The organism is Mycobacterium sp. IDUB_19 (assembly GCF_055419445.1).
Map to the genome: position 1 here is coordinate 1 of NZ_JBVAXR010000013.1, position 56,486 is coordinate 56,486.

Annotated in this window: 54 protein-coding genes, 1 pseudogene and 1 riboswitch (1 of these 56 running past the window's edge); of the genes and pseudogenes, 24 read left to right on the forward strand and 31 right to left on the reverse strand. The window is 65.7% G+C overall.

Annotated features, from left to right (window positions below; all coding sequences use genetic code 11):
• The 8 genes from ACZY0B_RS12700 to ACZY0B_RS12735 all read right to left on the reverse strand — a co-directional run.
• Positions 1-95: GTP-binding protein (locus ACZY0B_RS12700; protein WP_463764600.1), on the reverse strand; the 95-nt coding region annotated here is incomplete at its 3' end.
• Between the two features lie 70 nt (positions 96-165).
• Positions 166-897: a respiratory nitrate reductase subunit gamma gene (gene narI, locus ACZY0B_RS12705; RefSeq protein WP_463764468.1), complete on the reverse strand. Its 732-nt coding sequence runs from the start codon at positions 895-897 to the stop codon at positions 166-168.
• A gap of 11 nt (positions 898-908) precedes the next feature.
• On the reverse strand, positions 909-1,568 hold the full coding sequence (gene narJ / locus ACZY0B_RS12710; RefSeq protein WP_463764469.1) for a nitrate reductase molybdenum cofactor assembly chaperone: 660 nt from the start codon (positions 1,566-1,568) through the stop codon (positions 909-911).
• Positions 1,565-3,229, reverse strand: coding sequence for a nitrate reductase subunit beta (gene narH / locus ACZY0B_RS12715; protein WP_463764470.1), 1,665 nt, complete (start codon positions 3,227-3,229; stop codon positions 1,565-1,567). Before narH ends, narJ begins: the two co-directional genes overlap by 4 nt.
• Positions 3,229-6,912, reverse strand: coding sequence for a nitrate reductase subunit alpha (locus ACZY0B_RS12720; RefSeq protein WP_463764471.1), 3,684 nt, complete (start codon positions 6,910-6,912; stop codon positions 3,229-3,231). Before ACZY0B_RS12720 ends, narH begins: the two co-directional genes overlap by 1 nt.
• A 243-nt stretch (positions 6,913-7,155) precedes the next feature.
• The gene (locus tag ACZY0B_RS12725) at positions 7,156-7,560 is read right to left on the reverse strand and encodes a (deoxy)nucleoside triphosphate pyrophosphohydrolase (protein WP_463764601.1); all 405 of its coding nucleotides are present in this window, start codon (positions 7,558-7,560) and stop codon (positions 7,156-7,158) included.
• Positions 7,561-7,567: 7 nt separating this feature from the next.
• Entirely contained in the window at positions 7,568-8,500 is a 933-nt protein-coding gene (locus ACZY0B_RS12730) for a TIGR03619 family F420-dependent LLM class oxidoreductase (protein ID WP_463764472.1), read from the reverse strand.
• A 116-nt stretch (positions 8,501-8,616) separates the two neighbouring features.
• A complete protein-coding gene (locus tag ACZY0B_RS12735) occupies positions 8,617-9,483 on the reverse strand; it encodes a cyclopropane mycolic acid synthase family methyltransferase (protein WP_463764602.1) in 867 nt (288 codons plus the stop codon).
• Between the two features lie 190 nt (positions 9,484-9,673).
• Between ACZY0B_RS12735 and ACZY0B_RS12740 the strand changes: the two genes are divergently transcribed.
• Positions 9,674-9,958, forward strand: a complete 285-nt coding sequence (locus ACZY0B_RS12740) for a 4a-hydroxytetrahydrobiopterin dehydratase (protein WP_463764473.1) — start codon at positions 9,674-9,676, stop codon at positions 9,956-9,958.
• Here ACZY0B_RS12740 and ACZY0B_RS12745 read toward each other — a convergent pair.
• Complete coding sequence (locus ACZY0B_RS12745) at positions 9,955-11,274, reverse strand: mannosyltransferase (RefSeq protein WP_463764603.1); 1,320 nt, start codon at positions 11,272-11,274, stop codon at positions 9,955-9,957. The genes ACZY0B_RS12740 and ACZY0B_RS12745 overlap by 4 nt on opposite strands.
• A gap of 188 nt (positions 11,275-11,462) precedes the next feature.
• Between ACZY0B_RS12745 and ACZY0B_RS12750 the strand changes: the two genes are divergently transcribed.
• Together ACZY0B_RS12750 and ACZY0B_RS12755 are read left to right on the forward strand one after the other, a co-directional pair.
• Positions 11,463-12,170 (forward strand): hypothetical protein, encoded by a 708-nt coding sequence (locus ACZY0B_RS12750; RefSeq protein WP_463764474.1) that lies wholly within the window; start codon positions 11,463-11,465, stop codon positions 12,168-12,170.
• A gap of 48 nt (positions 12,171-12,218) precedes the next feature.
• Positions 12,219-13,340, forward strand: a complete 1,122-nt coding sequence (locus ACZY0B_RS12755; protein ID WP_463764475.1) for an Rv1157c family protein — start codon at positions 12,219-12,221, stop codon at positions 13,338-13,340.
• Positions 13,341-13,419: 79 nt separating this feature from the next.
• Here ACZY0B_RS12755 and ACZY0B_RS12760 read toward each other — a convergent pair whose 3' ends face one another.
• Positions 13,420-13,566: a DUF1059 domain-containing protein gene (locus ACZY0B_RS12760; RefSeq protein WP_084163488.1), complete on the reverse strand. Its 147-nt coding sequence runs from the start codon at positions 13,564-13,566 to the stop codon at positions 13,420-13,422.
• Between the two features lie 27 nt (positions 13,567-13,593).
• Positions 13,594-14,166, reverse strand: a complete 573-nt coding sequence (locus ACZY0B_RS12765; protein ID WP_463764604.1) for an HhH-GPD-type base excision DNA repair protein — start codon at positions 14,164-14,166, stop codon at positions 13,594-13,596.
• 99 nt (positions 14,167-14,265) lie between these two features.
• Here ACZY0B_RS12765 and ACZY0B_RS12770 point away from each other — a divergent pair, with 99 nt between their 5' ends.
• The gene (locus ACZY0B_RS12770; RefSeq protein WP_463764476.1) at positions 14,266-14,799 is read left to right on the forward strand and encodes a nuclear transport factor 2 family protein; all 534 of its coding nucleotides are present in this window, start codon (positions 14,266-14,268) and stop codon (positions 14,797-14,799) included.
• Between the two features lie 35 nt (positions 14,800-14,834).
• On the opposite strand, the gene ACZY0B_RS12775 is transcribed toward ACZY0B_RS12770, so the two are convergent.
• Both ACZY0B_RS12775 and ACZY0B_RS12780 read right to left on the reverse strand, forming a co-directional pair.
• Positions 14,835-15,029: a DUF5302 domain-containing protein gene (locus tag ACZY0B_RS12775; protein WP_463764477.1), complete on the reverse strand. Its 195-nt coding sequence runs from the start codon at positions 15,027-15,029 to the stop codon at positions 14,835-14,837.
• A gap of 17 nt (positions 15,030-15,046) precedes the next feature.
• The gene (locus tag ACZY0B_RS12780; protein WP_463764478.1) at positions 15,047-15,490 is read right to left on the reverse strand and encodes a PPOX class F420-dependent oxidoreductase; all 444 of its coding nucleotides are present in this window, start codon (positions 15,488-15,490) and stop codon (positions 15,047-15,049) included.
• Positions 15,491-15,525: 35 nt separating this feature from the next.
• On the opposite strand from ACZY0B_RS12780, the gene ACZY0B_RS12785 reads away from it, so the two are divergent.
• Together ACZY0B_RS12785 and ACZY0B_RS12790 are read left to right on the forward strand one after the other, a co-directional pair.
• On the forward strand, positions 15,526-16,047 hold the full coding sequence (locus ACZY0B_RS12785; RefSeq protein ID WP_463764479.1) for a DUF1697 domain-containing protein: 522 nt from the start codon (positions 15,526-15,528) through the stop codon (positions 16,045-16,047).
• Positions 16,048-16,080: 33 nt separating this feature from the next.
• The gene (locus tag ACZY0B_RS12790; RefSeq protein ID WP_463764480.1) at positions 16,081-16,917 is read left to right on the forward strand and encodes a class I SAM-dependent methyltransferase; all 837 of its coding nucleotides are present in this window, start codon (positions 16,081-16,083) and stop codon (positions 16,915-16,917) included.
• On the opposite strand, the gene ACZY0B_RS12795 is transcribed toward ACZY0B_RS12790, so the two are convergent.
• Complete coding sequence (locus ACZY0B_RS12795) at positions 16,914-17,288, reverse strand: GntR family transcriptional regulator (RefSeq protein WP_463764481.1); 375 nt, start codon at positions 17,286-17,288, stop codon at positions 16,914-16,916. The genes ACZY0B_RS12790 and ACZY0B_RS12795 overlap by 4 nt on opposite strands.
• A gap of 38 nt (positions 17,289-17,326) precedes the next feature.
• On the opposite strand from ACZY0B_RS12795, the gene ACZY0B_RS12800 reads away from it, so the two are divergent.
• Positions 17,327-18,043 carry an SIR2 family NAD-dependent protein deacylase gene (locus ACZY0B_RS12800; RefSeq protein WP_463764482.1) on the forward strand — a complete coding sequence of 239 codons (717 nt, stop codon included), beginning with the start codon at positions 17,327-17,329 and terminating at the stop codon, positions 18,041-18,043.
• Between the two features lie 11 nt (positions 18,044-18,054).
• Here the strand turns inward: ACZY0B_RS12800 and ACZY0B_RS12805 are convergent, their stop codons facing one another.
• Together ACZY0B_RS12805 and ACZY0B_RS12810 are read right to left on the reverse strand one after the other, a co-directional pair.
• Positions 18,055-18,696: a class I SAM-dependent methyltransferase gene (locus ACZY0B_RS12805; RefSeq protein ID WP_463764483.1), complete on the reverse strand. Its 642-nt coding sequence runs from the start codon at positions 18,694-18,696 to the stop codon at positions 18,055-18,057.
• Between the two features lie 106 nt (positions 18,697-18,802).
• Positions 18,803-21,127, reverse strand: coding sequence for an MMPL family transporter (locus tag ACZY0B_RS12810; RefSeq protein ID WP_463764484.1), 2,325 nt, complete (start codon positions 21,125-21,127; stop codon positions 18,803-18,805).
• Positions 21,128-21,428: 301 nt separating this feature from the next.
• On the opposite strand from ACZY0B_RS12810, the gene ACZY0B_RS12815 reads away from it, so the two are divergent.
• Entirely contained in the window at positions 21,429-21,560 is a 132-nt protein-coding gene (locus ACZY0B_RS12815) for a hypothetical protein (protein ID WP_463764486.1), read from the forward strand.
• Between the two features lie 137 nt (positions 21,561-21,697).
• Here ACZY0B_RS12815 and ACZY0B_RS12820 read toward each other — a convergent pair whose 3' ends face one another.
• A complete protein-coding gene (locus ACZY0B_RS12820; RefSeq protein WP_463764487.1) occupies positions 21,698-22,450 on the reverse strand; it encodes a 3-hydroxyacyl-CoA dehydrogenase in 753 nt (250 codons plus the stop codon).
• A gap of 43 nt (positions 22,451-22,493) precedes the next feature.
• A complete protein-coding gene (locus tag ACZY0B_RS12825) occupies positions 22,494-23,585 on the reverse strand; it encodes a CaiB/BaiF CoA transferase family protein (RefSeq protein WP_463764488.1) in 1,092 nt (363 codons plus the stop codon).
• Positions 23,586-23,700: 115 nt separating this feature from the next.
• On the opposite strand from ACZY0B_RS12825, the gene ACZY0B_RS12830 reads away from it, so the two are divergent.
• Complete coding sequence (locus ACZY0B_RS12830; protein WP_463764489.1) at positions 23,701-24,516, forward strand: enoyl-CoA hydratase; 816 nt, start codon at positions 23,701-23,703, stop codon at positions 24,514-24,516.
• 69 nt (positions 24,517-24,585) lie between these two features.
• The gene (locus ACZY0B_RS12835; protein WP_463764490.1) at positions 24,586-25,929 is read left to right on the forward strand and encodes a DUF2867 domain-containing protein; all 1,344 of its coding nucleotides are present in this window, start codon (positions 24,586-24,588) and stop codon (positions 25,927-25,929) included.
• A 6-nt stretch (positions 25,930-25,935) separates the two neighbouring features.
• Here the strand turns inward: ACZY0B_RS12835 and ACZY0B_RS12840 are convergent, their stop codons facing one another.
• Both ACZY0B_RS12840 and ACZY0B_RS12845 read right to left on the reverse strand, forming a co-directional pair.
• Positions 25,936-26,658, reverse strand: a complete 723-nt coding sequence (locus ACZY0B_RS12840; protein ID WP_463764491.1) for a lysostaphin resistance A-like protein — start codon at positions 26,656-26,658, stop codon at positions 25,936-25,938.
• Positions 26,655-27,797: an NAD(P)H-binding protein gene (locus ACZY0B_RS12845; protein ID WP_463764492.1), complete on the reverse strand. Its 1,143-nt coding sequence runs from the start codon at positions 27,795-27,797 to the stop codon at positions 26,655-26,657. The genes ACZY0B_RS12840 and ACZY0B_RS12845 overlap by 4 nt, the downstream gene beginning before the upstream one ends.
• 171 nt (positions 27,798-27,968) lie before the next feature.
• Here ACZY0B_RS12845 and ACZY0B_RS12850 point away from each other — a divergent pair, with 171 nt between their 5' ends.
• Genes ACZY0B_RS12850 through ACZY0B_RS12860 form a run of 3 tightly spaced genes read left to right on the forward strand, consistent with a single transcriptional unit; the run spans position 27,969 to position 30,616 of the window.
• Positions 27,969-29,069 (forward strand): type III polyketide synthase, encoded by a 1,101-nt coding sequence (locus tag ACZY0B_RS12850; protein ID WP_463764493.1) that lies wholly within the window; start codon positions 27,969-27,971, stop codon positions 29,067-29,069.
• 33 nt (positions 29,070-29,102) lie between these two features.
• Positions 29,103-29,603: an isoprenylcysteine carboxyl methyltransferase family protein gene (locus ACZY0B_RS12855; protein ID WP_463764494.1), complete on the forward strand. Its 501-nt coding sequence runs from the start codon at positions 29,103-29,105 to the stop codon at positions 29,601-29,603.
• Positions 29,600-30,616: an NAD(P)/FAD-dependent oxidoreductase gene (locus ACZY0B_RS12860; RefSeq protein WP_463764495.1), complete on the forward strand. Its 1,017-nt coding sequence runs from the start codon at positions 29,600-29,602 to the stop codon at positions 30,614-30,616. The genes ACZY0B_RS12855 and ACZY0B_RS12860 overlap by 4 nt, the downstream gene beginning before the upstream one ends.
• A 2-nt stretch (positions 30,617-30,618) precedes the next feature.
• Here ACZY0B_RS12860 and ACZY0B_RS12865 read toward each other — a convergent pair whose 3' ends face one another.
• The 9 genes from ACZY0B_RS12865 to ACZY0B_RS12905 all read right to left on the reverse strand — a co-directional run bounded on the left by ACZY0B_RS12865 (position 30,619) and on the right by ACZY0B_RS12905 (position 41,626).
• The gene (locus tag ACZY0B_RS12865; RefSeq protein WP_463764605.1) at positions 30,619-31,365 is read right to left on the reverse strand and encodes an enoyl-CoA hydratase-related protein; all 747 of its coding nucleotides are present in this window, start codon (positions 31,363-31,365) and stop codon (positions 30,619-30,621) included.
• 53 nt (positions 31,366-31,418) lie between these two features.
• Positions 31,419-32,567, reverse strand: coding sequence for a thiolase family protein (locus ACZY0B_RS12870; protein ID WP_463764496.1), 1,149 nt, complete (start codon positions 32,565-32,567; stop codon positions 31,419-31,421).
• 227 nt (positions 32,568-32,794) lie between these two features.
• Entirely contained in the window at positions 32,795-34,279 is a 1,485-nt protein-coding gene (locus tag ACZY0B_RS12875) for an aldehyde dehydrogenase family protein (protein WP_463764497.1), read from the reverse strand.
• Positions 34,280-34,424: 145 nt separating this feature from the next.
• Complete coding sequence (locus tag ACZY0B_RS12880; protein ID WP_463764498.1) at positions 34,425-35,645, reverse strand: cytochrome P450; 1,221 nt, start codon at positions 35,643-35,645, stop codon at positions 34,425-34,427.
• A gap of 2 nt (positions 35,646-35,647) precedes the next feature.
• Positions 35,648-36,646 (reverse strand): SDR family oxidoreductase, encoded by a 999-nt coding sequence (locus ACZY0B_RS12885; protein WP_463764499.1) that lies wholly within the window; start codon positions 36,644-36,646, stop codon positions 35,648-35,650.
• Positions 36,639-37,784, reverse strand: coding sequence for a spirocyclase AveC family protein (locus ACZY0B_RS12890; protein ID WP_463764500.1), 1,146 nt, complete (start codon positions 37,782-37,784; stop codon positions 36,639-36,641). Before ACZY0B_RS12890 ends, ACZY0B_RS12885 begins: the two co-directional genes overlap by 8 nt.
• Positions 37,785-37,789: 5 nt before the next feature.
• The gene (locus ACZY0B_RS12895; RefSeq protein ID WP_463764501.1) at positions 37,790-38,908 is read right to left on the reverse strand and encodes an ABC transporter substrate-binding protein; all 1,119 of its coding nucleotides are present in this window, start codon (positions 38,906-38,908) and stop codon (positions 37,790-37,792) included.
• A 106-nt stretch (positions 38,909-39,014) separates the two neighbouring features.
• On the reverse strand, positions 39,015-39,866 hold the full coding sequence (locus tag ACZY0B_RS12900) for an AAA family ATPase (RefSeq protein ID WP_463764502.1): 852 nt from the start codon (positions 39,864-39,866) through the stop codon (positions 39,015-39,017).
• Positions 39,867-39,931: 65 nt separating this feature from the next.
• Entirely contained in the window at positions 39,932-41,626 is a 1,695-nt protein-coding gene (locus ACZY0B_RS12905) for a nitric oxide reductase activation protein NorD (RefSeq protein ID WP_463764503.1), read from the reverse strand.
• 91 nt (positions 41,627-41,717) lie between these two features.
• Between ACZY0B_RS12905 and ACZY0B_RS12910 the strand changes: the two genes are divergently transcribed.
• The 8 genes from ACZY0B_RS12910 (at position 41,718) to metE (ending at position 51,414) form a co-directional block, all read left to right on the forward strand.
• Positions 41,718-42,701, forward strand: coding sequence for an SDR family NAD(P)-dependent oxidoreductase (locus ACZY0B_RS12910; protein WP_463764504.1), 984 nt, complete (start codon positions 41,718-41,720; stop codon positions 42,699-42,701).
• 76 nt (positions 42,702-42,777) lie between these two features.
• The gene (locus tag ACZY0B_RS12915) at positions 42,778-43,932 is read left to right on the forward strand and encodes an acyl-CoA dehydrogenase family protein (protein WP_463764505.1); all 1,155 of its coding nucleotides are present in this window, start codon (positions 42,778-42,780) and stop codon (positions 43,930-43,932) included.
• The gene (locus tag ACZY0B_RS12920; protein WP_463764506.1) at positions 43,929-45,029 is read left to right on the forward strand and encodes an acyl-CoA dehydrogenase family protein; all 1,101 of its coding nucleotides are present in this window, start codon (positions 43,929-43,931) and stop codon (positions 45,027-45,029) included. Before ACZY0B_RS12915 ends, ACZY0B_RS12920 begins: the two co-directional genes overlap by 4 nt.
• Positions 45,026-45,685: a nitroreductase family protein gene (locus ACZY0B_RS12925; protein WP_463764507.1), complete on the forward strand. Its 660-nt coding sequence runs from the start codon at positions 45,026-45,028 to the stop codon at positions 45,683-45,685. The genes ACZY0B_RS12920 and ACZY0B_RS12925 overlap by 4 nt, the downstream gene beginning before the upstream one ends.
• A 155-nt stretch (positions 45,686-45,840) precedes the next feature.
• Positions 45,841-47,148, forward strand: a complete 1,308-nt coding sequence (locus ACZY0B_RS12930) for a TetR/AcrR family transcriptional regulator (RefSeq protein ID WP_463764509.1) — start codon at positions 45,841-45,843, stop codon at positions 47,146-47,148.
• Positions 47,149-47,249: 101 nt separating this feature from the next.
• The gene (locus tag ACZY0B_RS12935; RefSeq protein ID WP_463764510.1) at positions 47,250-48,092 is read left to right on the forward strand and encodes an SDR family oxidoreductase; all 843 of its coding nucleotides are present in this window, start codon (positions 47,250-47,252) and stop codon (positions 48,090-48,092) included.
• A gap of 19 nt (positions 48,093-48,111) precedes the next feature.
• Positions 48,112-48,753, forward strand: coding sequence for an SDR family oxidoreductase (locus tag ACZY0B_RS12940; protein ID WP_463764511.1), 642 nt, complete (start codon positions 48,112-48,114; stop codon positions 48,751-48,753).
• Between the two features lie 51 nt (positions 48,754-48,804).
• Positions 48,805-49,006, forward strand: a riboswitch (cobalamin riboswitch).
• 137 nt (positions 49,007-49,143) lie between these two features.
• On the forward strand, positions 49,144-51,414 hold the full coding sequence (gene metE / locus ACZY0B_RS12945; RefSeq protein ID WP_463764512.1) for a 5-methyltetrahydropteroyltriglutamate--homocysteine S-methyltransferase: 2,271 nt from the start codon (positions 49,144-49,146) through the stop codon (positions 51,412-51,414).
• 69 nt (positions 51,415-51,483) lie between these two features.
• On the opposite strand, the gene ACZY0B_RS12950 is transcribed toward metE, so the two are convergent.
• On the reverse strand, positions 51,484-53,244 hold the full coding sequence (locus ACZY0B_RS12950; RefSeq protein ID WP_463764513.1) for a DUF3556 domain-containing protein: 1,761 nt from the start codon (positions 53,242-53,244) through the stop codon (positions 51,484-51,486).
• Positions 53,245-53,365: 121 nt separating this feature from the next.
• On the opposite strand from ACZY0B_RS12950, the gene ACZY0B_RS12955 reads away from it, so the two are divergent.
• The 3 genes from ACZY0B_RS12955 to ACZY0B_RS12965 all read left to right on the forward strand — a co-directional run bounded on the left by ACZY0B_RS12955 (position 53,366) and on the right by ACZY0B_RS12965 (position 55,996).
• Positions 53,366-53,587, forward strand: a complete 222-nt coding sequence (locus ACZY0B_RS12955) for a hypothetical protein (RefSeq protein WP_463764514.1) — start codon at positions 53,366-53,368, stop codon at positions 53,585-53,587.
• Between the two features lie 97 nt (positions 53,588-53,684).
• On the forward strand, positions 53,685-53,882 hold the full coding sequence (locus tag ACZY0B_RS12960) for a hypothetical protein (RefSeq protein WP_463764515.1): 198 nt from the start codon (positions 53,685-53,687) through the stop codon (positions 53,880-53,882).
• A 218-nt stretch (positions 53,883-54,100) separates the two neighbouring features.
• Entirely contained in the window at positions 54,101-55,996 is a 1,896-nt protein-coding gene (locus ACZY0B_RS12965) for a hypothetical protein (RefSeq protein WP_463764516.1), read from the forward strand.
• 20 nt (positions 55,997-56,016) lie between these two features.
• Here the strand turns inward: ACZY0B_RS12965 and ACZY0B_RS12970 are convergent.
• Positions 56,017-56,486, reverse strand: a pseudogene (locus ACZY0B_RS12970) (citrate/2-methylcitrate synthase) (its annotated part continues 28 nt past the right edge of the window); the annotation flags it as partial.

Genomic DNA, 56,486 nt, shown 5'->3' on the forward strand with positions numbered 1-56,486 from the left:
TGGGTCAGGGCGCCGGACTGCCGAAGCATCGCGTCGACCAGGGTGGTTTTTCCGTGGTCGACGTGGGCGACGATGGCGACGTTGCGAAATGACACGCGGTGATTGTGGCAGCGGTGACCCACCAATGGCGAACTGAGCCGCTCACCAGCGGCTTGGTCAGTGCCGTTACCAGCCGCGGCGCCGCGGTGCCGAACCCACCAATTGGTGCTTGTCCGCCACGTCGCGGCTTCGGTAGACGATGTAGGGCCGGAACAGGTAGCCGATCGGCGCGCTGAACGCGTGCACCAGCCGGGTGAACGGCCACAACGCGAACAACGCGAGCGCGATGAACACGTGGATCTGGTAGTAGAACGCCGCGTGCGCCATCAGGTCTCCGCGGGGGTCGAGCATCCAGATCGACCGGAACCAGATCGACACTTTCCGCCGGTAGTCGTGCAGCTCACCGAAATGTGTGGCGCCGGCCAGGGTGCAGCACATCCCGGCCACCAGCGCGCACACCAGCACGGCATACATCAGCTTGTCGTTGCGGGTGGTGGCCAGGAACACCGGCCCGTAGGTGCGCCGCCGGTAGATCAACAACCCGATGCCGGTGATGGCCGCAAATCCGGCGGGCACACCAAGCAGCAACGCCTGCAGGTGATAGAGGTGATCGCTCATCCCGAGCGCCTCGGTCCAGGACTCCGGAACGAACAGACCCATGATGTGGCCCATGATCACCATCAGGCTGCCGAAGTGGAACAACGGGCTGCCGATCGACAGCAGCTTCGACTCATAGATCTGCGACGAACGAGTGGTCCAACCGAACTTGTCGTAGCGATACCGCCACCAGGTGCCGACGGCGACGATGGCCAGCACGACGTAAGGCGCATCGTCCCAGAAGATTTCGAGCAGTTTCATGTGCACGAGTGTCAGCCTCCACTCGTGCGCTTGGGCGGGACGGTCAAGGTAAACGGCTGCAGTCCAACGGCTTCCGCGGGCGGGCCGGCCTTGGCGAGCCGTTCTGCCCGGCGGGCCTCCTGGTCGGTCGCCACCGGCAGGGTCTCGCAGACCGCCGCGATGGTGTGCGCGTACGGCGACCCGGCAGCGGCCAGGGCACCCGACAACACGTCGATCGGCACCCGGTGCTCGATCAGCAACCGCCGGCCGACCTCGTGGTCGACGGTAGCGGCGAATTCCAGCACAACGGGCAGATGATCCGGCGCCTCGGCACGCGGCGGCTGCACGCCCGCGCTGCGATAAGCGTTGGCGAATGCCAGCATTTCATTGCCGCGGTTACGGGTGTCCCCCGCGGTCCAGTAGGTCAGGTACATCGTGGCGCGCCGGCGCATGTCGAAGGTTTCGACGTAGTTGGTCGCGGCGGCCATCGGCTCGAAAGCCCGCAGCGCCGTGACCGTCCGGCCGAGCAGCTCGGCCGCCGGCCCGCTGATGTGGTCCACCAGCTCCTCGACGGTGTCCAGTCGCTCGGCGTGCCCTTCGTCCGGATAGGCGAGCAGTAGGGACGCCGACTGCCACACCAGCCGGTCGTGAATCGTGCGGCGGCGTTCGGTGGCGCGGGTCAGCAGCCTCATCGCTGCACCGATTCCGACTCGGGGAACAGACCCGCGGGCGCGCCGTTGCCGTCCCAGTTGAGCAGGTTCACCCGGGAACGGCGATGGCTGCCCGGGCCCGGCTCCTGCCCGTGCTGGCGCTGCTGGAGCGCGTGGAAGGTCTCCACGGCGACCGGCACCGGCGCTCCGCTGCCCTCGCCGAACGGGCCGTGTTCATACATGCCCGGCCCGTCGTCGTATGACAACGAGCAGCCCATCTCGTCAGCCATCGCCGCGGCCGGCAGATCCGCCGCATAGGCCGTCGGAATGACATAGCGTTCTTCGTATTTCGCAATGGCCAGCAGCCGGTACATTTCGTAGATCTGTTCTTCGGTCATCCCGACGGAGTGCGGAATGTGCGGTTGGGTTTCGCGGCCCAGGTTGATGTCGCGCATGTAGGACCGCATCGCGGCCAACCGCTTCAGCACGCCCGCGACGACTTCGGTGTCACCGGCGGTGAACAACTCGGCCAGGTACTGGATCGGGATGCGCAGCGACTCCAGCGCGCCGAAAAGATTGCCCAGATCCTCACCGTCGTGACCGTCGTGACTGACCGCGTCGACCACCGGCGACAGCGGCGGGATGTACCAAACCATCGGCATAGTCCGGTATTCCGGGTGCAGCGGCAGCGCCACTCGGAAGGTATTGATCAGAGCGTAGACCGGTGACCGCTGGGCCGCCTCGATCCACTCGTCCGCGATGCCCTCGGCCCTCGCGCCGGCGATCACTTCGGGATCGCCTGGGTCCAACAGGATCTGGCGTTGCGCCTCGTACAGGTCGGCGTCGTTCTCCACCGACGCCGCCTCGAGCACCTTGTCGGCGTCGTAGAGCACCAGCCCCAGGTAGCGCAGCCGGCCCACACAGGTTTCCGAGCAGACCGTGGGCAGCCCGACCTCGATACGCGGGTAGCACAGCGTGCACTTCTCGGCCTTGCCGGTCTTGTGGTTGAAATACACCTTCTTGTAAGGACATCCGGACACGCACATCCGCCAGCCGCGGCAGCGGTCCTGGTCGACCAGCACGATGCCGTCCTCGGTGCGTTTGTACATCGCACCCGACGGGCACGAGGCCACACAGGAAGGGTTCAGGCAGTGCTCGCAGATACGCGGCAGGTAGAACATGAAGGTCTCTTCGAGCCTCAGCTTGATCTCTTCGCTGACCTTCTTCAAAATCGGGTCGTTGGGCACGATCTCGGGCGAGCCGGCCAGGTTGTCGTCCCAGTTCGATCCCCACGACACCTTCATCTGCTTGCCACTGATCAGGCTTCGCGGCGCGGCCGTCGGGAAGGTGTCACCGGCCGGCGCCTGGGTCAGGTTTTCGTAGTCGTAGGTCCACGGCTCGTAGTAGTCGCCGATGGTGGGCAGCCTGGGGTTGGCGAAGATCCGCAGCAACTTCTGCAAGCGCCCGCCGTCGCGCAGCCGCAGCCGGCCCTTCTTGTCGCGAATCCACCCGCCGCGCCAGCGGTCCTGGTCCTCATAGGTGCGCGGATACCCCACGCCGGGACGGGTTTCGACGTTGTTGAACCACACGTACTCGGTTCCGGAGCGGTTGGTCCAGGCCTGCTTGCACGTCACCGAGCAGGTGTGGCAGCCGATGCATTTGTCGAGGTTCATCACCATCGCCATTTGCGCCATGACCTTCATCAGTAAGTCACCTCCTGGCTGCGGCGGCGTACCACGGTCACCTCGTCACGCTGGTTACCGGTGGGACCCAGGTAGTTGAACGCGAATGCGTGCTGGCCGTAGCCGCCGGCCAAGTGGCTGGGCTTGATTCGCACCCGAGTCAGCGCGTTGTGGTTGCCGCCGCGCTTGTTGTTGGTCTCGGTGCGCGGCGTGTCCACCGTGCGTTCCTGCACGTGGTAGACGAACACCACGCCGTCGGGCATCCGGTGCGAGACGATCGCCCGGCACACATAGATGCCGTTGGCATTCACCGCCTCGACCCAATCATTGTCGCGTACTTGAATTTTCGCGGCGTCTCCCGGACTCATCCACATGGTCGGACCACCGCGGGACAACGACAACATGTAGAGGTTGTCCTGGTAGGTGGAGTGGAACGACCACTTCGAATGCGGCGTCAAATACCGCACGGTGAGCCCGATTCCGTCGTATCCAAGCTCGGGCTGGTTGAACAGCCGCGCCATGTCCAGCGGCGGCCGGTAGACGGGCAGCTGTTCGCCGAGCTCCTCGACCCAGTCGTGGGCAAGGTAGAAGTGCATTCGGCCGGTGAGGGTGTGGAACGGCTTGAGGTGTTCGATGTTGATCGTGAATGGAGCGTAGCGACGGCCACCGGTCTCGCTACCGGACCATTCCGGGCTGGTGATCACCGGGACCGGCCGCGCCTGGGTGTCGGCGTAGGTGATCCGCTTTTCCTCGCTGCCCTCGGCCAGATGCGCCAGCCGTTGCCCGGTGCGCTTCTCCAGCTCCAGGAAACCCTCGACAGCCAGTCGGCCATTGCAGGTACCGGACAAGGCGAGGATCACGTCGGCCATCCGCTTGGCCGTGGTGATCGCCGGACGGCCTGCGGCCACACCGGAATTCATCACCCCGAACTTGGCGGCCAACTCGCTGACCTCGCGGAAGGGATGGACGGTGTAACCCTTGACGGTCAGGCCGAACTTGTCTACGAGCGGTCCCAGAGTCACCCACTTGTCGTAGATCGCGGGGTAGTCGCGTTCCACCACGGTGAGCTTGCCCATCGTCCGGCCGGGCACCGGGACCTCGTCGTTGTGCAGCCAATCGTGCTCTGCGCCATCCGGATACGCCATCGCATCCGGGGTGTCATGCTGCAGCGCGGTCAACACCACATCGCGGCGAGTGCCCAGGTGACGCTGCGCCATCGCGCTGAACGCGCGGGCGATGGTGGCGAATGCGTCGAAGTCCGAACGGGTTTCCCACGGCGGGTCGATCGCCGGACTGAACGCGTGCACGTACGGGTGCATGTCGGTGCTGGACAGGTCGTTCTTCTCATACCAGGTGGCGGCGGGCAACACCACGTCGGACACCAGCGTCGTCGACGTCATCCGGAAGTCGATCGACATCATCAAGTCAAGTTTGCCCTCGGGAATATCGGTGTCCCAGTTGACGTCTTGGGGCCGCACGCCTTCAGCCGGGGGCTCAGATTGCACGTTGGAGTCCGTGCCCAGCAGATGCTTGAGGAAATACTCGCCGCCCTTGCCCGAGGAGCCGATCAGGTTGGAGCGCCAGACGGTGAGCACCCGGGGCCAGTTGACCGGATCGTCGGGATCGGTGATCGAGAGTTTCAGCTTGCGCTGGGCAAGTTGCTCGGTGACGTAGGCGGATACGTCGCGCCCGTCGGCGTCGGCCTCGTCGGCGACGTCGAGACTGGATCGGTCGAACTGCGGATAGAACGGGCTCCAGCCCATCGCCGAGGCCGAGGCCAGCAGGTCGATCGTGTGCTTGTCGTCGAACTTGCCGCTACCGAGCGGGCTGGCCAGCTTGTCCGCGCCGTAGGCGTCGTAGCGCCATTGGTCGGTATGCGCATACCAGTAGGAGGCGCCGGGTACCTGGCGCGGCGGACGCGACCAGTCGCTGGCATTCGCCATGGTCTGCCACCCGGTCAGGGGACGCACCTTTTCCTGACCGACGTAGTGGGCCCACCCGCCGCCGTTGCGTCCCATCGATCCGGTCAGCATCAGCAGGGCCAGCACGGAGCGGTAGATCACATCGCTGTGGAACCAGTGGCAGATGCCGCCACCCATGATGACCATCGACCGGCCGCCGGATTCCTCTGCGTTGCGGGCGAATTCCTTGGCGACCCGGATGGCTTGCGCGGCAGGCACACCGGTGATCGGTTCCTGCCACGCCGGGGTGTTCTGCTGGGAGGAATCGTCGTAACCGGTGGGCCATTCGCCGGGCAGGCCCTCGCGCTGGACCGAGTAATGCGCCAGCATCAGGTCGAACACCGTGCAGACCAGATGCTTGCCGACCCGGCGCACCGGTACCCCGCGGCGCGCGGTTTCGCCGTGGCCGTCGATCGTGTCGAAGCTGGGCAGGTCGACCAGGGCGTAGGAGCATTCGCCTGCTGCGCGTTCGACGCTCAGCGCCGGTATCAACGAACCCAGGTCGAGATTCCACTTTCCGATGCCGTCCTCGCCGTAGCGGAACCCCAGCGATCCGTGCGGCACGACTACGTTGTCGGTGACCTCGTCGAGCAGCGCGGGTTTGAACGCCGAGTTCTCGACTTCCTCGCCGATGTCGGCCGCGGTCAGGAACTTTCCGGGCACCAGAGTGTCGTCGCGCTGATCGAGCTTGATCAAAAACGGCAGGTCCGTGTAGCGGCGGACGTAGTCGACGAAGAACGGAACCGGCTTGCGCACATAGCATTCCGTCAAGATGACATGGCCCATCGCCATCGCGAGCGCCGCGTCGGTACCGGCGGCACAACGCATCCACTCGTCGGCGAACTTGGTGTTGTCTGCGTAATCCGGGCTCACCACAACAACTTTGGCGCCGCGGTAGCGCGCTTCGGCCATCCAGTGCGCGTCCGGGGTTCGGGTGATCGGGACGTTGGAGCCCCACATCATCAGATACGACGCGTCCCACCAGTCGCCGGATTCGGGCACATCGGTCTGGTCGCCGAACACCTGGGGCGACGCCACCGGCAGGTCGGCGTACCAGTCGTAGAACGACGTCATCACGCCGCCCAGCAGCGAAACGAACCGCGATCCCGCGGCATGGCTGACCATCGACATCGCCGGGATCGGTGTGAAGCCGGCGACGCGGTCGGGTCCGTAGGTCTTGATGGTGTGCACGTGGGCCGCCGCGATCATCTCGCTGGCCTCGGCCCAGGTCACCCGAACCAGGCCGCCCTTGCCGCGGGCCTGCTGGTAGCGGCGCCGGCGCTCGGGATCGGCCTGGATGTCGGCCCAGGCCAGCACGGGGTCACCGAGCCGGGCCTTGGCCTCGCGGTACATCTCGACCAACACGCCGCGGGCATACGGATAGCGCACCCGGGTGGGCGAATAGCTGTACCAGGAGAACGAGGCGCCGCGGGGGCATCCGCGCGGCTCGTATTCGGGCCGGTCCGGGCCGACGGAGGGATAGTCGGTCTGCTGGGTCTCCCAGGTGATGATCCCGTCCTTGACGTAGATCTTCCACGAGCACGATCCCGTGCAGTTGACCCCGTGCGTCGATCGAACCACCTTGTCGTGGCTCCATCGGTCGCGGTAAAAGACGTCGCCTTCCCGTCCGCCGCGCCGGGTGACCGTACGCAGATCCGCGGAGAACTCGCCGGGCGTGAAGAATCGCCCGCTGCGTTCCAACAGCTCCTCGAGCGCCCCACCGACGTGTGGTGTAACAGTCAAGCGTTAATCCTCCCTAACTCATTGACGCGGCGCCGCGGCGCCGGGTTCACAGCGATAGCCACAGGGGAAGGCGCGCGAATTCCTGCGCGGGAGGCCAAGACCAGGCCGTTCGGCGAGCACTCGGGATCGATACCGGCATGAAATTCCAGCTCAGAACCTAGTGAAATAATGACCGTTGCTAACAGTTAACTACGCATACCTTCAACGAGACTGTGCAGCGGCTGACTATCGTCTGTGGAACTGTCAGCAGTCGGCTGTGAGCGCGTGGTCCAGGTTCTTCAACCATCCGCGATCGGCCGGCACCCAGTCGACCTCGGGCAATTCGGCCGCCGTCACCCAGCGCAGTGCCCGGTGGTCGTGCGGATGGGGTTCACCGCCGACCAGGCGCACGAGGTAGGCCCGCAGCGTCGTCGTGTCGTTGAGCGAAATATCGTCGCCGAGACGCTCCCCCACCACGACGTCACCGATCGTTATGCCCAACTCTTCGGCGAGCTCACGGGCCAGGGCCGCACGCTCGGTTTCGCCGGGCGCGACTTTACCGCCGGGAAGTTCCCAGCGTCCGGCCAACTCCGGCGGCCGCACGCGTTGCGCAACCAAGACGGTGGAGCCGCGGATGACGGCTCCGGCGACGACGACCTGGGTCGGCATGGCCGGGTCAGCCGTCCACCGCACCCCGGACCGCTTCGACGAATGCGCGCAGGTCACGTTCGCGATCCCCGAAGCGAAGCGGCCAGTGCGTCAGCCGCAAATCCGTGACGCCTGCTTTCGCCAACGCGGCGGCGTCGGCGGCGACGGTGGCCAGATCCGGCCCGTCATCGGCGTCGGCCTTTACCCGAAGTGAGCCGGTGACGCCGAAGCCATGCGGGTCGCCGCCGGCGAGTTCGACCGCCTCCCGCATCCGCAGAATGCCGTCGGCGATGTCGCGGGCGTCCTGGCCCCAAGGGATCCAATACTTTCCGAACCGCGCGAGCCTGCGGGCGACGGCACGATTGACCGTTCCGCTCACCCAGATCGGCACCCCGCCGGGCTGCAGCGGTTTGGGCATCTGGTGGATCCGGTCGAAGGTCAACTCCGGCGACGCGTAGCTGACTTCGTTCTCTCGCCACAACCGCGTGCACACCTCGAGCGTCTGATCCAGGATGGCCCCGCGTTTGGCGAAATCGACTCCGACCACGTCGTATTCCTCACGCTGCCAGCCGACGCCCACCCCGAGATCGACCCGGCCATCCGATAAAACATCAAGCGTGGCAACGGTTTTCGCGAGAACAGCAGCGGGACGCAGCGCGGCGAGCAGAATGTTGGTACCCAACCGGATGCGCTCTGTCCGCGCCGCGAGGTAGGTCAGCACGGTGAGCGGCTCCAGCCAAAGCCCATCCGGCCCGGTGGGCTGGCGACCGCCGGCAGTCCCGCCTACCCCGGGGTCGGCGTACGCGTCCATATGCATGCCGAACGCGACGTGCTCGGAGACCAGCACGCGGTCGAACCCGCAGCTCTCCAGCAGGTGCGCCCAGTCGGTGAGGTGCTCCCAGCTGGCCGGTGCCTCGGCCGAAAAGGAGGGGATTCCCATCGAGAGCTGTATCGGGGCCATGCGGCAGGTTAACCGATCGGCATGGGCCGATCGCCCGCCGCATCGACAGCCGGCTCCCGCTCACCCGGAAGGTGATCGAATGTATCTGCGATGCAATAGGTTCTGCGCGGCGGAAGCTACTTGCGCAGGGTGAACTGGTTGACGTCGATGTAGCCCGTCCGGAATGCGTCGGCGCAACCGGTCAGGTACCTCATGTATCGCTGGTAGACCTCTTCGGACTGGATCTCGACGGCCTCGCCATGGCGTGCCTGCAAGGCCTCGGCCCAGAGGTCGAGCGTCCTGGCGTAGTGCAGCTGCAGGGACTGCCGGCGAGCGAGCGTGAAACCCATCTTTGACGCGTGGAACTCCACCATTTCGATCGGCGGAAGCTGTCCGCCGGGGAAGATTTCGGTGCCGATGAATTCGGTGAAGCTTGCCACCTCGTCGGACAACGGCAGGCCGTGCTCGACCATCTGTTGCGGGGTCAGCATAGTGATTGTGTGCAGCAACATCACCCCGTTATCGGGCAGGGTGCGGTAGGCCATCGCGAAAAAGTCGTCGTACCGGTCATAGCCGAAGTGCTCGAACGCACCAATGGAGACGATCCGGTCGGCGGGCTCGTCGAATTCTTCCCAGCCGTGCAGCAACACCCGCCGGCTGCGGGCAGTGTCCAGTGCGTCGAACAATCTCTGAACATGGGCGGCCTGGTGTTCGGACAACGTCAAACCGACGACGTTCACGTCGTACTTCTCGATCGCACGGCGCCCCGTCGCGCCCCAGCCACAGCCGACATCCAAGAGCTTCATGCCGGGGCGCAGACCCAACTTGCCCAGCGACAGATCGATCTTGCGGATCTGCGCCTCTTCGAGGGTGATGTCTCGTAGGCGATCAAAGTAGGCGCAGCTGTAGGTCATGGTGGGGTCGAGGAACAGCCGGAAGAAGTCGTCGGACAAGTCGTAGTGTGCCTGCACTTCTTCGAAGTGCGGCGTGAGCTTCTCGGACATGGCGGCCACGTGCCTCCCTAACTCCGGGGCCATTAGTGCGGTCACGAGATGGCCGCACGAATGGTTCATCCTCGATTTCCCGCAATTGACGGCGTCAAACCTCCAGGTACTCGCGCTGCCGGTCCGACGCGCCGGGTCCGTGGCGTAACGTGGCAGCTAGCAAGCTTTTTCGAGGAGAGAGGTTGTGACTATGGCTGTGTTAACGGACGAACAAGTAGATGCCGCACTGCCCGACCTCGACGGCTGGGAACGTACCGACGGAGCCTTGCGCCGCTCGATCAAATTCGAAAGCTTCCTGGCCGGCATCGACGCGGTGCGCCGGGTGGGCGAGCACGCCGAAAGCAAGGATCATCACCCAGACATCGATATTCGTTGGCGGACAGTGACTTTCGCGCTGGTTACGCACTCCGAGGGCGGTATCACCAAGAACGACGTTGAGATGGCGCGCGATATCAACAGGATCGTCGCGGGCTAGCCCAGCGACGACGCGGCAGGCGCTTGCGGCGGCTGAGCAGCTGACGAGTCGGTCCCGGCGGCATGTTTGCGTGATGCGGCGATGACAATCAGCGTGGCCATTGCCGCCACCGTGTAGACCAGTCCGGCCCAGGCCAGGTACCAGGGTCGGCTGATCTCCCAGATGTTCGGCTGAGCGAACAGCAGCAGCCACGGCACGCCGACGATGGTCAATGCCAGCCAGCCCCAGCCCGCGATCCGCATCTCAGGTCGCTCGCGCAACGGTCCGTGAATCAGCCAGATCATCAACGGCACCAGCCATACCCAGTGGTGGGTCCAGGAAATCGGCGACATCAGCAGTCCGAAAATCTCGACCACCAGCAACTTGCCGAGCCGATCCGGAGAGTCCACCGCGCGCCACGCCAAGACGGCAAGTACCGCCGTGACGGCGATGACGCCCAAGACCAGCGGAGAAAAGCCGGCGTCGTAGCCCAGGATCCGGGAGATTCCGCCGCGCCAGGATTGATTGATCGACGTCGCGATCGGCCCCACCCGATGCGCGTCGCCGAGTAGATCGGTGAAGTAGTAGCGAGTCTGATCGCCGACGATCAGCGCCGACAGCGCAACGGTGGCACAGAAGACCACCGCCGAAAACGCGGCCGCGGCAAACCGCCGGACGCCGACGAGGTAGACACCCGCGATGGCCGGGGTCAACTTGATCCCCGACGCCACGCCGACCAAGAGCCCCGATAGCCACCAGCGCGTGGTGTAGATCGCCCAGAGCACCCCGAGCATCAAGAAGACGTTGATCTGCCCGTAGTCGAAGTTGTTGCGCAGCGGCTCAATCCACATGGTGATCGCCGTCCACGCCATCGCGACACGCTGACCGGCGCCGCTCTGGACACCGACTAAGTGCTGGCTGATCCGCACCGAGCCGTACAACGCGGCGATCATGGCCACCTGCCATAGGAAACCCACCAGGGGAAACGGCAGCAGGTGCAACGGGTAGAACACGATCGCCGCGAACGGCGGATACGTGAACGGCAGCGGGAAATCCGGCGTGTGCTCGCTGTAGACGAAGTTGTACAGGGTGCCGGGATGGTCGATGGCGGCCGCGCCGCCCAGATATACGTGCAGGTCGACGAAGTTTGCGCCGTTGGGCGTCAGGTACGTCAAGCCGAGTCGTGCGGCGATGCTGACGATCAGCAACAGCGGCGCGGCGGTGCTGATCAGGCTCGCCAGCCGCCGGGAGATGGGTGCCGCCGGGGCGGCAACAGTGGTGTTTATCTGCCTGACTTTAGCGATCGCGTCGGGCGCCGTGGTGTTCTCCGTCGTCACCGCCTCCGGATGTACCGCCGCGGCCTTTGCCGACGATCCGCAGTTCGGGGCCGTGTCGGCAACCGTCTGGTCACCGCCATCACTCGTATCGGTAACGATCAAATAAATGCCACACGTGTCACTTGAGTCCCACCCGTATCAAAGTAGCTTTTGGGCCTGTCACCTGTTGTCGATCCCTTGGGGGAGCAATGCCAACCATCTGGACTTACGCGAAAGCCGCCGCCGTTGTCGTCGGTTCGTCCGCCGCCCTACTCGCGGGCGGTATCGCCCACGCCGACCCTGCGCCGATTCCCGACCCCGGCCTGCAGAACATCCCGCAGCAGCTGATCGCTTCGGCGGCCAACGCTCCGCAGATTCTGCAGAACCTCGCCACCGCCCTCGGCGCACAGCCGCCGGCCGCGCCGGCCCAGCCCGGCATCACCTTCCCGGGCCTGCCCTCGGCCGCACAGGCGCCCGCGGCGTCTGCCCCGGCGGGTATCCCGTCCATTCCGGGACTCACGCCGGCCGCGACCACGCCGACCGCCCCCACGGCGGCCAGCCCGACCATCCCCGGGCTGGGCTCGATCCCCGGACTGGCGCAGTCGACGCCGGCGGCTCCCGCCGCTCCGGCGAGTTCCGGGATCCCCGGGCTGAGCTCGATCCCGGGCCTGTCGGCGCCGGCGGCACCTGCCGCCGCCACCGCACCGGCGTCATCTCCGCTGTCGCAGGTGGCGAACGTCAACATGCCGGCGCTGCCGAGCCTGCCGGGGCTGCCGCTGAATGTGCCGCCGAAGCTGTCGCTTCCGGGCGACCTGCCGGCACTGGCCACGGGCGCCGTCCCGGGGACGCCGGCCGCACCCGCCGCAGCCGCGCCGGCTCCGGTGACGCCGCCGTCGCTGTTCTCGGCCCTGCCCTGATCAGTCTGCTAAACGGCTAAACCCACTACCGAAGGACCGGAGGACATCGTGGAAAGCACTTGGAATCTGTCCAGAGGTTTGGCCGCTGTCGTCGTGGCTTCGGCTGCCGCGTTCGGGCTCTGCCCGGGCGCGGCGGCCGACCCGGCGGCACCGCAGCCGACACCGCCGCAACCCAACGCGACCCAGGGGCTACCGGGCCTGCCCGCGTTGTCGCAGCTGAGCCCGATAATCCAGCAAGCGGCGAGCGACCCGGGCCAAGCGACCCAGCTGTTGATGGCCGCCGCGCAAGCGTTCGCCCACAACCCATCGACGCCCACCGAATCGAAGAATGTGGCCGCGTCGGTGAATCAGTTCGTACAGGAGCCGGGCGCCCCGCTGCCCGGTGCGCCGGCCCCAGCGCCTAACGCCGCGCCGGCCGAGCACGTACCCGCGGTCGGCGTCGTGCCGGGCGCCCAGGCACATCTGCCGACGGGCATCGACCCGGCACACGCCGCGGGCCCGGCCCCGATTGCCGCTCCGTCGGCTACTCCGCCGGCGGCCACCCCGCCCGCTTCCGCACCGACACCCCACGGGATCGCTCCAGGGGCGGCCCCCGGCCCGACTCCGACCGCACCCGACGCGGCGCCCGCTCCGGTAGCAGCACCGGCAGCTGCGCCCGCCCCGGGCCCGGCACCCGCGCCGGCCGCTGCACCCGCACCGGCACCGAACCCGGCTCCGGCACCGGGCGCCCCCGCGGCGGCAGCTCCGGATTTCGGCCCTGGCGCACCGATTACGCAGGACTTCATGTATCCCTCGATCGGCAGCAATTGCCTCGCGGACGGCAGTAGTTCAATAGCGGCGGCACTGTCGGTGGCCGGCCCGGCCACGATTCCGCTGCCGGGTCCGCAAGCCGGCCAGACCGCCTACGTGTTCACCGCGGTCGGCACGCCCGGACCAGCCGAGGTGCAGAAGCTGCCACTGAACGTCACCTGGGTCAACCTGACCACCGGCAAGTCGGGCACCGTAACGCTCAAGCCCCGCACCGACATCAATCCCGACGGGCCGACGACATTGACCGGAATTGCCGATACCGGTTCGGGCAGCGTCATGTCGACGATCTTCGGTCAGGTCACGACCAAAGAGAAGCAGTGCCAGTTCCTGCCCACCATCGGCTCAACCGTGGTGCCGTAAAAGCCAACTAACCAACCCCCTAGCGCGAGCGCGCGTGTCCCGCACGACACGTGCGCTCGCCTATGTGTGGGGGGCGAACTTAGTACGCCATGAACAGAATTGCGTCGCGGTCGTACTCCAGACCCGGATGAACGCTCGACAGGTGGGCCTGGGTCAGTTCGACCAGCTCATCCTCATCTTTGCCGACGATGGCTTCTCCGCACGGACACGTCAGGTGTGTCTTCACGTTGCCGCCTTCCCTTCTGGTGACCTACTACTTTGCCGCCTTGGCTGCTGCTTTCATCTGCTTCTTGTACGAACGCACTTCGCCCATCGATTGGGCGTCGACGATGTCGGCGACGGAGATATGGGTGCCCGCCTTACCGAACTGCCCGGCAGCCGCGCGCCAGCCTTCGACAGTGACGCCGTACTGCTTGCCCAGCAATGCCAGGAAGATCTGCGCCTTCACCTCGCCGAAACCGGGCAACGACTTGATTCGCCGCAACAGCTCGTTGCCGTCGGGGTCGCCGGCGGTCCACAAGCCGGCGGCGTCACCGTCGTAACGGTCGACGATGATCTGGGCCAAGGTCTGGATACGCTTGGCCATTGATCCCGGAAACCGGTGTATCGCAGGCCTTTCCGAGCACAGCGCGGCGAACTTATCGGGGTCGTAGTCAGCGATCTCGACAGCACCGAAGCTGCCCATCCGGTCCGCGATCTTCTTGGGTCCCGAGAAGGCGGTCTCGAACGGCACCTGCTGATCAAGAACCATCCCGATGAGCAGGGCCAACGGGTTCTCGTCCAGCAGCGCGTCGGCCGCGGGATCTTGAGCGAGCCAAAGTGTCACCGTCAACGACCAACCTTTCGCTCAACACCCTAAGACTTCGACAGACTACCTACCAGAAAGGCGGTGACGACCAGCGGATAACCGCCGAGCTATCGTGACGTGGTGGTGGATGAGGCCAAATTGGCACTGATGCTGGCCCGGGATGAACTGCATCAGCTCGTGACTGCTTATTGCCGGGCCGTCGACCGCGCTGATTATGAAGCGCTGCGGAACCTGTACCACCCGGACGCGACCGACGCGCACGGCTCGTTCTCGACGGGCGGCGTCGAACAGTTCATCGCCCAGCTACAGGCGGCGGAACCGTATGTACGTGTCTCCCAACACAACATCACCACCACGAACTTCGTGATCGAAGGTGACGGGGCCCGCGGCGAGGTCTATTGCCTGGTGTTTCACACCTTCGCCGGTCCCGACCACGACATCGACGTCGTCATCGGCGGCCGATACCTGGACACATACATCAATCACGACGGCACCTGGAAGTTCCTCCAACGCACCATCGTGGCGGATTGGGCATACCAAAACGACCCGTCCCAAGTGGACTTCGGACATCCCAGCACCCGGGGAAGCCTGCGCGGCAAGCCGGGCCAGGCAGACCCTTCGATCGGGCTACTCGCCCCGCCCCAAGGCTAGACGAAAAGCTCTGTCTGCCAACGGCTCTGGGTAACTTAGCCGCCGCTCTTGCGGCGGAATTCCCGACGGCTGCCCGCCGCTCCGTGGGCCCGAGACTGCTTGCCACCACCGTCTTTGTGATCGGATCCGCCCGCCGACTTGGACATCTTGCGTTCCAGGGCTTCGCGAAACTTGCGCTTGTTCTCGTCCTCTGCCCCCGAAGCATCCTGCTTGGAGTTCGATTCAGCCATACCGGCAGCCTAACCCGTTACCGCTTGCCCGGAGGCATGCCGTAGAGGTGGGAGATCGGCAGCGTCAGCACCACCCGCCGGTCGGTGACCATCGCCTGCCGGTACTCGTCCCAATCCGGATGCTCACCGGCGATGTTGCGATACAACGCAATCAGTGCTTCGACGGTTTCGTCGTCGGGTGCGGCGGCGCAGGGCGTCAGTTCCGCCGTGCCCTCGGCGACGGCATACGACCAGCCGTCGTCGGAGTCGACCAGGATCGAAGCCCGCGGATCACGGCGCAAATTGCGGGTTTTGGCCCGCGGCTCGGTGATCGATACCCGAATCACCAACTCGCGCGGATCGAAGTGATAACTGACGTTCGACAGTTGCGGCCGCCCGTCGCCTTTGATTGTGGCCAGCACCCCGAGGGAGTTCCCTTTGATCAGTGCCAGCAGCTTGTCGTCGAAGACTTGGCGTCCCATCCCCAAAGACTACGTCGCTCTGGTGCAATCGGATGATGACCAAGTACGCGGTGTTCCTGCGCGGCGTCAACGTCGGCGGCGTCAATCTCAAAATGGCCGAGGTCGCGACGGCCCTTACCGACACGGGGTTCACTGCCGTGCGCACCATCCTGGCCAGTGGCAACGTGCTGCTGGAGTCCTCGGCCAAGACGGCCGGAGTGCGCAAGAAAGCCGAAGCCGCCTTGCGGGAGAGGTTCGGTTACGACGCGTGGGTCCTGGCCTACGACATCGATGCGGTGCGCGCCATCCTCGACGCCTACCCGTTCGAGCCCGAGGTCGACGGGTATCAGTCCTACGTCACGTTCGTCGCCGACACCGCGGTGCTCGACGAACTCGCCGGGCTGGGCAAGCAAGCCGGCCCCGACGAGAAGATCCGCCGCGGTGACGGCGTCATCTACTGGCAGGTGCCCAAGGGCAGCACGCTGGACAGCACGATCGGCAAGACGATGGGCAAGCCGCGCTACAAGTCGTCGACCACCACGCGCAACCTGCGCACCCTGGCCAAGCTTTTGCGGTGATGCCCAGCCCAAAGATCGGTAAGGTTTGCCCCGATGACCTCTGCTCAAGAGCACGGAAAAGAGAAGGTCTCGCTGGACGGTGTCCCCGAGACCGCCCTGCTGACGCTGAATGCGCGGGCCCAGGAAGCGCGCCGCCCCGATCCGCTGATCGTGGATCCGATGGCGATAGCGCTGGCCGATTCGATCCACTACGACTTCGCGAAGTTCGGTCGAACTCGTCAGGACATCGCGTTGCGCTCGCGGCTCTTCGACACCCAGACCGCGTCTTACCTGGCCGGGCATCCGACGGCCACCGTAGTCGCGCTGGCCGAGGGCCTGCAGACCAGCTTCTGGCGGTTGGACGCAGCCCTTCCGCAAGCTCAATTTCGTTGGCTGACAATCGATTTACCGGAAATCATCGATATCCGCGACCGGCTGCTGCCGTCCTCGTCACGGGTTTCGGTCTGCGCCCAGTCGGCGTTGGAGTACAGCTGGATGGACTCGGTCGACGCCGACGGCGGCGTGTTCATCACCGCCGAGGGACTGCTGATGTATCTACAACCCGAGCAAGCGGTCGGGTTGATTGCCCAGTGCGCCAAAAGGTTTCCCGGCGGCCGGATGCTGTTCGACCTGCCTCCGGCGTGGTTCGTCAAGGTGAGTCAGCGCGGCATGCGAACCTCGCGAGGTTACCAGGGGCCGCCGTTGCCGTTCGGCCTGTCGGCTGCCCAGGCGGCCGATCTGGTGAACACCGTGCCGGGTGTGCGCGCGGTCCACGAATTGCGGCTGCCACCAGGACGCGGTCGCGCGTTCAACGCCGCGGTGTCGATGATCTACCGCGCCCGCGCTTTCAAAGCGCTGCGGCCATGCTTGACGCTGCTCGAATTCGGCTAGCGCGAATCCTCGTCGGGCACCGCCTCGATGTAGCGCAGCGCGTCGGCCTTGCTCAGCCCAAGTCCGCGGGCCACATGGACGTATTCGCGGGCCGCGGCCGCCATCGCCGCGTCGGTCGGATCGTAGCGGGCAATGAAAGTGCCGAAACGACCACGGGTTTCGACAATGGCCGCCGTCTCCAGCTCACGGTATGCGCGCGCCACCGTATTGACGGCCACACCGAGTTGGCCGGCCAGCTCGCGCACCGTCGGCAACCGGCTGCCGGGCGGCAAAGCGCCATCCCGCACACCATCGATGACCTGCGTCCGGAGCTGGTCGAACAGCGGCCGGCCGCCCTTCAGGTCGACCCTTAGCCATTCGCCCAGCTCCACGTGTCCAGTATTACCCAAACCACCGCTATGTTGGTGGCATGCGAGTGACGGTGCTCAGCGGCGCGGGGATCTCCGCAGAGAGCGGAGTGCCGACGTTTCGCGACGACAAGAACGGATTGTGGGCCCGTTTCGACCCCTACGAGCTGTCCAGCACCCAGGGCTGGCTCGACAATCCCGAGCGGGTGTGGGGCTGGTATTTGTGGCGGCATTATCTGGTGGCCACCGTCAAACCCAATGACGGGCACCGGGCCATCGCCGCGTGGCAGGACTACGCCGAGGTCAACGTCATCACCCAGAACGTCGACGACCTGCACGAGCGCGCGGGCAGCGCCCCGGTGCACCATCTGCACGGCAGCCTTTTCGAATTCCGTTGCGCGAGTTGCGATATGCCCTACAGCGATGCCCTGCCCGAGATGCGCGAACCGGCACTCGAGGTGCAACCACCGCTGTGCCCCGGCTGCGGCGGGCTGATCCGGCCCGACATCGTGTGGTTCGGCGAGCAGCTGCCCGAAGGACCATGGCAGCAGGCGGTCGAGGCGACCCAGGCCGCCGACGTGATGGTGGTGGTGGGGACCTCGGCGATCGTCTACCCGGCCGCCGGCCTCGCCGAGCTTGCGCTGTCCCGCGGCACCGCCGTGATCGAGGTCAATCCCGAGCCCACGCCGCTGTCCGGCAGCGCCACGATCAGCATCCGCGAGCCGGCGAGTCAGGCGTTGCCGGGATTGCTACAGCGGCTGCCGGCGCTGCTGAGGTAACGGCCGGCGGCTTACGGCCTGCGCGCGCGTCCCAGCAACAGCTCCGACACCGGCATGGGCGACCAGGCAGGCAGCGTCCACTCCCGCCGGGAGGTGTCCACCTCGAATCCGGCGTCGACGATCGCGCGTTCGGTATCGCGATGGGTGTGGCAGTTACCCAGCAGCCGGGGCCACACCGTCGCGTCGGCGAACCGCTGCAGCCGGCCCCGCACCCCGGCGCTGGCGACGTGCTCGAGGTAACGCAACTCCCCGCCGGGCCGCAGTAATGCGAACAGGTGCCGCAGCACCATCGCGGGGTCGCGCACCGAGCACAACACCAGCGAGCACACCACCGCATCGAAGGGCCCCGCGCCGCTGAACTCCTCCACGGTCTGGTTGGTCAGGACAACCGGAATGGGCGCCGCGGCGGCGGCTGCCCGCGCCCGGGCCGCCAGTCGCGGTTCGGGCTCCATCGCCACCACCTGTTCGACGGACCGCGGATAGTTCGGGAAGTTCGTCCCGATACCCGCCCCGACTTCGAGCACCCGGCCCGACAAACCGGCCAGGTTCTCACGCCGCAGCGCCCGCACCGCATCCGTCTCGTGAGCGGCGACGACCGGCCACACCCGCGCAAAGAACCGGTTATCGAGCGTTTCTGTCGCTGCTGATGTCATTCCCCACCTTCCGACTCCGAACGGGCCTCAGCATAAATCCATCCGACGCCCCTGACTGCCGATCCGGCCTGGCGATCAACTTCGCCCTCAACGGCGTGTGTCCGGCTCAACCGATCTTCGTGACCGGCTCGCCGACCGGATACCCGTTGTGCTGCACCGAGATCGCGATCGGCTCGATATCCACGGCCGGTTCGGCCGGTCCCTCGCTGATGCCGAACCGCTCGTGCAGCCAGACCAACGGCCTGGGCGCCCACCAGTTCCAGCGGCCCATCACATGCATGAATGCCGGGACCAGAACCATCCGGACCAGAGTTGCGTCGACGAACACGGCCAGGGTCAGGCCGAGGCCGAACATCCGCATGAAGGACACATGCGCGGCGATCAGCGCGGCGAACGACATCGACATGACCAACGCGGCGGCGGTGATCACCCTGCCCGTGCGCGCCACGCCGTGCGCCACCGCCTCGTCGTTGGCGGCGTGCGCCTGTTTGGCGGTCGACTTCGCCGGCCGGTACTGCAGCCAGTACTCGCGGATCCGGGAGATCAGGAACACCTCGTAGTCCATCGACAGGCCGAACGCGATGCAGAACAACAGCACCGGCATGTTCGCCACCAGCGTGCCGCTCGGCGTCGTTCCCAGCGCACCGAGATGGCCGTCCTGGAAGATCCACACCAGCGCGCCGAACGCCGCGGTCAGCGAGAGCACGTTGCACATCAGCGCCTTCACCGGCAACACCACGCTGCCGGTGAGCAGGAACAGCAAGATGAAGGTGACCGCGGCCATCACGCCCAGCACCATCGGGAGCCGATCTGTCACCGCATTCACGCTGTCGCGGTTGACCTGCGCGACGCCGGCCATCTCCACGGCGCGACCGCCGGGCCCGGGCACCTGGTGCAACCGGTTGAGCTGGGTGTCGTTCGCTTGCGAGAACAGCGGCGCCGTGCTGCTCACGGTCAGGAAAGCGCTGCCGTCGACAAGCCCGGTTGCCGCGGCCGGTGGTCCGACCCGGTCGCCGCCCACGAACGTCCCAGTCGGGTCGGTTACCGCCGACACGTCGGGAACCCGCGACAAGTCGGCGGCATATTTGTCCAGATCCGCCGGCGCCAGGCCACGGGCATCGGGGACGACGACGGGCACCACCGTTGCGGAATCGTGCGCGAAACCGGTGCGCAACCGGTCACCGACCTGATGCGACGACGCCGAAGTGGGCAGCACCCGGTCGTCCGGGAAGCCCCACTTCACCGAGAGGAACGGAAGACCGAGCAGCAGCAGAACGGCGACGACAGCCAGCCCGACCGGCAGCCAACGGCGCATCACGAACTTGCTCGACCGGTACCAGAACAGCTGCTCGACCGGCTTGTGCACCGGCTCGGAGCGGTGCAGCGCCCGACGCACCAGTCGGCGCACGTCCCAGGCATCCAGCCGGGGACCCAGCAGCACGATTGCGGCCGGGGTCAGCACGATGGACGCCGTCGCGACGAAGGCCACGGTGGCGACCCCGGCGTAGGCAAACGACTTGAGGAAATACATCGGGAACAGCGCCGTCGCCGACATCGACAACGCCACGGTGACGGCGGAGAACAGCACCGTGCGGCCGGAGGTGGCCATAGTCCGGATCAGTGCCTCGTCTCGGTCACACCCCTCGGCCAACTCGTCGCGATAACGGCTGAGGATCAGCAGCGTGTAGTCGATAGCCAATGCCAGGCCCAAGGCGGTACTCAGGTTGAGCGCGAAGATCGACACTTCAGTGGTAAACGTGACGAGCCGCAGCACCGTCATCGAGCCGACGACAGCCAGCGCGCCGAGCGCCATCGGCAACACCGCCGCCAGCACCCCGCCGAACACCCAGACCAGCACCAGGAAGCTCAGCGGGATCGCAATGATCTCCATCAATAAGAGGTCTTCTTGGTTCTGCGTGTTGATCTGGGCGTACTGCATCGCCGAGCCGCCGGCGCGGACGGTGACGCCGTCACGATCGTGCACGAACTGTTCGGACAGGGTTTGGGCGTTTTTCTGCGTGTCGTTTTCCCCGCCCTTGAGGTTGACCACGATCAGGCCCGACTTGCCGTCGGTGCTGACCAGATCGGCCGCGGCCTGCGACGGTGCTGTCCAGGCCGACGACACGTTGTAGACCAAGGGCGAACGTTGCAACTGGTCCACCAGGTCGGTGCCCACCTTGCGGGCCTGTTCGCTGTTGGCGCCCGCGGGCACGGTCACCAGAATCAACATCTGCTGACCGCTCTGCCCGAACTTGTCGGCCAGCACCGCGATCGCGTGCGCGGACTCCGAGTTCGGGTCCTGGAAACCGCCGGGGGCCAAGCTCTTGGCGACCGGGATGCCGAAGACCGCCGCGGCGATGAACACCAGGACCCCGACCGCGCCGATTCGGCGCGGTGCAGCGATGGCCAGCCGAGCGATCCTTGGCAGCATCCTTGCTTCCTCCCCGATGGCGGTCCCGCGGGCCCACACCATATTCGCGGTAACCTAGCCGCGGTAAGTGACAGGTGTCAAACAACTCCACCAGGAGCTACGGGGTAAGAGTCCGATTGGTTCGATGAGGTTTCAAACCCGCGAACACTAAGAGTCCGGCCAGAAAATTGGGTGGCAACTAAGCCGCTCACGGGCCAAATGCGGCGCTAGACCTCAGACGAACCTACTCGTGAGTAAATTGCCACCATTTTCCGAATCGTGACTCAAAGATTTCTTAATGGTTGCTCTTAGGCTCATCCTCATGTGGATCGACGACTTGAGTGCAGACGTCATCAAAGTTGACTTCGAGGCTCTCTACCACGGCGACGTGCTGGTGGAAGGTGAGACCTCCGAGCAGTTTGAAGACTGGCACCCGCTGCCCAACGCGAGCTGACCATCATGAGCTTGCTCGCTCGGCTACTTATGGCCGACTCCTCGGTCTCCCGTTGGTTCCGTCGATCTCATTGATCTTGTTGCCAACAAAAACCCCCGCCACGGCGGGGGTTTTTGTGTTTGGACCCAAAACCTGGCTCAGCGCGGCGCCATCCGGATGGCGCCATCGAGGCGGATGACCTCGCCGTTGAGCATCGGGTTTTCGATGATGTGCACGGCCAGCGCGCCGTACTCGTCGGGATCACCCAGCCGGGCCGGGTGCGGCACCTGCTTACCCAGCGACTTCTGCGCCTCCTCGGGCAGCGAACCGAGCAGCGGCGTCTTGAACAACCCGGGCGCGATGGTCATCACGCGAATGAGCTCGCGCGACAGGTCACGCGCGATCGGCAGCGTCATGCCAACCACGCCACCCTTGGAGGCCGAGTAGGCGGCCTGCCCGATCTGACCGTCGAACGCGGCGACCGAGGCGGTGTTGATGATGACGCCACGCTCCTCGCCGACCGGTTCGGTTTTGGCGATGCGCTCGGCAGCCAGCCGGAGCACGTTGAACGTGCCGATCAGGTTTACCCCGACCACCTTCTTGAACCCGTCCAGCGGGAACGGGCCGTCCTTGGACAGCGTCTTGATGGCGTTGCCGATGCCCGCACAGTTGACGTTGATGCGCAGCGGGCCCAGCGACTCGGCCACATCGAGCGCGCTGCCGACACCGGCCTCATCGGTGACATCGGCCTCGACGAAGCGGGCGCGATCGCCCAGCTCGCTAACGACGTCCTCGCCGCGGAGGTCGATCACGACCACATGCGCACCCGCATCCAGCAGCCGTTTGGTGGTGGCAAGGCCCAGGCCTGAGGCGCCCCCGGTGACGACGGCAACGGCGTCTTTGATCTCCATGCGAGTCCTTTCGTGTCCTGCCGACCAACTTGTTGGTTGGGGACTATACCCAGTCGTTGAGTACAGCCGCGACGTCGGTCACCGGCGCCGCGGGGCGCGGTGTCTCCGGCGCAGTGCGGGAGAACCGCGGCGCCGGCAGCGGCTGCAGACCGCCGTTGACCTCGTAGAAGGTGTTGCGCTCGGTGATGTGCGGCTCGGTCTGCACCTCGCCGAACGCCAGTATCGGCGTCACGCACGCGTCGGACTCGGCGAAAACCTTGGCCCAGTGGTCGCGGTCGTGGCTGGCGAACTTTTCGGTGAGCACCGCTCGCAGTTCGGGCCAGCGGCTGACGTCGTTCTGCGGCGGCAGGTCGGCGCCTTCCAGGCCCAGCCCGGTCAGCATGGCGGCGTAGAACTGCGGCTCGATGGCCCCGACCGCGACATATCGGCCGTCGGCGCACTCGTAGGTGTCGTAGTAGGGCGCGCCGCCGTCGAGCAGGTTGGTGCCGCGTGCGTCGGTCCACATCCCCGAGGCGCGCATCTGCCACATCATCTGGACCAACACGCTGGAGCCGTCGACCATCGCGGCGTCGACGACCTGCCCCTTGCCGGAGGTCTGCCGCTCCCACAACGCCGACAGGATGCCGAGCAACAGGAACATCGAACCGCCGCCGAAGTCGCCGACCAGGTTCAGCGGCGGCACCGGCCGTTCGTTCGCCCGGCCGATGGAGTGCAGGATGCCGTTCAGCGAGATGTAGTTGATATCGTGGCCCGCCTGCTGGCTGCGCGGGCCCGTCTGGCCCCAGCCGGTCATCCGGGCGTAGACCAGCCGCTCATTGACCTTGGCGCAGTCCTGCGGACCCAGACCGAGTCGCTCGGTGACACCGGGGCGGTAGCCCTCGATCAGCACGTCGGCTTTGGCGATCAGCTTCAGGACGGTCTCGCGCCCTTCGTCGGACTTCAGATCGGCGGTCACCACCCGCCGGTTGCGCATCATGGCGTCCTTGGCCCCCCCGTCTGAGCCACCGGGACCGGATGACGGGCGATCGATGCGCACCACGTCGGCGCCCAGATCTCCCAGAATCATCGCGGCATGGGGGCCCGGCCCGATGCCAGCCAGCTCCACTACCCGTAGTCCATTGAGCGGTCCCGCCATGATCCACCGACCTTTCGTCTGCTCTGACGCGTGTCAACCCGGTCGTTGGCATCTTCGCAGCCGCGCTCGACGGCCGCGCACCCCGGTCGCTTACCCGGTGATTAGGGTGAGCCCCATGCCGGAATCCGCGCTCGACACGCAGGCGTCCATCGCAGGTCTTGCCGTCACCCTGGCCGACGGCGTGCTGTCGGTGACCATCGACCGGCCGGACAGCCTCAACTCGGTGACCACGCCGGTACTGACCGGGATCGCCGACGCGATGGAAAGCGCGGCTACCGATCCGCGCGTCAAGGTGGTGCGCTTCGGCGGCGCGGGTCGCGGCTTCTGCTCCGGTGCGGGCATGAGCGCCGACGACCTCGCCAACGGCGGGCCGGGCACCGAGATCATCGCGCAAGTCAACCGGGCCATCCGGGCCATCACCGCACTGCCGCGGCCGGTCGTCGCCGTTGTTCAGGGGCCCGCGGCCGGTGTCGGTGTTTCCCTGGCCCTGGCCTGTGACGTCGTATTGGCTTCTGACAAAGCGTTTTTCATGCTTGCCTTCACCAAGATCGGGTTGATGCCCGACGGTGGCGCCTCGGCATTGGTGGCGGCGGCGATCGGCCGGATCCGCGCGATGCGGATGGCACTACTGGCGGAGCGGTTGCCCGCCGCCGAGGCATTGTCCGCGGGCCTGGTCAGCGCGGTCTACCCGGCCGATGACTTCGATGCCGAAGTCGACAAGCTGATCTCGGCATTGTTGACGGGCCCAGCGGTGGCCTACGCCAAGACCAAGGACTCGATCAACGCGGCCACCCTGACCGAATTGGACGCGGCCCTGGAACGCGAATTCCACGGCCAGGCCACGCTGCTGCGATCCCACGACTTCGCCGAGGGCGCAACGGCGTTCCAACAGCGCCGCACGCCGAACTTCGCCGATCGCTACCTCGCTTAAGCGGCCGGCCAATCGGCAATCCGCTCTTGTGTCAGTTCCGAATAACCTGGCGAGAGAGGAGGGAAATCGATGACGGCTGAACAGGTTCGCTGCTTGGTGACCGGAGCAACCGGCTACATCGGCGCCCGGCTGGTCTGGCGACTGCTTGACGAAGGCCACCGAGTGCGGGCGTTGGCCCGTGACCCGAACAAGTTGTCAGATGTCCCGTGGCGAGAGCGCGCCGAGGTGGCGCGCGGCGACCTCGGCGACGTCGATTCGCTGATCGAAGCATTCGACGGGATGGACGTCGTGTACTACCTGGTCCATTCAATGGGCACGTCGAAGGATTTCACCGCCGAGGAAAACCGCGCCGTCCGCAACGTCGTGACTGCCGCTCACCGCGCGGGGGTGCGGCGGGTGGTGTATCTGAGCGGGTTGCATCCGGAAAACAGGAAGCTCTCGCCGCATCTCGAGTCGCGCAAAGCCGTGGGCGAGGCCCTGATCGACTCCGGCATTGAGACGGTGGTGCTACAGGCCGGAGTGGTCGTCGGGTCGGGGTCGGCGTCGTTCGAAATGATCCGGCACCTCACCGACCGGTTGCCGGTGATGACCACGCCGAAATGGGTGCACAACAGAATTCAGCCCATCGCGGTGCGTGACGTGCTCTACTACCTGGTCGCCGCGGCCACGGCGCCGGTGCCGTCATCGCGAACCTGGGATATCGGCGGTCCCGACGTGTTGGAGTACGGCGACATGATGCGCGTCTACGCCGAGGTCGCTGGGCTGCACCGGCGCTACTTGATCGTGCTGCCGTTCTTGACGCCGACGATTGCCAGCCTGTGGATTGGGGCCGTGACGCCGATTCCGCCCGGTTTGGCGCGCCCGCTGATCGAATCGCTGGAATGCGATGCGGTGATGAGTAATTCCGACATCGACACCATCATCGAGGCCCCGCCCGGTGGCCTTACCGGCTACCGACGGGCTGTCGAGTTGGCGCTTGACCGCGCGGCGCGCGGCGTCCCGGAACCCTCGTGGTCGTCGTTGCGGTCCGAACCGGCCGAGGCCCTGCCCACCGACCCGGACTGGTCGGGCGAGATTGTCTACACCGATATTCGCACCGCCGCAACCACCGCCGAACCCGCGAAAGTCTGGAACGCGGCGGAGAAAGCCGTGAACTCACGGGCAGCCGGCTGGAAGGTCGAGGAGCGCGCAGCGGGAACCCTGCTGCGGCTGCGCTCCACCAAACGGGCGCCGGGACGAGAGTGGCTCGAGATCGCGGTCACGCAGCAAGACGGTCGCGGCAGCCGCTACACCCAACGGTCCATCTTTCTGCCGAGGGGCATTCCGGGGCGGGTGTACTGGTTCTTCGTGCGGCCGGCCCACACCGCCGCAATGCGTGCGCTGGCCCGCGAGGTCGTCGGTTCGGCCCGATAGCCGGCGTCAGACACCGAACATCGGGGGCAATACAAGAACCATGATCAGCCCCCATACCAGGTGGGTGAGCACCGGCGCCAGGACACCGCCGGTCGCCCGGCGCTCGAACGCACACACCGTCCCCAGGATGATCGCAGCGAAACCGAGCATGGGGTTGCCACTGGCCAGCGTCGCGCACGTGTAGAGGACGGTCGAAATCAAGACAGGGTGATAGCGGCCCAGCGCGGTGTAGAGCGCGCCGCGAAAGAAAACTTCCTCGGCGACGCCGTTGACAAGCGTGATCGCCACGATCACCGGATACCACCCGTGGTGGGCGTACAGCAGCACCCGGGTTATCAGCTCCGCTACCGGCGCGATCTCTCGGGCGATCAGCCCGCCGATCACGAAAACCCCGCCGAGCAGGAGGCCGATTGTCGTCCCGGTGATGACCGGCCGTTGGTTGCGGCCACGCCAGCAGATGCCGCCCAGATGCAGCGGGCCGGAGATGAACCCACCGGCGACCCACACCCCCGCCAGCGCCAGGGTCAGCCAGTAGAAGCTCGACTCGCCCGGATGGAGCCGCAGTGAATAACCAAGCACCGCAGCACCGACCACCAAAGTGATCGCGACCAGGACGCGGCGTCGCCGCACCAACGAGGGCGGTTCATGGTGTGGCACAGCGACATTGGTGACGGCTCGCCACAGCTCGGAGAACACACTGGTGTGGTACGGGGTGGTGGCTTGGCTCATGCCGGACGTACCTTCGGGGTGAGGGTGAGCATGATGTCGAGGCCGGTTCGCAGTGCTCCGGCGACCGGACCGGGAACCATGTTGACCAGCTTAAGGGTGGGCCGGGCGATGGGTGGGGTGATCGCCCTGGCAAGCCGCCGGATGCGCAGGGCATCCCCGCCGGCCCACCCGGGATCGGTATCGGCGAGATGATGCGGATCCGCCAGCGCATTGACGGGCCGAGGCCTGCCGTTCGACGTCAATGCCCGGCCGATGGCGTCCCCGACGCTTAGCAGGCCGCCGGGCGGGTCGGGTACCCGGCCGCGCAGCCCGCTGGCGGAGGCCACCATCGGGTGATCGAGCGATTCCACCAAGTCGCCGGCCAATCCCGGGGGCACGGGCAGCGCGAGCCCGGTGACCAGCGACGCCAGCGAGGTGTCGACTCTGCCGACCGGCAATGCCGCGTGCCACCTGCCCGAGACACGCGCATACGTCTTGAGTAGGTCCCGGTAGGACGTGGTGTCCGGGCCGGAGATGTCATAGGCGCCCGCGGGGACTCGCTCGGGGTTCGCCGCGGCGAGCAGATAGTGCAGCACGTCGCGGATGGAGATCGGATCGATCGGATTGGCCATCCAGCTCGGTGCAGGGATCAGCGGGAAACGGTCTCCCACGTAGCGCATCATCTCGAACGACGTCGAGCCGGCGCCGATGATCACCGCCGCACCCAGCCACACCAGTTCCGGCCCGTCGGGGACCGTCAGCGCCTCGGCCACCTCGGCCCGGCTGGCCAGGTGGTCGGACAGTTCCCCACCGGCGGGCACGAAGCCGCCCAGATAGACGATGCGCCGCACCCCGGCGTCCCTGGCGGCGGCCGCGACGTTGGCGGCCGAGGCCTGGTCGGCGTCGCGAAAGTCGGGCTGACCGATCGCGTGCACCAGGTAATAGAGCACGTCAACCGGGCCCGCGGCGTCCATCGCGGCCTGCGCCGACACGGGGTCGCAGGCATCGAGCTCGACCGGTGCGACGTGGTCAAACCAACCGAAGCTCTTGAGCCGCTCGGGATTTCGGGTAGCGGCTACCACTTGGTGTTGGTTCGCAAGCAACGCCGTGACTAGACGCGATCCCACATAGCCACTGGCACCGGTGACCAGAATTCGCATACCCCTGACCCTATCCCGCACTGGGTGCGCCCAAACCCCAACGGCCCAGCCGCGAAGCGGGGCGAGGGCAACAGCATGACCAGGCGCGAGCGCGTTCCGCAGAATGACCAGTGGTCATGGTCACAGTTAGTAAGGATGAACTAACTAACCTACGGTGCCGTAACCCAGGACATGAACAACATCACAGGGGGCAGTTCGGGAAGTCTCGGACTGAAAACCACGACCACCAACGCAGATCCGTCAATCGCAGCAGCTGCGGTGAAGTTCCCGCCAAACCGGTATACGCAGGACGAAGCGATCGGGGCGCTGACCGACTTCGCGGGGCCCGAATTTCGGCGTTTCGCCCTGAGCAGTGGGGTGGAGCACCGGAACACCGCCCTGCCGCTGTCGCGATACCGCGAGCTGTCCGGTTTCACCGAAGCCAACGCCGCCTACCTCGACGTCGCCCTTGACCTGGGCGAGCAGGCGCTGGTGACAGCGCTGGACGAGGCGGGAGTCGAGCCGTCGGAGGTGGACATCGTTTTTTCGACGACGGTGACCGGACTGGCCGTACCGACGGTGGAGGCACGCCTGGCGGCGCGGGTCGGGTTGCGCCCAGACGTCAAACGCATCCCGCTGTTCGGCCTGGGTTGTGTGGCGGGTGCGGCCGGAACGGCCCGCATGCATGACTACCTGCGCGCCTTCCCCGACCAGGTGGCCGCGCTGCTGGCCGTCGAGCTGTGCTCTTTGACCATTCAGCGCGAAGACAATTCGGTGGCCAATCTGGTTGCCAGCAGCCTGTTCGGCGACGGCGCCGCGGCCGTCATCGCAAAGGGCGCCAACCGCGCGGACCGGCCTGCCGGTCCTCGCGTGCTGGCCACCCGGAGCAGGCTCTACCCCGACACCGAAGACGTCATGGGCTGGAACATCGGCAGCGACGGCTTCCGGATCGTCTTGTCGGCCGACGTTGCGACGGTCACCGAGAAATACCTGGGCGACGACGTTCGCGGATTTCTCGCCGACCATGGGCTGACACCGCAGGACGTGTCGCGATGGGTCTGCCACCCCGGCGGGCCACGCGTGATCGAAGCGGTGGAGGACGTGCTGGACCTGCCCGGGGATGCCCTTGATCACACCCGAAACTCGTTGCGCGACAACGGCAACTTGTCGTCGGTCTCGGTGCTGGACGTGCTTCGGGCCAACCTGGCGGATCCGCCGCCACCCGGTTCGATTGGCCTGATGATCGCGATGGGTCCGGCCTTCTGCTCCGAGCTCGTTCTGCTGGCCTGGTAGCCCCGGACACGTGATACACGAGATAGTGGTGACATGTACTACCTGCTGATTCTCGCGGTCGGGCTGGAGCGCGTAGTGGAATTGGTGCTGTCCAAGCGGAATGCGCAGTGGTCTTTTACCCAGGGCGCCAAGGAGTTTGGCCGGCCGCACTACATCGTGATGGTCGTCATTCACACCGCTCTGCTGGTCGGCTGCGTGGTCGAACCGTGGGCATTGCACCGGCCGTTCATTCCATGGCTGGGCTGGCCGATGCTGGCCATCGCGGCGGCCAGTCAGGTGCTGCGCTGGTGGTGCATCGCGACGCTGGGCCGGCGGTGGAACACCAGGGTGATCGTGTTGCCAGAGGCGCCCCTGGTGAACCGGGGACCCTACCGGTGGCTGCACCACCCGAACTATGTTGCAGTGGTGGCCGAAGGGTTCGCATTACCGCTGGTGCACACGGCGTGGCTGACCGCGGCTACTTTCACGGTCGCCAACGCGATCCTGCTCAGCGTGCGCCTCCGGGTGGAGAACTCCGCGTTGGGCTACACATGAGCACGTACGACACCGACCTGCTGATCGTCGGCGGCGGCCCGGGTGGGCTCGCCACGGCGTTGCACGCACGCAGGCACGGGCTTTCGGTGATCGTGGCAGAGCCGCGCGAGGATCCCATCGACAAGGCGTGCGGCGAGGGGCTGATGCCCGGTGGCCTCGCAGAACTGACGTCGCTCGGCGTCGACCCGGCCGGCATGCCGTTTCGCGGGATCGCCTATGTCACTGAGCAGCGCCGCGCCGAGGCGCTGTTTCGCACCGGGCCGGGCCGCGGAGTGCGGCGCACCACCCTGCATGCCGCATTGGCGGCACGCGCCAAAGAGCAAGACACCGAATGGATTCGGACCAAGGTAACCACCGTCGAGCAGGACGCGCATGGCGTGAGCGCCGCGGGCGTCCGGGCGAAGTTCTTGGTGGGGGCCGACGGATTGCACTCGACGGTCCGGCGCTGCGTCGGCATCAAGGCCACGGCCGGAAAACCACGGCGGTACGGCGTGCGTTGGCATTTCACGGTGCCGGCCTGGTCGGACTTCGTCGAGGTGTATTGGTCCCGGTGGGGTGAGGCGTACGTGACACCGGTGGAACCGGATCTGGTCGGGGTGGCGATCCTGTCTCCGGGACACCCCGAGCTGGGCTGGTTCCCGCGGCTGGCCCGACAGCTCGAGGGCGCGAGCCGCGGGCACGCGCGCGGCTGTGGCCCGTTGCGGCAGGTTGTTTCGCGCCGCGTCGCGGGCCGGGTGCTGTTGGTGGGCGACGCGGCGGGCTACGAGGACGCGCTGACCGGCGAAGGCGTCAGCCTGGCCGTCAAGCAAGCCGCGGCGGTGGTCGACGCCATCGTCAACGAGACACCGGCGGCCTATGAGGCCTCGTGGCACCGGGTTACCCGCAACTACCGGCTACTGACCCGGGCGGTGGTGTTGGCCAGCACGCCGCGCGTGACGCGCCGCGCCATCGTGCCGGCGTGTGAGCGCCTGCCCGCGGTGTTCCGCTTCGGGGTCAACATCCTGGCGAGCTAGCGCTAGCGCGCCTTCCAGACCGGCTCCCGCTTCTCGGCGAACGCCAACGGCCCTTCCTTGGCGTCCTCGGATCTGATCAGGGTGCGCATCTCGTTCACGGTGCGCTCCCAGCCCACCTCGTCGCCGGTAATGACGCCGTTGTCGACCCCGGTGGCGATGCGCTTGCTGGCCTGCACCGACAGGGGCGCGTTCACGGTGATGCGCGCCGCCATCGCCAGCGCCGCGTCGAGCACGGAGCCTTCCTTGACGACCTGATTGACCAGGCCCCATTCCCAAGCGTCGGACGCCGTCATCGGTTCGCCCGTCAACAGCAGTTCCATCGCCACCTTGCGGGGCAGCTGATCGACGATGCGGAAGACACCGCCGGCGGCGGCGATCAAGCCGCGTTTGACCTCGGGCAGACCGAATTTGGCCAGCTCGTGCGCGACGACCAGATCGCTGGCCAGCGCCAGCTCGGTGCCGCCGCCCAGCGCGGTGCCGTTGACCGCGGCGATGGTGGGCTTGTCGATGAAGTGGTGCACGTAACCGGCGAAGCCCCACTCCCCGTGGTCGGGGTGATACAGGTTCTCCCGGCGAGCGATCGCCTTGAGATCGGCTCCGGCGCAAAACGATTTGTCGCCGGCACCGGTGATCACCACGGCCCGCACTCCCGCGTCGTGCTGCGCTTCTTCCAGCGCATCCCCCAAGCCGATGCTGACCGCGGCGTTGATCGCGTTGCGCGCCTCGGGGCGGTTGATGGTAATGACCATCACGTTGCCGTGGTGCTCAACCAGCACTGCAGGCGCAGCGCCGTCAACCTCCGTCACAGCAGCTCCACGATGGTGGCGTTGGCCTGGCCACCACCCTCACACATCGTCTGCAGGCCGTAGCGAATTCCGTTGTCCCGCATGTGGTACAGCAGCGTGGTCATGATCCGGGCTCCCGAGCCGCCGAGGGGGTGACCGAGCGCGATCGCACCGCCGTTGGGGTTGAGCTTCTTCTCGTCGGCGCCGATGTCTTTCAGCCACGCGAGCGGAACCGGCGCGAACGCCTCGTTGACCTCGTAGGCACCGATGTCGCCGATACTCAGCCCGGACCGCTTCAGCACTTTCTGGGTTGCCGGAATCGGCGCGGTCAGCATGATGACCGGATCGGCTCCGGCCAATGTGGCCGTGTGCAACTTGGCAATTGGCTTGAGCCCCAGGTCCTTGGCCTTCTCCGCCGACATGAACAGCAGCGCGGCCGCACCGTCGGAGATCTGCGAGGAGTTACCGGCGTGGATCACGCCGTCCTCCTTGAACGCCGGCTTCAGCGAGGCCATCTTCTCCATCGGCGTACCGCGCCGGATGCCTTCATCCTTGAGCACGACGTTGCCGTCGGAGTCCTTGATGCCCACGATCTGGTCATCAAACGCGCCGGAATCCTGTGCGGCAGCGGCCTTTTCATGGGAGTCGAGCGAGAACTGGTCGAGCGCGGTGCGGTCGAACCCCCACTGCTCGGCAATCATCTCGGCGCCGAGGCCCTGGTTAGGGATCCTGCCGTCGTAGCGCGAAATGAATGCCTCGGGGTAGGGCCGTCCGCCGTTGGCCAGCGATGCCCCCATCGGGGTGCGAGACATCGACTCCACACCGCCGGCGACGACGACGTCGTAGTGGCCGGCCACCACGCCGGCCGCGGCGAAGTGGATGGACTGCTGGCTCGATCCGCACTGGCGGTCGACGGTCACACCCGGAACGGTCTCCGGCCAGCCCGCGGTCAACAGCGCGGTGCGGCCGATGTCGAGGGCCTGCTCGCCGGCCTGCATCACGCAGCCCCAGATAACGTCGTCAACGATTTCGGGGTCGATACCGGCCCTGGTGGCCAGTCCGTTGAGCACCTGTGCGGACAGCTCGGCGGGGTGCACGCCGGAAAGTCCGCCGTTGCGCTTGCCGACGGGCGAGCGTACGGCCTCGACGATGACAGCTTCAGGCATGGCTATGTCTCCTTTGACTCCGGTATTGCCTCGATTGTCAACCAAGGGGTTGGGCGGCCGCGTGGCGGGGTGGTCACTGATATCGCTTCCGAAAGTCGCTCGAGGTCGGTCGCGCTAGGTCAAGTGGCCCGAACAGAGGGCGGCAGGTCGCCGAGATTGCCGCCAAAGTCGTGATCGGCGCGAGATCACAGCCCTGACGGCAATTTCGGCGCTTGTAGGGGACGGATCTAACCGACGGGATACCCCACCGACTTGATTTCGGTGTACTGGTCGAAGCCAGCCACACCGTTCTGACGGCCCACCCCGCTGTCCTTGTATCCGCCGAACGGTACGTCGGCTCCATACGGAGCGCCACCGTTGACGCCGATGAAGCCGGCCTTGATTCGGCGGGCCACCGCCAGCGAACGCTCCAGCGAACCCGACATCACGTTGCCGGCCAATCCGTACACGCTGTCGTTGGCGATGCGGATCGCATCTTCCTCGTCGTCGAACGGGATGACGGACAACACCGGGCCGAAGATCTCTTCTTGAGCGATCGTCATGGAGTTGTCGACGTTGGTGAAAAGCGTTGGCCTGACAAAGTATCCCTTGTCAAAGCCGGTGGGCGCGTCGGGTCCGCCAACCAGTGCCGTCGCGCCCTCTTCGACGCCCTTGTTGATGTAGTACTGCACGCGTTCGCGCTGCTTCTCCGAAATCACCGGGCCGCAAAGGGTTCCGGGGTCCTGGGGGTCGCCGCAGGTGATGTTTTCGTAGATGCCCTTGAGGATCTCCACACCCTCGTCGTAGCGGGATCGCGGCAACAGCATGCGGGTCGGGTTCGCGCAACCCTGGCCGGCGTGCATGCACGGCGCGATGCCGATCGCGCAGGCCAACCCGAAGTCGGCATCCTCCAAAACGATGGTGGCCGACTTGCCGCCGAGCTCCAGGAACAGCCGCTTCATCGTCGCGGCGCCCTTTTCCATGATCCGCTTGCCGACCACGGTCGAGCCCGTGAACGAGATCAGGTCGACCTTCGGCGATAGCGTGAGCTCTTCTCCGACAAAGTGATCCGACGCGGTGACGACGTTGACGACGCCGGCCGGGATGTCGGTCTTTTCGGCGATCAGCCGGCCCAGCCGGGTCGCGTTGTAGGGGGTGTTGGGCGCCGGCTTGAGCACAACCGTATTGCCGGTTCCCAGTGCCTGACCAAGCTTGTTGAGGGTGACCTCGAACGGGAAGTTCCACGGCACGATCGCGCCGACCACGCCCACCGGCTCCCGCCAGACCTTGATGGATGTGTTCGCGCCGGTGAGGCTGATAACCCGGTCGCCGAGGTCGGTCTCCCACGCGTACTCGTCGATCAGCCGGGCCGGGTACTTCAGTCCATCGGCCAGCGGGGCGTCCAATTGCGGGCCGAACGTGATGGCCCGGGGCGAGCCGACTTCGAGGATGAGCTCCTCGCGCAGCTCCTCCTTCTCGGCCTCAATCGCGTCGTGCAGCTGCAGCAGGCAGCGCTTGCGCAGCTCCTTATTGGTCGACCAGTCGCTCTCGTCGAAGGCACGCCGGGCGGCGTCGATGGCCCGGAGCATGTCCTCCTTCGACGCGTCGGCGACCTCACCGAGGGGCTCCTCGGTCGCGGGGTTGATGTTGGTGAAGGTGCCGGCCTGGCCATCGACGAGCTTCCCGTCGATCATCATCTTCGGCTCGAACCGGACCTTTACAGTGTCAGCCATATTTGTTCAGCTCTCTTCAAACTCGTTCGCTTGTGACTCGTCCCAACGGAGAGCCTTACCGGAAACTAGCCGATTGGCAACACGCAACGTGCGGGCAGCCCCCTGACGTGCGATTACCGCACGCTCGCTCGGCACCACGACCGCACTATTTCTGGGCATCGAACAGCACTGGCACCGACGTCGGCGACCGGAACACCTGTCCACGGATATGCGGGTCGTCCGCGTCGGGATCCAGCCTGAGATTCGGCAGCCGATCCAACAAAAGGTTGATCGCGGTCCGCATCTCAAGCCGCGCCAGGTGCATGCCGAGGCAGACGTGCACACCATGTCCCCAGCCCAGGTTCGCCCGAGCCTCCCGGTGGATATTGAACGTGTTCGGATCGGGATAGCGATCCTCTTGCCGGTTCGCCGAACCGAGCATCGGCATCACCGTCGCCCCGGCCGGGATCGCCACGCCACCGAGTTCGGTGTCGCGGGTCGCGACCCGGGTGATGGTCAGCAGCGGCGATTCCCACCGCACGCCCTCCTCGATGGCCTGCGGCAGCAGCGATCGGTCACCGCGCACCGCCTCCAACTGCGCCGGATCCGACAGCAGCGCCAACAGCAGGCTGCCCAGCGACCGGTAGGTCGTCTCGACGCCGGCGGGCAGCAGCAGCCGGAGGAACGAGAAGATCTCCTCGTCCGCGAGCTTTTCCCCGTCGATTTCGGCCGCACCGAGGGCGCTGATCAGGTCGTCCTTCGGCTCAGCGCGGCGGGCCTGAAGGATCGGGGCGAAGTATTCGCACAGGGCAGCCGAGGCCGCTAGCCCGCGTTCGGGGTTCATCAGCCAACTCAGCAGCGAAATCGACCACCGCTGGAACTGTGGGTAGTCCTTTTCCGGCAGACCCAGCAGGCCCGCGATGATCTGGCTCGGATAGTCGAAGGTGAACTCCTTCACCAAATCTGCCTTGCCATTGGGTGCGAAGTTGTCGATCAGGCTGTTAGCCACCCGGCCGACCAACTCGTCTTGCCAGCGCGCCAAGGACTTCTGCGTGAACGCCTTCGATACCAGCGAGCGCAGCCGGCCGTGCACGGGCTCGTCCATCCCGAGCATCACGCCCTCACCCAGCACCGGGCCGAACGCGGCGATGACGGCCGCCGAGGAAAACGTCTCGTTGTCGCGCAGCATCTGCTGGATGTCCTCGTGGCGATACACGATGAACATCGGCAGCGACTCCTCGTGCGGAAGTGCCCCCGACGTTTCAAGCCGCTGCACCGGCTCCTCGTGGCGCAGCCGCGCGAGCTCGGTGTACGGATCACGCACGTCACCGGAGATCGCGTCGTCGAAGGATCCGAAATCCTCCAGGTCGTCGAAGAGCTGTTCCATAACTACCCCTTACTCCCATCAGTTCCCTTGCGGCGCTTGGCCGCCAGGGATGCCAAGCGTTGCAGTACCGGCTGCGGAAGGACGCGCGCGACCAACACCATTGCCTTTTGGTTGACTGTCAGCGGCCATGCACCATCCCGCATCGAGCCGTATCGGGGAATGCCCAAGATGATCCGGGACATGTGGTGCATCCCCGCCGCGGGAAGAATTCGGCTGGCCGCCAACAACATCGACGCATCCGGCCCCACCCCCCGACGGCGAAACGAGCCGGTGTCTTCTAGCGCCTTGACCAGCCCGCCGGCGAACCGTTCGGGTGGGCGAGCGAATTTCATCGCGAACCGGCCGCGGCTGTTCATGGTGTTGTGCAGCCGGGCATAGGGGCCGCCGAAGTTGCGATCGTCGGTGGTGCCCGCGTCGGTGATGATCTCGGTGTCGTAGGTCCCGGCCACCAACACGGTGACCCCGAGGCCGAACGGCGCGATCTCTACCGCCATCGACTCACCCCAGCGCTCCAACGCGCCCTTGGCCGCCGAGTACGGCGCGGTGGCCGGCTGGCCGCGTACCCCGGCCGCGCTGGATACCAAGACAATTCGGCCCTGACCGGCCGCCCGCATGGACGGCAGCAGCGCCTGGGTGAGCGCGACCGGGCCCAGGACGCTGGTGGCGAATATGTTCTGCCACAACGCCATATCCGTCTCCTCCACCATTCCGGCGGCGGAGATCCCGGCATTGTGTACCAGCGCGTACGGTGCGCCGACCGCTTCTTCGATCGCCTTGGCAGCCGCGGCGATCGACCCGGCATCCAACAGGTCGAGCTGCACCCCGATCAGCCGATCGTCGTCCTCGCCGGCGCCCGTCGCCTCCCGAAGCGACGGAAGCCCCCGGTCGGGCGTGCGCATCGCCGCGATCACCCGCCAGCCCTCCCGGTAGAGGCGAACCGCCGAGGCGAAGCCGAGACCACGGGAAGCGCCGGTGATGACGACGCTGCGCGGCTCAGCCATTCTGGCTCGGGGTTGCGCAGGCGCCCCGACCCGGCGGCGGTGGGTCGACGTGCGGTCGCCCGTTGGGCTCACCGCTCGCCCAGGTCGACCAGATGCCTACCGAGTACGGCCCTCTCGCGCCCGCCTTCTCGTAATATCCTTGCGGGTCATACACTTTAGCTTCCGGGTAGGGCCACGGGCACGCGACGGACGTGGCCGCATGACTGGCCTTGATGGCCCAGAACCAGGCGCCATAAGCGAAGTACGACACGTTCATGATCGCGAACATCACCAGGAACGTGCCGAGCACCGGACGGCTGGGGAAGACCTTGGCTTTCGCGGTCAGCTTCTCCGCCACTGATTTACCGGTGTCGTCGCGATAGCAGAGGATCGCCGCGGGCACCATCACGAAGGTGACCGAGAACGACTCCCAGATCAGCGGGAACTGGAAGGTCGTGCCGGTGAATACCGAGCCCCACGGAATCACCTGGGAGTAGATGTACATACCGGCGTGCACCAGCTGGATCTCCAGCCACGCATCGAAGACGAAGCCGATCACACAGGCCAGCAGGCCCAGGCTCCATAACGGGTGCCGGGACACGAAGGCCTCGGGCCCATATTTCGCCTGCAGTTTGCGCAGGATCCAGATCGCCGGGAAGTAGGGCCCGAAATAGAACATCACGTAGCCGAAGACGACGAACGGTTCGACGGTCGGCGACAGCGAGACCAGCGGCCACGACTCCGGCCAGTGGATCAGGTCGGGGTTGTAGACGGCGAACGGCGACCAGTTCATGATCGGGTCCTGCCACACAATCAAGGTGGTGCACAGGAACATCAGCATCACCGGGCTGCCCGGATTGCGCCGCCAGCCCCTGATGAACACCACCAGCAGCACGAGCAGCATGACGCAGGTGGCAACGTGCAGGAAGGTGATGTAATCCAGGCCGAAGATGAACTTCACCGGGCGGGGCCGGCCCTGCACGTTCGGGTTGGCGACGCGCGGGTCAAGGGCGACACGACAATTCGCGATGAAGAAGAGCGCGAACGCCGCCAGGGCTGCGCCGGCGATCCAGCCACCCCAGCCGCGCTTTCGGCCAACGCCGGGCGGAGACGCCGGTTTCGCTTCCGCGGCAGGCGATGTGGATTGGTCGGTACTCATGTGGGTCAGCCTTCCTCTCCGAAGCGATCGACCAGATGCGAATTGATGCCGTCGGCATCGAGAGTGCGGGCCACTAGATAGCCCGCCCCCATCCAGGCCCGGCGGGTCCATTTACCGAACGACACTCGAGTGCCGGGAGCGCCTGAGGCGGCGGGCATCATCTTGACCCGCTCCAGCGCCTCCTTGACGCCGCGCGGGCTGAGCGGATGGGCGTCGGTAAATGCGCGCACGAGTGTCGCGGCGACGTCGCGGTTCACCACGGTCACGCAGAACTCCGGGCGACTGCCGTCGTACTTCTTCGCGTAAGCGTCGAGGAAGTCCTGGCCGATCTGGTTCGCCTCGTCGTACTGGTCGACACCCGTCCAGCCCATGAACGCGTTCCACATGATCGGGTTGACCCACGCGTTCTGCCACGCGGTGGTGGTGAAGCGCGGTGGGTCCCAGCCGAGGCTCTCGAGCGCCGGGTTGATGAAGACGATTCCGAATCCGAATCCCAGGTGCACGATCGCTTCCGCCTTTGCCTCATGGAGCGTCTGCACCGCGGCGTTGATGTCCTGAGCCGTCTGGGCGATTGCAACTTCCGCCACGATGCGAATGCCCTTGCGGCGACAGGCACTTCGCAGGTTCTTCAGGTAGCTCTCGCCAATGAGACTCTGTTCGACCAGGACGCCGATCTCGGCGAGTCCTCGTTTGGCGATGAGGTCGGCGAGGAAGATCGGCTCATCGGTCATCGACCCCTGGGGGAATGCGAAGGTCCACTCACCCAGCCAGTCGTCGGTTCCGGTCACGCTGATGGCCGGGACCTTGAACCGCTCCTCGATCGCTTCACGCGTGGGCACACAGTTGTCGGTGATGTTCGGCCCGAACACGACCAGGCAGCCCTCGTCGACCAGTTCGCCGTAGGCGTCGATCACCGCCTTGACCGAGCCCTTGGGCAGACCCTCCACCTCGCGATAGATCATCTGCACGGGACGGTCCATCAGGCCCTGGGCGACCGCCTCTTCGAAGATCAGGTCGAAAGTCTGGGTGAAGGAGGCGAAGAGATCCTCGGGAAAGCCCGGCGGCAGCGTGAAGTCCATCAAGTAGCCGACCTTGATCGGCTCAGCACTGCTTTCGTAGGACATCTGACCTCCCGGGTGACCGGTTCACTCGCAACGATTTATGGCTGACCTAATATTTGTTCAGACCGTAGCTCAGACGGTAACGGGGGCGGTGTGCAGCGTCAATCATCTATCCGCCTCCGCCCAGGTAGACGTCGACCATCTCGCCCAGAGCCCGGCCCACTGCCACGTCATCGGTGAGCGGCCCGGCAATCGCCGCCCGTGCCGCCTGTTGCATGGTCAGGCCCTCGGCAACGAGCCGTCCTGCCGCGATCAGCACGCGGGTCGACGCGACCTCGCGCAGACCACCGGTTTCCAGGCGGCGGATGGCCTGGCCGAAACGAACGAGCTCGGCCGCCGTCGGGGCATCCACACCCGCTTCGTGCGCGACGATGCCCTCTTCGACATCTGCTGCGGGGAAACCGAATTCGATGGCGACCATGCGCTGGCGCGTCGAATCCTTGAGGTCCTTGAGCACGCTCTGATAGCCGGGGTTGTACGACACCACCAGGCCGAATCCGGGCGCCGCGTCCAGCGTGATGCCCAGCCGCTCGATCGGCAGCTGCCGCCGGTGGTCGGCGAGCGGGTGCAACACCACGGTCGTGTCCTGTCGAGCTTCCACGACTTCATCCAGGTAGCAGATCGCCCCCTCGCGCACCGCCCGGGTCAACGGACCGTCCACCCACACCGTCTCGTCGCCCCGCAGCAGATAGCGCCCGACAAGGTCTGCCGTGGTGAGGTCGTCGTGACAGGCAACAGTGATCAGCGCCCGGCCGAGGTCGTGGGCCATCGCCTCGACGAAGCGGGTCTTGCCGCAACCCGTCGGTCCCTTCAAGACGAGCGCCAGGCCCTGGCGGTAGGCGGCTTTGAAGATGGCCTCTTCGCCGCCGACCGCCTGGTAATAGGGCCGTACCCCCGCAACGCGGGGTTCCGGGTCGGGATCCGCACCGTTGCGAGAAGCGATCCCGGACTCGTTGGTCATAACGCCCCTTCTGCCGATTGATTGGAGCCTAACCCGGAACAGATGTTTGTTTCAATCTGTCCCGATCAGACGTTCACCCTCCGCCGAACCTCTGCCGAGCGCAGCGCGGACCGGAACAGCGGTCCGATCACGCCGGCGAGGTGATCCGGGCGCGCGATCGTGGCATGTGCGGTACTGCCGAACACCCGGCGCAGCGATGCGACATCCGTACCCGCGCCGACGGTCAAGCACACGCAGCCGGTCCCCCGGCGCCGCGCCTCCGTCAGCGCGCGGCGCGCGTCCGCGGCACCGTAGGCCCGCTCGTACCCGTGGTCGTAGGCAAGGCCATCCGACAACACCACAAGGAGCCGTCGTGACGTGCCGCCGCGCGCCTCCAAGACCGACGAGCCGTGGCGGATGGCCGCGCCGAGGCGCGAATACGCGCCGGGCTCTAGGCTGTTGAGCCGCCTGATGATGTGGGCGTCGAGATGGTCGTCGAACCGCTTGACGGGCACCATGGTTACCGCCGACCGCCCCTGCGAGTAGTAGGCGTAGAGCGAAACCCGGTCACCGAGGTCGTGCAGTGCGACCGTCAGGTTGGCTACCGCCGCGCGCTGTTGCTCATGCACCGTGCGCCCCAACGTTCCGGGCTCACCCGCCGACCCCGACACATCCAGAAGCAGCAGCACCGACAGGTCGCGCCGACGCCGCAAGCTGTCCAGGTACACCGACTCGTCGGGCACCGATCCCGCCCGCACCTCGACGCGCGCTTCGACCGCTGCGTCGATGTCGATGTCGTCACCCTGCGGCTGACGGTGGCGACGGTGCAGCCCCATGCCGAGTCGGGATAGCGGCCGTCGCACGCCGATCGCGTCGTCGATCGCTTGGGTCGCCGATTCTTTGATCTTGGGCTCGACTTCCCGCACCGTGCACCAGGCGGGCCGGTATCGCTTGCGGCCGACATCCCACTCCGGATACCGCGCGCCGTCCGCGGCGGCCTTGGCGTCGTCAATGTCCTCGCTCGTGGTCGAGGCCAGCGATGACACGGCGTGCAAACCGCGCTTCCCGGAATTCGTACGGTGCGTCGGGGTGTCCGCGCCTGGCGTTCCGCCGCCGCTGCCGGTCTTGCGCGCAGAGGACAACATCTTCTTCAGCCACTTGCCGATGAAACCGCCCCCGCCGACCGGGCTGGTGAACAGATCCGGATCGTCGGAGTCGTCGACCTCGCCGTCGTCGAGCTCCTGCAGCTCCTGCGCGCCGCGGCCCCGCGGAACATGCTTCGCGTGTGCCTCTTCGTCTTGTTTGACCACCCGCGCGCTCGCGGCCATCACCTTGGCGGCGCGGATAGCGCCGAACTCCGGTGCCGGGTCGCCAATCGCTGATCGTCCGGTCGCCAGGTCCAGCGACGCAGCGGGCGAGTCACTGCGACTGGCGATCTCCGTGTTGCCCAACGACACCAAAACGGTTGGTAGTAAATGCGCGTTGGCGACCAGTGCGCGGTGGCCTTCGATCGCCAGGTAGCGCCTCGCCAGCCGGGGGTGACGGACCAAGGAGCCCACCACATCGGGGTCCAGGCTGCCGGCGGCGATCATCGACGCGTGTACGGCTACGGCCTCGAGTCTCGCGCGCGCGCCCGCTGCGGCATCGACATAAATCGTCTGGCCGTCCGTCCACGCGAGTTCACCCGGCGGTAGCTCGGCCACCGCCACGGCCCGCCCCGCCAGCGCGGAGGAGAGCATGCCCAAGGCCTGCAACCGCTCGGCACGTGCGTTGTCCCCCACGCGACCTCCGACTTGTTGACCAAATATCTGTTCCACCGTAAAGTCCGGCGTCACAGCAGTCAAACAGCCGTCGGTTAGTCAGGAGCACATCATGATTGACTTCACCGGCCAGGTAGCTGTGGTTACCGGCGCCGGCCGCGGACTCGGCCGCCTCTACGCGCTGGACCTGGCGCGCCGCGGCGCCGCGGTGGTGGTCAACGACCTCGGCTGCGGAATGCGCGGCTTACCAGATGAAGCCGCCGACAGAGCCGTCGCCGACGACGTGGTCGACGAGATCACGAAGGCGGGCGGTCGCGCGATCGCCTCCTACGACTCGGTGGACAGTCCGGCGGGCGGCCAGGCGATCATCGATGCGGCCGTCGGCGCATTCGGTCGCCTCGACACGGTCGTCAGCAATGCCGGAATCTTCGGCAGCGTGGCGTTCGAAGACCTCTCGCACGAGGACTGGACGCGAATGCTGCGCGTGCATCTGGACGGCGCGTTCTATCTGTCCCAGCCCGCGTATCGCGTGATGAAGAAGAACGGGGGCGGCAGGTTCGTGTTCATCTCGTCCTCCGCCGGAATCTTCGGCCAGCCGATGGAGGCTCACTACGCCGCTGCGAAGGCCGGCCTGGTGGGGTTGACGAACGTGATCGCGATCGAAGGCGAAGCGCACGGGATACTCGCGAATTCCGTGATGCCAACCGGCTTTTCGCGGATGGTCACCGAGACGGTCGGTGACGAGAAGTTCCTCGCCGAATCCGGCTTCATGCAGGCCATTCGGCCCGAACTCGTCGTGCCACTGGTGACGTTTCTGGCCAGCCGCGCCTGCACATTCACCCACCGCAACTATTCGGCTGCCGCCGGACGGTATGCGCGGATATTCGTCGGACTCAGCGTTGGGTGGCTCGCAGATACCGAGAGCGAACCGACGGCGGAAGACATCGAGGCACATCTCGAAGAGATGTCTGCCACCGAGCGATTCCTGGTACCCGGCTCGATCGTCGACGAGGTACTGGAAGTCTGTGAGCGACGCGGCGTCAGCGCGATGCCGGGCAACGCCGAGATCGCATTCCCTGACGCACATTCCCGATAAGCGTTATTGACCGCCGAAATGCTCCACCGTAAAGTCCGGCTAAGTCGCAGTTAGCCACGATCAGAGTCAAGGAAAAGTGGACTTCTCCTACCCGCCGGAGCTGGAACAGTTCCGCATCGAGCTGCGCGACTGGCTGTCCGCGAACCTGACCGATGAGCTGGTGGCCGCCCGCCGGCCGTCGGGCCGCGACGACGCCACATTCGAGATGCTGCGCGGCTGGAGCGCGACCATGTCCGACGCGGGATGGGCCGCCGTCTCCTGGCCTCGCGAATACGGTGGTCGCGGGGCGACGGTTCTCGAGCAACTGATCTACACCGAGGAGACCACTCGCGCGCGGGCACCGATGCCGCTCAACGTCATTGGGATGAACAACATCGCCCCCGCGATCATGCAGTACGGCTCCGAAGACCAGAAGAAGACACTGCTCCGCCGCATGATGCGCGCCGACGACATCTGGTGTCAGGGAATGTCGGAACCCGAAGCGGGATCCGATCTGGCGTCGCTGCGCACCCGCGCGGTGCGGGACGGCGACGACTTCGTGGTCAACGGACAGAAAATCTGGACCTCGCTGGGGCATCGGGCGCACTGGTGCCAGCTGTATGTGCGCACCGATCCCGACGCCCCGAAGCACAACGGGATCTCCTGCCTGATCGTGGACATGAAGCTGCCCGGCATCGAGGTCCGTCCGCTCGTCACGCTCAACGGCGACACCGATTTCGCCGAGGTGTTCTTTCACGACGTGCGGGTGCCGGCTACGGCGATGCTCGGACCGCTGAACGGCGGTTGGCAGGTGGCCACCACCACGCTCAGCCACGAGCGCGCCGGGGCCGCACGGCTGTACGCCGAAATGCAGGTGCGGCTGGAAGAACTGGTGGACGACATCGCCGCGAATACCGACGCCCTCGACGACCCCGTGACGTTGCGGCGGCTGGGCGAAATCGCGGTCCGCATCAAGTATCTCGAGGTGCTCTGCCAGCGGTCGATCTCGGCGGCGCTGCACGGTGGCTCGGAAATCACCGCGTTTGGATCGGCCAGCCTCGCCAAGACCGTGTGGGGCGAGATCGGACAGGACATGGCCGCCCTGGCCTTCGACGTGCTGGGCACCCGCGGCACCAATTCCGCGTGGGCGAACTACCGCCTCACGTCACGCTCGCTGACCATCGCGGGCGGAACCACGCAGATCAACAAGAACATCACCGCGCAGCGCGTACTCGGATTGCCACGCAAATGAACCTCGAGCTCACCGACGAACAGGTCGCGTTGCGCGACACCACGCGCCGCTTTCTTGCTGACAAGGCACCGATTTCGGGTCACGTGCGCGAACTGCTCGACGATCCGACCGGAGTCGACGACGTGGTCTGGCGCGGCCTGGCCGACCTCGGCGCCACCGGGCTGCTGGTGCCGGAGGAACACGGCGGGGCCGGGATGACGATGGTCGAAGCCGGCGTCGTGGCCGAAGAACTCGGCGCCGCCCTGCACCCGGGGCCGTGGTTGTCGACCGCGGTCGCCGCGCCGCGCACGTTGACGCGGCTCTGCGACAATGCTATTGCCGCAACGCTTTTGGCTGGAATCGCCGACGGGACGATGATCGCCACCGTCAGCTTCCTGGACTTCGAGAATGTCGCCGTCGACGCAGCCGGTGACGGCGTCGTGCTGCGGGGTGAGCTCGGCGAGGTGTCCGATGCCGCAGCGGCCGACGTCCTGCTGGTGCTGGCCGAAGATCCAAACGGCACCGGGCTCTTCGCGGTGAACACCGACTCCCCCGGGCTCTGGATGCAGCCCGAGCGCGGTATCGATCAGACCCGCAAACAGTTTCGCGTCCGACTCGACGGCACGCCCGCGCAGCGGCTGGCTACGGCTGCGCCGGCTGACGTTTCGGCGGTGATCGATGACCTGCTGATCGCCACTGCTGCCGACGCACTCGGCGCCGCGCGAGCCGTTATGGACATGGCTGTCGAGTATGCAAAGGTCAGAAAGCAATTCGGTCAGGTCATCGGATCGTTTCAGGCGATCCAGCACCTGTGCGTCGACATGTACGAGACGATCGAGCTGGCCCGCAGCGGCGTCATCCACGCGCTCTGGGCGGCTGACGCCGAACTTCCCGCCGACGACCGGCATCTTGCCACGCTGCGGGCCAAGGCGTTCGCGGGGCGACTGGCCACCGTGGGCGATACCGCGATCCAGGTGTTCGGCGGGATCGGCTACACCTGGGAACACGATGCCCATCTCTACCTCAAGCGCCTGCTGACCTGGAGCGCACTTCTCGGTGGACCCGACGGATATCTCACCGAACTCGGTGCGCGCCTTGCCAAGAGAGGGTCCCAATGAGCGCCTCGACGGATGTCGAATACCTGCTGACCGCCACCCGTTCCGCGCGCAAGACCCTCGACCTGGACGCGCCGGTGGACCTAGCGGACATTCGCGAGTGCCTGCGCATCGGCCTGCAGGCCGCCAACGGCTCGAACTCACAGGCCTGGCGTTGGCTGGTGGTCGCCGATCCGACGCTGCGGGAAAAGATCGCCGAGTTGTACCGCTACGCCTATCTGAAGCGGGTCGGCGGTCAGCTGCTCGCCGATCTGCTGCCGGGCGACACGCCGGAGGGACGGCTGATGTCGTCGACGGAATGGCTGGTCGAGAACATGGCGAAGGTGCCGCTGCTGGTAATCCCTTGCTACGAGCCCTACTTGCCGCGTATCGACGGCGATGAATCGTTTCACCTGGCAACCCTGTACGGTTCGATCTTCCCTGCGGTGTGGAACTTTCAGCTGGCCTTGCACACCCGCGGGTACGGCACCTGCGTGACGACCTTGCACCTACATCACGAAGACGAGGTGCGGCAATTGCTCGGGATCCCGCCGAGCTATGTCCAGGGCGCCCTGCTGCCGGTGGGACGGCTGCGGTCCGGGCACACCTTCTCCCCCGCCCCGCGGCGGCCCCTCGATGAGGTGGTCGCGGTGGACCGTTGGGACGGCACCGGCCTCTAGGGCCCTAGAATGGGTCCGTCACCGCTGTTAGCAGCGCATTTGAGCCGGTTTCCGATCGGGCAATCTGATAGCCTTTAACAAAGATTTGGTTCGGCAGGAGGACGAATGCGTAGGTTTGCCCGGCCGCAGTCCTCTCGATATGTGCACCGTTAGCCATGGCCAAAGCCGAAACGTTGGCCAAGGGCAAGCGGACGACGGCCGATCGCCTGGATCAGGCCGACGACTCTGGGACGCGCCGCACCGAGATTCTGCAGACCGCGGCGTCTTTGATCGCGTCGTCGGGATTGCGAACCTCGTTGCAGGAGATCGCCGACGCGGCAGGGATTCTGCCCGGCAGCCTGTATCACCATTTCGAATCCAAAGAAGCGATCCTCATCGAGCTGATCCGCCGCTATCAGGATGATCTGCGTCGCATCGGCGAAAACGCTCAAGCCAGATTGGACGACGCCGATTCGCGACCCGCCGCCGAGAAGATCATCGAGCTGGGAGCGGCCATCGCCAACTGCGCCGTGCGGCACGGCGCAGCACTGCAGATGTCGTTCTACGAAGGACCGAGCGCGGATCCCGAGCTGATGCAGCTGACCCGCGAGCAGCCCGTCGCGATTCAAGAGGCCATGGTGCAAACGCTGCGCGCCGGACGGTGGAGCGGCTACATCAAGCCCGACATCGATCTACCCATACTGGCCGACCGCATCTGTCAGACCATGCTGCAGATCGGCCTCGACGTGATGCGGCACAACTCCCCTGCCGACCAGGTGGCAGAGCTACTGTGCCGAATCATCCTGCAGGGCTTGGCGGCCCGGCCACCGACCGATTCGGCATTGGATCGATCCAACGCCTTCTCGGCCGCCAACGACGTCATCGAGTCGTGGGCCGACGACAGCGACGCCGATCCCAGCGACAAGGCGGCCCACGTCCGCGCGGTCGCGCGAACCGAGTTCGGCCGCAAAGGGTATGAGGCCACCACGATCCGCGACATCGCGTCGGCCGCGGGTCTCGGCACCGGCACCGTCTATCGGGTGATCGGCTCCAAGGACGAACTGCTGGCCTCGATCATGGAATCGTTCGGACGCAAGGTCGAAGCGGGGTGGGTAAGCGTGCTGCGCTCGGATGCCACACCCATCGAGAAGCTGGACGCCCTGAGCTGGGTCAACGTCAATGCGCTGGACCAATTCTCCGACGAATTCCGGATTCAGCTGGCGTGGATGCGGCAGTCACCACCGAACACCCCCAACCCCGGCTGGTTGTATGCCACGCGGCTGCGGCAGATGAAATCGCTGCTCTCCGAAGGCATTCGCTCCGGTGAGATCCGCATCGACGCTCCCTCCACCGCGATGCTGGCGCGCTGCGTCATCGGCCTGCAGTGGATACCGGAGAACATTCTGCGCGAGGTCGGGAAACGGGCGGCGCTGATACACACCCGCGACACCGTGCTGCGCGGTGCCGCCGTTCGCGCCAAGTAAGACCGGCTATTTAATCGGCCCCCGGTATTGAACCAAATAACTGTTACCCATACAGTTGAGCAGTTAGAACCGCGTTGGCATTATCCGAGAAGGGGATTTCCATGACCATTGTCGATCGGTTGCGCTACGACGGCAAGCGCGCTCTCGTTGTCGGTGGCGCGACTGGCATGGGCGCCGCGGCGGCCAAGTCAGCCGCCGAGCTCGGCGCCGAAGTCATCGTGATGGATTACGCGCCAGTGAGCTATGACGTCGCCAAGTACATCCAGGTCGACCTGCGCGACCCCGCCTCGATCGACGCCGCGATAGAGCAGCTGGACGGTCCCGTCCACGCCCTGTTCTCTGCCGCCGGCATTGCCGACGGCACGACCGACCTGCTGAAGATCAACTTCATCGGGCACCGCCACCTCATCGACCGGTTGCTGGAAAAGAACCAGCTTCCCTCGGGCTCGGCCATCTGCTTCATCTCCTCAGTCGCCGGGATGGGCTGGGAGAACGACCTGGAACTGCTGACGGACTTCTTGGCGACACCGGACTACGGGTCGGCGGTGGCCTGGTCAGAGGCGCACGAGGCCGAAGGCATCATCCACTACGGGACCAGCAAGAAGATCGTCAACGCCTACGTGGCAACCCAGGGCCTTCCCCTGCTGAAGAAGGGCATTCGCATCAACGCGATCTGCCCGGGCCCGACCGATACGCCACTGGCCCAGGCCAACGCCGACCTGTGGCTGACCTTCGCGCAGGACTACCGCGACGAGACCGGCTCCAAGGTCCACACGCCCGAGCAGATGGGCGACGTGATGGCGTTCCTCAACAGTGCCGCGGCCTTCGGCGTCAACGGGATCACGGTGCTGGTGGACTACGGCCACACGATGGCCTCGCTGACCAACGCCTACCCGCCCGGCAAGCCGATCATCGACATCATCATGGGGCGCGTCAAACTTTAACGGCGGTACCGTCGGGGGCATGGCACGCATCGTCGTCATCGGCGGACACGGCAAGGTCGCACTGCCACTCGCTCGCATCCTGACCGAGCGCGGCGACGAGGTGACTTCGGTCTTCCGCAATCCCGGCCACTCCGACGAGGTCGCTGCCACCGGCGCCAAACCGGTGGTGGCCGACATCGAGCAACTCGACACCAACGCACTGGCCGATCTGTTGACCGGGCACGACGCGGTCGTCTTCTCGGCCGGGGCAGGCGGCGGCGATCCGGCGCGGACCTATGCCGTCGACCGTGATGCCGCGATCCGGGTGATCGATGCCGCCGGGCAGGCCGGCATCAAGCGGTTCGTGATGGTGTCCTACTTCGGCGCGGGTCCGGATCATGGTGTGCCGCAGGATGATCCGTTCTTCGCCTACGCGGAAGCCAAGGCCGCCGCGGATACCCACCTGCGGGCCAGCGAACTGGACTGGACCGTTTTAGGTCCAGGCAGGCTCACGCTGGAGCCGGCTACCGGCCGCATCGTCGCCGGCCAGGGCAAGGGTGAGGTCTCCCGCGCCGACGTCGCGCTCGTCGTGGCCGCCGCACTGGCCAACGATTCGACCATCCGGCGAACCATCGAATTCAACAACGGAGACATCCCGATCGCGGTGGCGTTGGCGGGCTGACTAAGCTGCTCATCGCAGCTGGTCTGCTTGCGCCGCACCCGCGGCGCCGGCATCGAGCGAAGCAACGTTAGTAACGCTTCGTGAGAGGGAACCCGGTGAGAATCCGGGACTGTCCCGCAACGGTATGCAGGAACGACCGCCGTCATAAGGCACTGGTCCTCAGAAGGATTGAGACTGGGAAGCGACGGCCACTAGGAGCACCACCCGGTGCGCGCCTGCGAGTCCGGAGACCTGCCAGCTGTGCCGGGCGCGCCGCGCTCGGCGGCTCATCGCCTCGTGGAATGGGCGTTTGGCTGCAGCCGTTAACGGTAGTACTTAGGTGCGCACCGCAATCGGATCGGCTGCATGTCCGCCGGCGGTGGCCACCACGCCGATTGAAGGACGAATATCGTGACCCCTCAAGCATTCACAGCGACAGTTGTCGGCTCTCCGCGCATCGGCCCGAAACGGGAACTCAAGCGCGCGACCGAGGGCTACTGGGCAGGACGCACCAGCCGAGCCGACCTCGAAAACATCGCCGCGACCTTGCGGCGCGACACCTGGAAGGGCCTGGTTGACGCCGGGCTGGACTCGGTGCCGGTGAACACCTTCTCCTACTACGACCAGATGCTCGACACCGCGGTCATGCTCGGCGCGTTGCCGGCCCGGGCCGCGCAGGTTCCCGACGAGCTGGACCGCTACTTCGCCGCGGCGCGCGGCAACAAAGATGTCGCGCCGCTGGAAATGACCAAGTGGTTCGACACCAACTACCACTACATCGTTCCCGAGATCGAGCCCGGGACGAAGTTCGCGCTGGACCCGGGCAAGGTGCTCGCCGAGCTGAAAGAGGCTCTCGGGCAAGGCATTCCGGCACGTCCGGTCGTCATCGGACCGGTCACCTTCCTGTTGCTGAGCAAGGCCGTCAATGGTGGCGGCGCGCCGATCGAACGGCTGCAGGAGCTGGTGCCGATTTACTCCGAGCTGCTGTCGCTGCTGGCCGACAACGGCGCGCAGTGGGTGCAGGTCGACGAGCCGGCGCTGGTCACCGACATCTCCCCCGACGCCCCCGCCCTGGCCGAGGCGGTCTACAACGCACTGGGCAAGGTGAGCAACCGCCCCGCCATCTATGTCGCCACCTACTTCGGTGACCCCGGCGACTCGCTGGGGGCGCTGGCCCGCACACCCGTCGAGGCAATCGGCGTCGACCTGGTTTACGGTGCCGACACCGCGGTGGCCGCGGTGCCCGAGCTCGCCAACAAGATCCTGGTGGCCGGTGTCGTCGACGGGCGCAACATCTGGCGCACCGACCTCGAAGCGGCGCTGGGCAAGCTGGCGACCTTGCTGGGTTCGGCGGCCACGGTCGCGATCTCGACGTCCTGCTCCACCCTGCACGTGCCGTATTCGCTGGAGCCGGAGACCGGTCTCGACGATGCGCTGCGCAGCTGGCTGGCGTTCGGGCAGGAGAAGGTCGCCGAAGTGGTGGCGCTGTCCCGGGCGCTGCATGAGGGCCGCGACTCGGTCGCCGACGAGATCGCGGCCTCCAACGCCGCCGTGGCCTCCCGAAAGAAAGACCCGCGGCTGCACAACGACCACCTTCGGGCCCGGATCGATTCGATCGTGGCGTCCGGTACCCACCGCGGCGACGCGGCACAGCGGCGTGCCAGCCAGGAGGAGCGGCTGCACCTGCCGCCGCTGCCGACCACAACGATCGGCTCGTTCCCGCAGACCGTCGCGATTCGCAAGGCCCGCGCCGCGCTGGTCGCCGGTGAGATCGACGAGGCCGAATACGACCGCAGGATGAAGCAGGAGATCGCCGACGTCATCAAGCTGCAGGAGGACCTCGGCATTGATGTGCTGGTGCACGGCGAGCCCGAGCGCAACGACATGGTCCAGTACTTCGCCGAGCAGCTGGACGGCTTCTTCGCCACCAAGAACGGCTGGGTGCAGTCCTACGGCAGCCGCTGCGTGCGGCCGCCGGTTCTCTACGGTGACGTCATCCGCCAGCGGCCGATGACGGTGGAGTGGGCCAAGTACGCGCAGTCGCTGACCGAAAAGCCGGTCAAGGGCATGCTGACCGGCCCGGTGACGATCCTGGCCTGGTCGTTCGTCCGTGACGACCAGCCGTTGGCCGACACCGCCAACCAGGTGGCGCTGGCCATCCGCGACGAGACGGTGGATCTGCAGTCCGCCGGCATCGCGGTGATCCAGGTCGATGAGCCCGCGCTGCGCGAGCTGCTGCCACCGCGTCGCGCCGATCAGGACGACTACCTGGGGTGGGCGGTCGGTTCGTTCCGGCTGGCCACCTCCGGGGTCGCCGACGCAACGCAGATCCACACGCACCTGTGCTACTCGGAGTTCGGCGAGGTGATCGGCGCGATCTCCGATCTGGATGCCGACGTCACGTCGATCGAGGCGGCACGCTCGCACATGGAGGTGCTGGACGACCTGAACGCGGTCGGCTTCGCCAACAGCGTGGGCCCGGGCGTCTACGACATCCACTCACCGCGGGTGCCGAGCACCGGCGAGATGGCCGCATCGCTGCGCGCGGCGCTGAAAGCCGTTCCGGCGGAGCGACTGTGGGTCAACCCCGACTGCGGGCTCAAGACGCGCAACGCCGACGAGGTGAACGCGTCGCTGCAGAACATGGTCGCCGCCGCGCAGGAAGTTCGCGCAGGGGTCTAAGGCTGCGCCGAATCTAATGCCACTGCGATTTTCAAACCGAAATTTCGCAGTGGCGTTAGGTTCGCGGGTTTACTCCTCGAGCTGGGGTTCGGACTCGGACTCGGGTTCGGGCTCCGACAGCACCTGGACCGGCACATCGTCGGCCCAGGGCTGGCGGGTGACCATGTCCGAGACTTTGACGATGCCGCGCTCGAACTCGCCGGTCGCGGCGTCGACCAGCCGATAGGACTGGGTCTGACGATGGATGGGCTGCGCGTCGAGTAGCACGACCCGCACTTCACCGGGCAGGAAGCCGCAGCGCTGCTGCATCGCGGCGATCAGCTGCTCGTTGTGCATGTGGCCGTCGCCGAAATTCCATCCGACTGCGGTGCTGCAGATCCGCTCGCCGTCGGTGATGACGTAGTCGTCTTCGTTCTCGCCGGCCATCGCTCGGTGCGCCAGCGTGAACAACGCCCTGCCGTGAGTGTTCATGGCGCGGAACGCATATCCGAGATACATCGGGATCTGCGCGCGCTCCTTGCCGTACACCTTCTCCAGCTGGGCCGCGGGCATGCTGGCGATCGAGACGATGTTGTGGTTGATCTTTTTGTCCGCCGATGCCTTGATGCACCACAGCGTGGTGTCCCAGTTGCCGGCGTAATACCGCATGCCGGGCAGGAACGAGATCTTGCGCGGAAACAGGTTGCCCGCGATCACGATTCCGGCGATGAACGCGATGAAAATCGCCACTGGCACAGGGTTTTTCAGGTCGGCCAGTCCGGTATGAGCGTGGCCGACGAACAGCGCCAGCACGCCGAAGATCATGAACACATTCCACTCCAGCGGCACGCCCATCGGGATCGCGGTCAAGATGCCCAGGTGAAAGATCACCATGATCGCCGCGGCCACCGCGGTCCACCAGCCGCCGTGCGCGACGAACAGCGCGACGGGCACACACATTTCGATGAAGGTGCTTACGTGGGCGAAGAGCCGCGACAGCCGTCCGGGCCGCAGGTCGTCGGGGAACTTCTCGAAGAACATCCGCTTGACGAACCGCGGACGGAACAGCGGATTGTTGGACATCATCGTGGAGATCACGAACGGGAAGTGCTTATTGAGCTTGGATGTCGCGGCACCCATCCAGATCACCAGGAACACCAGCTTGGCGGCGACGATCATGTCGACACCGCCGAACACGAACGTCACCGCCAGCGTCGCGTAGACCTCACCGCGGGCCGCCAGGAAGATCACCTTGTCGCGCAATCCCAGCACGCCGAGGAGCAGCAGGATCAGCACGATCCGCCACGTTGGGATCAACCCGACCTGGGTGCTCAGCTCCGGCACCGGGCCGGTGCCGTCGGCGAACAGGGTCAGGAAGGTCACCAGCAACAGCAGCCCATACAGCGCGACGTCCACCAGCGTGCGGGCCGTGCCCTTGGTCGCCGGGACGCGCTTCGGCCAGGGCGGCAGCCGGATGGTGTCGGGCCGCAGCCAATACAGGATCGACCCCAGCGGCGGCTTGATCCGGTTGTTCAGCGGCCCGAAGCCGCAGCCCAGCCCGATCACCTCGAACAGCATCGTGTAGAGCACGACCTTCTCGAACACGATCGGCTCGGAGTACCACGACATGACGTGGGTGAAGGCCAACCCGCGGGTGGTCGGCACCGCCAACAGCCAAGCGAACAGGATGTAGAGCAGGATCTTGCCGACGTAGAACAGGTGCAGCACGACCGGCGTTCCGAAGCCGACCTCGGCCCAATGTCGTGCCATCGGCCGGATCTTTTCGCTGCGGCTGAGCTTGCTCCACTCGTCGATGTCGACCTGCGGCAGTTCGGGTTGGAGAAATCCCATGGTTTCACAGACTAGAACGTGTTCTAGCGAAGCGCGCTGAGGATCGCGGATGACATCCTTTGCTCGCGGTTTGTTCGCCGGATAGCGTGAGATGTTGGCACCCGTTGAGGAGATGTCCATCATGACCAGACTTCGGTTCCTGATCTCGGCTACCGCGCTGGCGCTGGTGACTGCCGGCTCGCTCGGCGCCGGCACCGCATACGGCCAGGCGCCCGCAGCGGGCGACTCGTGCACGGAGTTGCACACCACCACGCAGGACATCAACGGCCGGACGATGTGGTGCAACCCGACCATGACCGGCAACCACAGCCTGGTGTGGCAGTACGGCGGGCCGACGGACTAGCCGACCTTTGCCAGCCGGTCGGTTCCCGGATACCGTCAGATTGAGTCCGCATGTGGCTTAGGAGACGTCCATCATCAACAGACTTAGATTCGTCGTATTGGCGCTCATTACTGTTGCCACACCGACCACCTTCATCGCCGGGAGCGGTGTTGCCAACGCCGCGCCACCCTCGCCGGGTCAGCCGTGCTCGGGGTTGCACGCAACCACCCAGGACGCAAACGGCCGGACGATGTGGTGTGAGCCACCCGGGCCCGAATTCAACGTCCTGTTGTGGCAGTACGGCGGACCCAGCTAGCCGTCGAGCTTGCACTCCGGCGGGTGCCCGCCGCGCGCGCCCCGAGTAGGCGCTCGACGGCCGGAGCGTCCGTAAGTAGTTCACCGCGCCAGAGCAGAAACTCGAAACTGCAGTGGGCGGATTTCGCGAAGGGTTCCGTCAGATCGTGGCGCCGCGACGCGTTGCGGAATAAAATTCCTTTCGCCCCAATGGGTCTGCCGATACGGTACGAGGGAATCATGTTCAATTTACTCCGGAACAGATTGTCGGCAGCGGCGATTATCGCTTTCACCGTTGGCGCATGCTGCTCGCCTTCCGAACCGGAAGCTGCCTGTGCAAGCCCGTCCGAAGATCCCATGACGCAGCCCGCTGCCAGTATGGAGAGTAAGGACGACGACACGGCGATGCCAACCCAGGCCTGCGGCTTGGCTAAGCTGATCAAGAATGATCCCGATCCGCCGTTGTATCCCTACATCGGAAGCGCGCATTGGCACGTGCCGTGGGGACAGGACTATTTTGATCAAGGCCTGAGATTCTACTTCGCTTTCAACAACCGCGAATCTCTAAGGGCATTCCGCAAAGCGGCTTCTGAGGCCGATGAGAATGGAATTCCTTGCTCGGCATGCCACTGGGCCCAAGCTCTCCCGCTGGGAGTAGACATCAATATGAAGACACAATCGGAGTCCGACCGGGAGGCTGCAAATGTCGCCCTCGACCGTGCCAGGGAAGCCAATCCAAACCCGAAAGATGACGAGATCATCCGGGCGCTCCGGGGACGTTACGAGGATTGCAAAAATCCGGACAAGAAAGTATGCCAGCAGGATCGCAACCGGGCCTATTATACCGGGATGGAAACAGTGCTGAAGGATTTCGGCAGCGATGACCCCAACGTCATCACGCTCTTCGCCGATTCGGCGATGAACCTGGCGCCATGGGCTTATTGGGACGAACACGGAAATCCAGTCCTTGGTGCGAAAGAGCCGATCACGGAGGCAAAGAAGCAACTCGAGAGGGCCTTGAAATTCGTCCAATACCCGCCAAACGAAGGGCCGATCCACTGGTATATCCACCTGATGGAGCAGTCGCCGACGCCCGACGCGGCTAAGCAATACGCGGACCTATTGGCACCGCTTGCGCCGAACGCAGGTCATCTGGTCCACATGCCGTCGCACATCTATTACCGCATGGGAGACATGCAGAACGCGATAAGAGCCAACAAAGCAGCGATTGAAGCGGACGAAAGGTATTTCGGTACCGAGCCGGAATTGAATCGCCCGGACGATGACCGCTATATAATGGATTATTACCTCCACAATATTCGTTTCTTAATCGCCGCCGTAGCGTTGAGCGGCGACAACGGGCAACACGATGTTGACCGTTATGCAGAAAAGCTGCTCCAATCGATGCCAGACAGAGCAAGCAGAGCCGACGCGGACGCGGACAGAACCGCCTATTATCTGGCAAAAGTGAATTTTTCCAGCACGGCGGATATTCGCAAATTCGAGCGACCGAATTCTTTCGAACAGCAGCCGCTCGCGAACATTGCCTACGCTTATACGCAACTGATGGCGGATATCTGGGAGAAAAAGGATCCCATGCAGTCGGCCGGCGAATTGGATGACGACGTCGCCAAATATGGCATGAACGCGCGCTGCGATCCGGCGCCCGGCGTCCAACTCTCCCCCATCCGGTGTGTGCCCGCGATCCTTAGTGACCTGGGACATGCGCAGGTGGCGGTCTGGAAGACGAACTGGGACGCCGCGGTAAAGGCTGCGGAACACGCTAGGGATATCCAGGACGCCATGCGCTATATCGAGCCTCCCTTGTGGCTCTACCCCGCGGGCCAGACGCTGGCCTCGATCCTGATCCGGAGGGTGGACGCCGGCCATGGGGGACCAGGCGATTTGGCGACGGCCAAGCAGGACCTGTTCACGAGCCTGAACAAACTCCCCGACGGCAATCCCAACCTCCGAATCCCGACGGGGACTTTTCCCGGAAACGGCTGGGCTTACTACGGGCTTTGGGAGATCGCGACGCGGGACGGCTCACCCAAGGCCGACATCGACAAGGCCTGGATAGATCTCAACGACCATTGGTTCGGGACCAACGATTTCCGAACGCTCGATCGCCTGTAGGTCAGCGCGGACTAGCCGCCTTACTTGAATGCCAGTGCCCGCTGTTCGCGCCCCGAGTAGGCACTCAGCGGCCGGATCAAGGAGTTCGACGCGGCCTGCTCCATGAAGTGAGCGGTCCACCCGGTGATCCTGCTCATCACGAAGATCGGCGTGAAGCAGGCGATGTCGAATCCCATCAGGTAGTACGCGGGACCAGTCGGAAAGTCGAGATTGGGCAAGATGCCGGCGGCGTCAAACATCTCGGCTTCCAGGATGTTGTAGATGTCCAGCCAGAGCCGGCCGTCGCGCCTCGCGGCCACGCGTCTCAACGCCTCCTTCATCATCGGTACGCGGGAGTCACCGTTCTTGTAGACCCGGTGTCCGAATCCCATGACTTTTTCCTTACGGCTGAGCTTGCCGCGCAACCATTCTCGCGCGTTACGCGGATCGCTAATCTCGATCATGTCGTGCATGACGGCCTCGTTGGCGCCGCCGTGCAGGGTGCCCTTGA

Excerpts from the sequence above, each read along its gene's own strand:
- ACZY0B_RS12940 (WP_463764511.1), top strand. The coding sequence starts at position 48,112 with ATGGCACGCATCGTCGTCATCGGCGGACACGGCAAGGTCGCACTGCCA.
- ACZY0B_RS12810 (WP_463764484.1), bottom strand. The coding sequence starts at position 21,127 with ATGCTGCCAAGGATCGCTCGGCTGGCCATCGCTGCACCGCGCCGAATC.
- ACZY0B_RS12750 (WP_463764474.1), top strand. The coding sequence starts at position 11,463 with ATGCCAACCATCTGGACTTACGCGAAAGCCGCCGCCGTTGTCGTCGGT.
- ACZY0B_RS12815 (WP_463764486.1), top strand. The coding sequence starts at position 21,429 with ATGTGGATCGACGACTTGAGTGCAGACGTCATCAAAGTTGACTTCGAG.
- ACZY0B_RS12825 (WP_463764488.1), bottom strand. The coding sequence starts at position 23,585 with ATGGCGGGACCGCTCAATGGACTACGGGTAGTGGAGCTGGCTGGCATC.
- ACZY0B_RS12845 (WP_463764492.1), bottom strand. The coding sequence starts at position 27,797 with ATGCGAATTCTGGTCACCGGTGCCAGTGGCTATGTGGGATCGCGTCTA.
- ACZY0B_RS12875 (WP_463764497.1), bottom strand. The coding sequence starts at position 34,279 with ATGGCTGACACTGTAAAGGTCCGGTTCGAGCCGAAGATGATGATCGAC.
- ACZY0B_RS12965 (WP_463764516.1), top strand. The coding sequence starts at position 54,101 with ATGTTCAATTTACTCCGGAACAGATTGTCGGCAGCGGCGATTATCGCT.
- ACZY0B_RS12775 (WP_463764477.1), bottom strand. The coding sequence starts at position 15,029 with ATGGCTGAATCGAACTCCAAGCAGGATGCTTCGGGGGCAGAGGACGAG.
- ACZY0B_RS12725 (WP_463764601.1), bottom strand. The coding sequence starts at position 7,560 with ATGCCGACCCAGGTCGTCGTCGCCGGAGCCGTCATCCGCGGCTCCACC.
- ACZY0B_RS12850 (WP_463764493.1), top strand. The coding sequence starts at position 27,969 with ATGAACAACATCACAGGGGGCAGTTCGGGAAGTCTCGGACTGAAAACC.
- ACZY0B_RS12785 (WP_463764479.1), top strand. The coding sequence starts at position 15,526 with ATGACCAAGTACGCGGTGTTCCTGCGCGGCGTCAACGTCGGCGGCGTC.
- narI (WP_463764468.1), bottom strand. The coding sequence starts at position 897 with ATGAAACTGCTCGAAATCTTCTGGGACGATGCGCCTTACGTCGTGCTG.
- ACZY0B_RS12870 (WP_463764496.1), bottom strand. The coding sequence starts at position 32,567 with ATGCCTGAAGCTGTCATCGTCGAGGCCGTACGCTCGCCCGTCGGCAAG.
- ACZY0B_RS12930 (WP_463764509.1), top strand. The coding sequence starts at position 45,841 with ATGGCCAAAGCCGAAACGTTGGCCAAGGGCAAGCGGACGACGGCCGAT.
- ACZY0B_RS12885 (WP_463764499.1), bottom strand. The coding sequence starts at position 36,646 with ATGGCTGAGCCGCGCAGCGTCGTCATCACCGGCGCTTCCCGTGGTCTC.
- ACZY0B_RS12880 (WP_463764498.1), bottom strand. The coding sequence starts at position 35,645 with ATGGAACAGCTCTTCGACGACCTGGAGGATTTCGGATCCTTCGACGAC.
- ACZY0B_RS12735 (WP_463764602.1), bottom strand. The coding sequence starts at position 9,483 with ATGTCCGAGAAGCTCACGCCGCACTTCGAAGAAGTGCAGGCACACTAC.
- ACZY0B_RS12805 (WP_463764483.1), bottom strand. The coding sequence starts at position 18,696 with ATGACATCAGCAGCGACAGAAACGCTCGATAACCGGTTCTTTGCGCGG.
- ACZY0B_RS12950 (WP_463764513.1), bottom strand. The coding sequence starts at position 53,244 with ATGGGATTTCTCCAACCCGAACTGCCGCAGGTCGACATCGACGAGTGG.
- ACZY0B_RS12860 (WP_463764495.1), top strand. The coding sequence starts at position 29,600 with ATGAGCACGTACGACACCGACCTGCTGATCGTCGGCGGCGGCCCGGGT.
- ACZY0B_RS12835 (WP_463764490.1), top strand. The coding sequence starts at position 24,586 with ATGACGGCTGAACAGGTTCGCTGCTTGGTGACCGGAGCAACCGGCTAC.
- narJ (WP_463764469.1), bottom strand. The coding sequence starts at position 1,568 with ATGAGGCTGCTGACCCGCGCCACCGAACGCCGCCGCACGATTCACGAC.
- ACZY0B_RS12925 (WP_463764507.1), top strand. The coding sequence starts at position 45,026 with ATGAGCGCCTCGACGGATGTCGAATACCTGCTGACCGCCACCCGTTCC.
- ACZY0B_RS12855 (WP_463764494.1), top strand. The coding sequence starts at position 29,103 with ATGTACTACCTGCTGATTCTCGCGGTCGGGCTGGAGCGCGTAGTGGAA.
- ACZY0B_RS12935 (WP_463764510.1), top strand. The coding sequence starts at position 47,250 with ATGACCATTGTCGATCGGTTGCGCTACGACGGCAAGCGCGCTCTCGTT.
- narH (WP_463764470.1), bottom strand. The coding sequence starts at position 3,229 with ATGAAGGTCATGGCGCAAATGGCGATGGTGATGAACCTCGACAAATGC.
- ACZY0B_RS12730 (WP_463764472.1), bottom strand. The coding sequence starts at position 8,500 with ATGGCCCCGATACAGCTCTCGATGGGAATCCCCTCCTTTTCGGCCGAG.
- ACZY0B_RS12740 (WP_463764473.1), top strand. The coding sequence starts at position 9,674 with ATGGCTGTGTTAACGGACGAACAAGTAGATGCCGCACTGCCCGACCTC.
- ACZY0B_RS12865 (WP_463764605.1), bottom strand. The coding sequence starts at position 31,365 with ATGGTCATTACCATCAACCGCCCCGAGGCGCGCAACGCGATCAACGCC.
- ACZY0B_RS12780 (WP_463764478.1), bottom strand. The coding sequence starts at position 15,490 with ATGGGACGCCAAGTCTTCGACGACAAGCTGCTGGCACTGATCAAAGGG.
- ACZY0B_RS12920 (WP_463764506.1), top strand. The coding sequence starts at position 43,929 with ATGAACCTCGAGCTCACCGACGAACAGGTCGCGTTGCGCGACACCACG.
- ACZY0B_RS12895 (WP_463764501.1), bottom strand. The coding sequence starts at position 38,908 with ATGTCCTACGAAAGCAGTGCTGAGCCGATCAAGGTCGGCTACTTGATG.
- ACZY0B_RS12955 (WP_463764514.1), top strand. The coding sequence starts at position 53,366 with ATGACCAGACTTCGGTTCCTGATCTCGGCTACCGCGCTGGCGCTGGTG.
- ACZY0B_RS12910 (WP_463764504.1), top strand. The coding sequence starts at position 41,718 with ATGATTGACTTCACCGGCCAGGTAGCTGTGGTTACCGGCGCCGGCCGC.
- ACZY0B_RS12820 (WP_463764487.1), bottom strand. The coding sequence starts at position 22,450 with ATGGAGATCAAAGACGCCGTTGCCGTCGTCACCGGGGGCGCCTCAGGC.
- ACZY0B_RS12790 (WP_463764480.1), top strand. The coding sequence starts at position 16,081 with ATGACCTCTGCTCAAGAGCACGGAAAAGAGAAGGTCTCGCTGGACGGT.
- ACZY0B_RS12890 (WP_463764500.1), bottom strand. The coding sequence starts at position 37,784 with ATGAGTACCGACCAATCCACATCGCCTGCCGCGGAAGCGAAACCGGCG.
- ACZY0B_RS12900 (WP_463764502.1), bottom strand. The coding sequence starts at position 39,866 with ATGACCAACGAGTCCGGGATCGCTTCTCGCAACGGTGCGGATCCCGAC.
- ACZY0B_RS12840 (WP_463764491.1), bottom strand. The coding sequence starts at position 26,658 with ATGAGCCAAGCCACCACCCCGTACCACACCAGTGTGTTCTCCGAGCTG.
- ACZY0B_RS12830 (WP_463764489.1), top strand. The coding sequence starts at position 23,701 with ATGCCGGAATCCGCGCTCGACACGCAGGCGTCCATCGCAGGTCTTGCC.
- ACZY0B_RS12800 (WP_463764482.1), top strand. The coding sequence starts at position 17,327 with ATGCGAGTGACGGTGCTCAGCGGCGCGGGGATCTCCGCAGAGAGCGGA.